Consider the following 57671-nt stretch of genomic DNA (forward strand, 5'->3'; position numbering starts at 1 on the left):
ATCCAAGATTGGGATTTATTTCGTTTTGAGAAGAGAAATCTTAAATGAGAAATGAGTAATCCATTTTCAGTAAAAAGGGCAGGAAGTTTTATCGCTGTAGTTGCATGAGAGGCGGTAAATGCAACATTAAGCTTTAGAACCGAAGGCATTTTTATACCAACAAATTAATAGTATAAAGTATATAGTTGGGGATTCTTATTTTGTCAAAGTGATAGAGATTAGTAAGAAAAATGATCTCATTGAGAAGATAACAATGTATTTAGTATGATGTTGTTAGGGGAACTAATTGGTAATCTGCGTTCTCACTGCGATCGCCTAAACTGGCAGCCCAAGCCACTTTCTTGGTGATTTCAGGACGCTCTTCACGCCACAAAAAATTGAGTTCTTGTTGTAGTTTTTCAAACCCTTCACGGGTAACAATAGCCGTTCTCATAATATGCTTACAATGACAATTAGAAGATAAAAAATCAATAAACTAATATATCACGAATCTTGTCTTTAACAGGCACATTGTCGCGCCTCTGCTTAGTGTTATTACTGTATTGAATCACCGCTCGGTCATAGACTATTTTTTCAACTATACTTAGCCCTTCACGCGTACACATAAAAGGAATTATATGTACTGGTCTACGCTTCACTTTATTGATTATTATGCCCGCCACAATAACCTCGGTTTACTGCTAGTGATTATCTTATTGGGCGTTGGAATCACTTGGCCATCTCATGCTAATGGTATCGAGGATGAACGAGTTGTAAATTCGCTCTTAATACAAGGTGATTGGTTGTATGAATCTGATGCTCAATTGGGTTTTCTCCACATCAATCAGGATAAAAGTTACAGCCATGTGGTCATCGATCTTAACAACCCTCAAAACAGTTATCATCATTGGGGGCGTGTTACGGTAAATGACGATAAACTGTTATTTCGCCCCAGTGAAATTGCTTTTAGTCATCAAAACAGCGCAATGATTGAGCCAGACTCAGACTTAAAACCAGCACAAGACTTAAAATCAGCAGCAGATTTAGGCAAGACTGAAAACGCTTTTATCGCTGCATTATTAGCTCAAACAATTCATTACACTTTGTCCAGCAATGCACAGCAGTTAATATTATCAATTGGCCCTAACCAGAATCATCCAAGCTATCAGCTTTATCAAGCTTTTGAGCCACACCATACTTTCGGTTATTGGCCTGATGATCAGTCTGCGGATATGAGTTACCTGATCATTTTTCCCAATAATTATTATGCTCATATTTACAGTAACCTAGAACAAGTTACTGCGACAAAATTTGAGTTTGGGCAATTATTTTAACCAAAATCACTTTAGTGCAACCCAAAGAAACTTCAATTAGCTACAATAATCCCGATATTGTGGCTTTTGTTACAATTTCAGTTGTCACATTTTACAGTCATAAAACTCAACAAAATCAGAATGTTTTAACATAAAAAAAACCGTTTAGCGCACAAAATAGCGAAACTTACTTTTTAGAGACTATTAGCCAGACGCTAAACTGGTTATATTGAGTGAAAATGCTAAAGATAAAAGGATATTTTCATGGGCCAAGAAACGTCTAAAATTCTCGTTGTTGATGACGACATGCGACTGCGTTCACTATTGGAACGTTATTTAATGGAGCAAGGTTATCAAGTACGTAGCGCGGCCAATGCCGAACAAATGGATAGACTGCTTGAACGTGAAAATTTTCATTTATTGGTATTAGATTTAATGCTTCCGGGTGAAGATGGCTTATCAATTTGTCGTCGTTTACGTCAACAAGAAAATCCTATCCCCATTGTCATGTTAACGGCTAAAGGTGATGAGGTTGACCGCATTATCGGTCTAGAGCTGGGCGCAGACGATTATTTACCTAAACCCTTTAACCCACGTGAATTATTAGCCCGTATTAAAGCTGTTATGCGCAGGCAAACCACTGATGTACCTGGCGCTCCAGCCCAGCAAGAAGCCGTGATTGCTTTTGGTGATTTTTCACTTAACTTAGCGACCCGTGAAATGTTTCATGGTGAAGAGAGTATTGCGTTAACCAGTGGCGAATTTGCGGTGTTAAAAGTGTTGGTTTCTCACCCTCGAGAGCCATTATCTCGCGATAAATTAATGAATTTAGCTAGGGGCCGTGATTATTCTGCACTAGAACGTTCTATCGATGTGCAAGTTTCTCGTCTGCGCCGCTTAATTGAAAAAGATGCCGCTAACCCACGTTATATTCAAACGGTATGGGGTTTAGGTTATGTGTTTGTTCCTGATGGCTCAACCCGAAAATAACCCGTGCCAGTACCGGTCAAATTAACACTAAAATGGTGGCAACACCTTTTACCACGTAACGCCTTTAGTCAAACTGTGGTATTGATTGGTAGCTTGCTGCTGATCAATCAACTGGTTTCTTATTGGTCGGTTGCGGTTTATTTTATTAAACCCAGCTATGAGCAAATAAATCAGCTAATTGCACGTCAAATCAATATATTATTTGTTGATGGTGTAGAGGTTGGCCGCGAACACTTGTCGATTGTTGACGCCCTCAATGCCAAGGTACGGCACGACGGCATGACTGTTTATAACCTCAAACAAGCCCAAGAAGCAGGTTTAGACAACGCCACTTATTATGGTTTTCTGTCTGACCAAATGTCTGTGTATTTGGGTGGTGAAGCTGAAGTGCGGTTTTCTCAGGGTGAAAATCTAGATGTATGGATTAGACCGCCGCAAGCGCCATCATTATGGATAAAAGTACCGCTGACTGGCATTAATGAATCAGATTTATCGCCACTCACCTTATATTTATTAGTCATTGGTGCACTCAGTGTCGCCGGTGGCTGGCTATTTGCGCGCAAACAAAATAAACCGTTAAAACGCTTACAAAAAGCCGCCGTAACCGTCTCTAAAGGAAAATTCCCCGACCCCTTACCTTTAAGCGGATCAACTGAAATTGTAGAAGTAACTCATGCGTTTAATCAAATGGCGCAGAGCATGAAACAACTTGAACAAGACCGCGTGCTATTAATGGCTGGCATTTCCCACGATTTACGCACCCCTTTAACTCGCATCAGGCTAGCATCTGAAATGATGGTTGAAGATGATCAATATCTTAAAGACGGTATTGTCAGTGATATTGAAGATATGGACGCCATCATTAAACAATTTATTGCTTATGTTCGCCATGATCAAGAGGCCATTAGAGAGCCCTTTCCTATCAATCAACTCATTCAAGAAATTCAGCAACAGGAAAGTAACCGGCAAGGTGAAATCGAAGTCGAGCTAACCAGTTGTCCCGACATTCCCATTCAGCATGTTGCCATCAAACGCGTACTAAGTAACTTGGTAGAAAATGCTTTCCGCTATGGTCATGGATGGGTAAAAATAAGTTCTTTTGAGCAGGGACACTATGTTGGTTTTTGCGTTGAAGATAACGGCCCAGGAATTGACATGAATAAAGTGGATGATTTATTTCAACCATTTACCCAAGGTGACACCGCGAGAGGAAGCGTAGGCTCTGGCTTAGGATTGGCCATTATTAAACGGATTATTGATAGACATAATGGCAAAGTGAGCTTAGCCAATCGCGCGGAAGGAGGATTGATTGCACGCGTGTTATTACCCAAAAAATAGGCTAACTAAACAAGCAAATTAAACACTGCTCAAACACAGTGATAGCGGGTATCCCCCATCTAATTAAGCCTATTCATTATGCTGAATAAAAATCTAAATATATAAATGGACGCTAAATGTGTCCATTTATATTCAAAATAGTTATATAGCCACGATTACAGTGCTGAATGAGGTCCAAACACTTCATAATGCAACTGGCTTTCAGGTACATTCAACGCCAATAATTGCTGTTTAACCACTTTCATAAACCCAAGTGGCCCACAGAAATAATAATGTGCATTCGGTAATATCCACTGTGCAATTTTTGCCAGCTCAATCGTACCTTCAAAATCATAATCTTCAGCAGGTAAATCTGTCGCTAATGGCTTGCGATACCAAACAAATCGGGTTAAATCAGTATTCTCTACTACTTGGTTGGCTACACACGCTTTAAAAGCATGTTGCTGGCCATCTTCACAGGCATGCACCCAGGTGATTTGGCTGTTATGTGAATCTGACAGCAACTGATTCAGCATACTCTTCATTGGCGTTAATCCTACTCCCGCAGATATCAACACCACAGGCGTATCATTGGCAGCTGTTAGTGCAAAATCACCCGCTGGCGCGACAACATCAATCACATCGCCCTCTTGATAATAGTCATGCAACAAAGTAGATACTTTACCGTTGGACTCGCGCTTAACACTGATGCGATATGAGCAACCATTCGGTGCATCCGAAAGCGAATATTGACGAATTTCTTGGTTTCCCAACTGGCTGTTATTAATTGAAACACTGAGATATTGTCCAGGGATAAACTCAACAACGGGCATACCATCTTCAGGCACAAGTAAGAATGAGGTGATAACTGAAGACTCAGCTTGTTTTGCTTTAATAACGAAACGACGAGTGCCTTGCCAGCCGCCCTTTTTGGCAGCTGTTTGCTGATATAACTGCGCCTCACGATTAATAAAAATATCAGCAAGAAAACCGTAAGCCTTACCCCACGCCGTTAACACTTCTTCAGTCACCGCATCGCCACCTAACTCTTTTAAGCTTGCTAACAAGTGACCACCGACGATTGCATATTGCTCTGGCTTAATTAAAAAACCGGTGTGCTTATGGGCAATACGTTCGACCGCTGAACTTAAGGCTTCCAGATTATCAATATTTTTAGCGTAGGCAGCTACAGCATTGAATAAGGCAACAGGCTGCCCTCCTGTGTGCTGATGCGCTAAGTTAAACACATCTTTTAATTCAGGATTATGGGTAAACATACGTTGGTAAAAGTGTTGCGTTAAGGCTGGGCCAGCAGACTCTAATAATGGAATAGTGCTTTTAACAATCTCTTTTGTATGTTGATCTAACATAAACAACCTCTAATATGTATTATAAATGCATGTTTACGCGCATACTAAACATCTATTTGATTTAGATCAATTATTTTTGGATTAACATTGTTTCAGGTTCACCCAATATACATTGCTATACCGGCCGTTAAAATAAAAAAGCACGCCATCAATGTCATGATGGCGTGCTTTGTTATTTTTAGCTTATCACCACTTCAAAGTGATGAAAGAAAACCTTATAGGGCAGCTAATACCGCTTCAGCAGTACTGACTTCAAATGCTTTTGGCGCTTCAACATTTAATACTGTCACCACGCCATTATCGACAACCATCGCATAGCGCTGTGAACGAACACCACCAAAACCTGCGGTATCCATCTCTAAGCCTAGCGCTTTAGTAAAACTAGCATCGCCGTCTGCAAGCATCATTAATTCTGATGCATTTTGCGCTTCGCCCCAGGCTTTCATCACGAATGCATCGTTAACCGACACGCAAGCAATAAAATCAACGCCCTTGGCTTTAAGCTGATCAGCTAATACCACAAAACCTGGCAAATGCGCTTCTGAGCATGTTGGTGTAAATGCACCTGGTACAGCAAACAGTACCGCTTTTTTATCCGCAAATAACTCAGCAACATTGTGATTTACCATACCGTCTTTGGTTAACTGGCCTAAAGTGCCTGCAGGTAAAGCTTGTCCTTGTGCGATCATATTTAAATCCTTAACAGTGTTATGAAGCCTGAATATTGCAACCTTCAGCTGCAAATAATATCTAGGCAGAAAATATCGATATTGTACGCGGGCTAGCATAAATTAGCCCAAACTAATTCACCACAATTTAGCTTAACAGATAAGATAAATCAGCATCATTTTAAAACCGCTGCACTTAACAGCCTATCAAGGGTTTGCTGGACAATTGCAAGTCAATTCAACGCAGTTAGTGGTGCAAAGAACTGTTTGATATGCATTTATTACCCCGAGCTGAGGTTATACCGTGTAAGTGCCAAGAGGCGGTACTTAACCACTGCACTTAAGCTGGCGCATTGTTTAGCGGGTCACTGCGTTACTCACTGCTTATCGCCTTAGGCGTAATAGGTAAACTGACTGTCACGCTCAATCCGTTTGGCAGGTTTGGCTTAAGATGAATTTCACCACCGTGCAGGCCAACAATATGCTGACAAATGGATAAACCTAATCCAGCACCTTGGCTTTCATTTTCATCTACACGATAAAAACGCTCCTTGGCGCGGGCAATTTGGATATCTGTCATGCCTTTACCATTATCAACAAAGCGCAGCACGATTTGACCATTAACCTCAGCGGCATCAATACAGATAATCGATTCTTTTGGGCTGTATTTACAGGCATTTTCAATTAAGTTTTTACACACTAATACCATATAAAAAGGGTCGACATTCACCTTCACATCATCTGCGATATCTATCTGCCACTCATAGTCGGTAATTATCGTAATCAATTGATTTATTGAATTTTCAATCAGCTCACTCACCCGAGTAGGGGCTAAGTTCAAGGCATTTAATGCGTCAACTCTAGACAACAATAGCAACTGTTCAACCATATGACTCATGCGCTCAACCCCCTGTTCAATCGCATTTAAATGAATATGAGCATCATGTAATTGTGGCGCTAATGATTCTGACACTTCATTAAGTACTTCTTGCAGGCCATCATGGTGAAGTTTCACGATAGCTAAAGGGGTTTTTAGCTCGTGCGCCGCATCGGCACTAAAGCGCCTTTCACGCTGCATTGCTTGTGAAATCCGCGATAAATAATCATTTATCGCATGCTGAACGGGCACTAACTCACTGGGGAGTTCAAGGTGTAAAGAGGATAAGTCTTGCGGCGATCGACTCAGCAAACGGGTTTCTAAGGCTTTAACCGGTTTAAACAAATAGTAGGTGATCAACAGCAAAATTAATAACACTATGGGGGTCACTATTAAGGGTACCGCCCAGGCATTAGACATCATTTGTTCAAGTAACTCTTTGCGTACATCTTCAGTTTGAGCAGTAACAATCCACACTTCATGTGCCTGTGAATAATAACTAAACACATGCCACGACACATCATCAATATTGCGCAGCTCATACCCCTGAGTAAACGAGGTTAAGGGTTTCTCACCTGAACTGTCTGAATAAACTAATAAATCTCCCATCGCATTTAATAACTGAAACGACAATTTATGTTCATACATTAAATTCATCGCGGTAGATTTTTCGGCAAATGTTTCAATATCAGTAGTTTGAACATGTAGTTTAATCGGTTGTAGGGCGAGTTGTTCAACCTTACTTTGCGTAAATTGATTGACGTAAAATAACTCAAGCACTTTGGCTGTTTGAAGCATCTGTGCATCAAACAACTCTTCAATTTGCTCTCTGGCATCTTCACGACTTAAGGCGTTGGTGATCACCACTGTGATAATCATCGCTATTGTGATTAAGACACTCATCAACATGCGTAATGAATAAATTGGTCGCAGTTTTTGTCGCAACACGGTAAGCATTAGACAACCTCAACCAAAGTGTAACCAATGCCACGCACGGTTTTGATTAACTCATTGGCCATTTTTTTACGTAAATGATGAATATGCACCTCAATAGAGTTACTGCCAACTTCATCCCAGCCATAGGTTAATTGTTCAAGTTGACTTCGGGTTAATACTCGTCCAGCAGATTGGGCAAACTCAAGCAGCAATTGGTATTCTCGCCTTGAAAGCTGCACCAGTTCACCCCTAAAAAGCACTTCGCATTTTGAAAAGTCGATGTTTAACGCACCATAAGAAAATTGATTGTGATCTAATCCATATTGTCTTCTGACTATTGCACGCAGTCTTGCCGCCAGCTCGCGCACATCAAAAGGCTTGCTCAGGTAGTCATCTGCGCCCATATCTAAACATGCAAGGCGAGTATCGAAATCGGTGTTAGCCGTCAGCACGATTGTCGGCACTGAAATGCCTTTTTTCCGCCACTGTTTAAGCAAATCGGCACCGTTACCGTCAGGTAAGCCTAGGTCGAGAATAATTGCACTAAAATCTTCATAATCTAGTGCATTCAATGCCTGTTGATAGCTAGAAAGATGATCAACTTGCATGCCTAATTTGGTTAAACTGAGGTACACGCCCTGCGCCAATAATGCATTATCTTCAACCAGTAATACCCGCATGTTAATTTCGCCTTACGTTTTAAACTATCTGAATAATTTAAAGTTTACTGATTGTTGTTGCAGAAAAAGCTCAGCATCTTTACCCTGCAGCATCGCCATTGTTGCTAACATTCCCGCAGTGACGCAATTAGGTCCCAACACAGTGACAGACCTAGGTGCATCAAGCACGGGATAACCTGTGCTTGGATTAATAATATGCCCATAACGACGCCCATTCACCTCGATGAATCGTCGCGTATCGCCACTGGTTGCTAAAGCCCCCTGATGGACACTTAATAATGCTGCGGCATTATCTAATGCCTCGGGATTCTCAATCCCTATTTGCCATGGCTCACCGACTTTAGGGACTAAACAGCTAATATCACCGCCAAAGTTAACTAATACTGAAATACTAGGCCATTTTTCAGCGAGTAAATAAGCCACTCTATCGACAGCATATTCTTTACCTATGCCGCCAAAATCAAGATTCATTTGCGCTGGCATAGTGATCTGCTGTTCATCAAACTTCACCGCTGCAAAGTTTACCTGTTCTTTTGCCAGCATAATATCAGCATCGGCGGGCACTTTAGCGCCGGCATCAAAGCGCCATAAACGCATTAATGGACCCGCACTTATGTCAAAGTCGCCATCACTTAACAAATAACACTGCTGTGAAAATCTTAGTAGTTGCAGGGTTTCTGCATCAATTTGAGTAACTGCGCCTTGGGCATTATTGATCTGCCACAGCGGATTACCATCAATAAAGCGACTGTATTTTTGTTCGATGCGTTTAGCTTCTTTATAGGCAATCTCTAACATTGCTTTTGCAATGGCTTGGTCATTGGTCGCTATCAGTAGTTCACACGGACTTGCCATCGCACGAAAGCAAGCTAAAAAGCCCCAACTCCGAGCTTGTAAAGTCGGCGTTGAGGCATTATTTAGCACATTTGATGAACGCATTCGTGGATATTCTCTGCTCACTTAAAGTGTTCATCTTAAAACGAATAACTCACTTGCGCTACGATCGCTTTCACCGCAGGGAATTGTTCAAATTGACTCAACTGGCCAACTAACTCAGTACCATTATTCTCTGGGTTTTGCTGGTAGTACTCTAAACGGTAGCTTAATTCATGTCCGCCAGATAACCGTTGACCAAACTTTAATCCCACCGTATACGCGGTCATATCACCAATACGATAATCTGCGCTGGCAAATTCAGGTAATGGCTCATCGGCCAACAAAAATGGCTGATAAAAGTTTGCTGCTTGCTGTTGGTAGTAACGAAGGTGGATCTGAGCATAAATACTCGGGCTCAAATAATAACGATAATGGGTTTCCAAGGTATGTGATGAAATATCCCAATCATCGGTACTGTAGCGATAAGAAAAATCAACTACACCTGAATCTAACGCGCCTTTGGCCATTACAAACACACTGTGTTTTAGGCGATCTTCTGGGCGATTTTCATATAGGTAAGTCTGCGTGGTACCACTGTTATCCACTTGAGATAACACTTTATATGGATCCGTCATGTAACCCGATACATTCGAAATACCGTAGTTAGCTTGCATTAACCAATAACGATTAATGTTTTGGGTTACCCCAAGCATAAGGTCAATGGTTTGCTTATCATCGGTCCCCGCTTGACGCGTGTCATCAAATGCCGCTTGAAACGCCGCTTCGGTATCATATTGAGATCTCAGTGCCATTTCAGATAACGCCACAGGTCTGCCACCTACAGCATCAATGGTATCTTGGGTAAACGCCCCTGATAACGCCACTATTGTATTGTTTTTATTAAAGCTACGCTCAAGGCCCGCATTTAAACCTAACGATAAATAGTCAAATTCGGTTGAGCCATTTAAGCCCACGTTTAAGGTCCAATCTGGATTAAGTACTTCCATCCAGTTCGCACTTAATTGCACACGAGTATCGTGGAAAGTGTCATCAAGCGGCGTTTCACCGGCATTAACGGTATATTCACCATTGCCAGAAGGGCGAGTAAAGGTTTGGCTACTATCCTGCGCCACCGCACCAGACGCCGATGCACCCGTTAAACTGTCCACCACCAGCTTCATGTCTAATAGTGAACTATCGCCAAACGATTTCTGCACATTGCCGATAACTTCAGCGGCTTGCACTCTATCTTGCTCGCCGTAATACATAATGGCGGCATCGACTTTCCAATCGTCTGATTTTACGATGTCATTAAGGTCTGTCGCTTGAGCACTAGGGTTAATTAAGCTGCAACTCGCCATGGCTATGGCGCCTGCTATATTGCGTTTTTGAGTTAATTGCATCCGCAACCTCCGCCCGCTAATGAGCGACCACCACTGGTGCCTTCTTTACTAAAATAAATATGATCATCTAAGGCCATATCAAGCTTTTCACTGTCTAGAGCCATATCAGCTCTTGCAAGTTGATCTTTTTCCCAGGGCTCAACACCTAAGGTTGAGCAAGCCGATAAACCGGTTAAAATAACAATAGCGAGTCCAGCTTTAATATTGAATCGAATCAAATTGTTTTTCATAAACTACTCCACCAACAACTGTTGAATTTCTTGCTCATACAGGGCTTTTTTATCATCATAAAAACCCACATGCTGTTGCACTAACTCGCCCTGGCGATTGAACAAAAAGCTGCTCGGCATGCCTTGTAAATCAAATGATCTCGCCACATCGCCTTCGGGGTTATAACGCACAGGAAAACTCGCGGGTAACTTTGTTAAAAACTGCGCAGCAAGCTCAGGTTCAACGTCCAAATTAATCGCCACCACAGCTAAACCTTTGACGGCATATTTGGCGTGCATCTCGTTCATCCAAGGGAAAGATTTACGGCAAGGGCCACACCAGGACGACCAAAAGTCGACATACACCACTTTGCCCGCAAACTCTGACAAATTAACGGTTTCACCCTTAACATTTTGCACAGCATAATTTAATGCGGGCGCAGCAATGCTTGAATGTGCAAACGTCATCACCCACAAAGCGCAACAGCATAAGCACAATGCATTGATGGTTTTTCGAAAAAACAGTAACGAAATGTGATTATGGATGGCTGGCATGATTAATCCTTATAAACCCTATACTGGCAATCTATCGGGCCAATCTTAAGGCTTTCTTAAGGAAAAATGATAAGTGTTTATTTTATAAAATCAGTCAGTAGCATAAAGTGATATGCCAGTATCATTATGCTTAATTCGGGCGAATTAAGCAGATAAATATCATTCAGTTTGCAAGGTTAGCAACAGGCATAAGCAATGGTATAATGCCGTCATTAGCGACATTTTATCAAAGGTTCACATCATGGCACGCACTGCTAGCGCATTACACATTTTGGTCAAACACAAAGAGTTGGCCGATGACATTATGGCTAAACTGAAAAAAGGCGCTAAATTTGATGTGCTGGCAAAGCAACATTCTAGTTGTCCATCGGGCAAAAAAGGCGGCAGTTTAGGTGAATTTAAACAAGGCCAAATGGTACCGCAGTTTGATAAAGTTTGTTTTAGTGGTGAGCTCATCACCCCACATTTAGTTAAAACAAAATTTGGCTGGCATGTGGTAAAGATCCTTTACAGGACTTGATGTGTAAAGTCTGCGTAAACATAGTAAGTTGGATTTTGAAAGTCTTAAACACTATTTTTGTATGCAACACTAAGATAGTGCATTGCAATGAACATATAACTAAAGTGCTTTACCGCACGTAACCGTCAAATTAAGTGTTAAAATTTACGCTTATGTTAAGCACAAATATTTTAATGGCCATGGTTAACTTGCTTCTAGAAAATAGTTTGTTGGATTCATAGACCGTTAATACTGGTAACATCGCCAAACGATCCAAGAAAAGCCCCCCTGAAGGCAGAACATTTTTTCTATTGAAAGCCTTCGATAATCATTACACGCAAACACCTCAAATCAAAAGGTTGCTAATTGACTATATATAAACGTTTTTCTACCTACTACCGACATACAATTAGCATCTTCATTGCTGTCGTCTTAACGGGATGCGCGGTGTTTGCGGGCTTAAATTTCGATAGTTTGTACGGTGAAGCGCAGCCACAACAGCGCATGGTAGCAACAACATCTTCTCAAGCTCAGCACTATATCAATGATGTTAAGCCTATAATCGACAACCGATGTGTTGTGTGTCATGCCTGCTACGACGCGCCTTGTCAGCTAAAAATGTCATCCGCTGAAGGAATAGACCGGGGCGCGAATAAAGACATAGTGTACCAGGGCACACGGTTACTCGCCGTCGATACCACTCGCATGTTTATCGATGCCCAATCAACGGCAGAATGGCGCGATAAAGATTTTTTCCCCGTATTGAATGAACGCACACAATCAGAAGAAGCCAACACCCAAGCGGGTGTTATTGCGCGAATGCTGCAGTTAAAACAAAAGCACCCCTTGCCCACTGAAGGCATTCTTGATGACTCGTGGGATTTCTCTCTCGATCGTAATCAACAGTGCCCTTCCGTTGAAGAAATGAGCCGTTATGAACAGCAATTCCCTCAATGGGGAATGCCTTATGGTTTGCCGCAAATCTCAAACCATGAAAATACTATTTTGATGCAATGGCTTGCCAATGGTGCACCAATGGCTACCATTCCGGCCCCTTCTATTGCTGAACTTAACGCGATAGAAAAATGGGAAACCTTCCTCAATACCAATTCATTAAAACAGCAACTAACCAGTCGCTATATTTTCGAACATTTGTTTGTTTCCCACTTATATTTTGATGATATAGAAAGTGGCCAACCCACTTTCTTCCAATTGGTCAGATCGACAACCGCACCAGGTAAACCTGTTGATATTATTGCAACACGTCGACCTTACGATGATCCTGAAACAGATGTGTTTTATTACCGATTAGAACAAGTGCGCGAAACTATCGTAGATAAAACACATATGCCGTATGCACTCAATGAGGCAAAGCTTGACCGTATTAAGTCATTATTTATTGAGCCCAATTATAGCGTTACTAGCTTACCAAGTTATGAAGCAAGCGTTGCAGCAAACCCGCTTATCGCCTTCACCGACTTACCCGTCGAGGCGCGATATAAATTTATGCTTGATAATGCGCAAAATACTATTATGGCGTATATAAAGGGGCCTGTTTGTAGAGGCCAGCTAGCACTCGATGTTATTAATGATAGATTTTGGGTGTTTTTTGTCGATCCAGACCTTCCTAATATGTCACAACAAAATGCATTTTATCGTTCACAAGACGAAAATCTTACCCTTCCAGCTGAAAAAGAAAGTAATACCTTACGGCCTATTGCTAATTGGGTTAAGTATGCCGGTCAACAAGGTCGCTTTCTTCGCGCTAAAAATGCATATTTGGATGAGAAATTTGAAAATAATGAACATTTAACTACTCGGCTAATTTGGGACGGTAATGGCACAAATTCGAATGCGAGTTTAACGGTATTTCGCCATTTCGATAATGCATCTGTCGTGCAAGGATTAATAGGTGAGCAGCCTAAAACCGCCTGGGTGATCAGTTATTCTCTATTAGAGCGAATTCATTACCTGCTTGTCGCTGGTTATGATGTGTATGGTAATTTTGGCCATCAATTGATAACACGCATGTACATGGATCTTCTTCGCATGGAAGGTGAGTCAAATTTCTTAACATTGTTACCGGCAGAAAACCGTCACCAAGAACTGGCTGACTGGTATCAAGATGCACATTTGTATCTAACCAAACATCTTGCTGGTGATATCAATGAAGTCAGTAGCCCCCCAGCAATCACTTACACCACAGACAACCCCAAACATGAACTATTAGACATGCTCAAGACCCGCCTAGAAAAGGTATTACCAACACGTTATGCACTTGAATCAACGCAGCTTACAAATGAAAGTAAAGGTTATCTTAAAAAGATTAACCAAGTAAAAGGCGAAAGTGCATCGATATTCCCAGAGCTGACTTTTATTATGATTGAACCTGAAGATGCTGCGCTCGATCCTCAGCTTTTTACGTTAATCAGAAATAGCGCCCATAAGAATATTTCTAGCTTGTTTGATGAAGAATCAAATCGGCAATATTCACGCGATAACGTAACCCTTGTAAACGGTCTACTCGGCAGTTACCCCAATGTTTTTTGGCGCCTAAAAGAAGCTGAGTTACCCGCATTAGTGGACCAAGTTTTAAAGGTCAAAACTGAGGGTGATTATAAAAGGTTATTAGATAACGTTGGCGTGCGTAGAACCGATCCGTCTTTTTGGTATTTTAGTGACATATTAATGATGCAATACAAAAAAAATCATCCAATAGAGGCTGGGATACTCGATTACAATCGAGTTGAAAATAGATAATGAGATTGATTGTTTAGCGGACTAAAGGGCTGGGTAAATTAAGCTGCTCAGCCCACTATATTTAAGTACGCTTTACCTTTATCCATTACCAAACGTCGTTTGGATGAACATCACAGGCCCCCATCCTGCAACGACCAAAGGGTATTCACAACAATACCCTCTTGGCTCCTCCTGCCAATGTTCTGATTACTGTGCGACCTAAACGGACTAGGTTAGCCGTGGCGCTTCGATTGCACCAAAATCAAGGGTAGAAAGCACAGACTATTCACAAATAAGCCCTCCACCAAAAACACTGATTAACTAACCGTCGCTTTAATTCTAAACGGCTGATAAAAATACAAATATCGAACTGCCACATAGGCGACAACTATAGTTGCGATGAGCAGTTCCATTTGTGCTAATCGGCGTACTTGATCAATATAATGCACTGCTATATTGGTCGTTTCCATCCAGGTGACCATTTTGAATAATGCTGTAGAGCCTATCACCATAGGGAAAGTAAACGCTGCGTAGCCGGGGCTAAATGGCAGGGTAAGTAATTTAATAAATGCCAGGTAGATAACGCTGGTCATCAACACTGCTATGCCAAATAGTAAGGCGATAATGATAGGTGATGGCGTCGTCGCTACGGTTAAATATCCCGCTAATGATAAGCTGGCGGGGGCAGCTAACACGGCCAAAGTTGGCTTGGCTGCATCGGGCACTTCATGGCTAAACATTAAACGATAAATCATTAACGGTAACATCACAGCATAGGTCGCCATACCAAAGATTAAAGCCATATGGGCGATTAAAGCCAGTTGTGGGGTGCCCGAAAATGATACGTCAGCAACAATGATACCTACGGGCGGGATAAACCAGCTAGGCACCATGTGGTGAAGTTCGAATACTTTCGCTCTGTGATATAAAAAGCTTATTAAAAATACCAAATGTAAGCCTACGGCAAACAACCATAACGCATCGCCTGCCAGTAAATAAAACTGCCCTACCGAGTTAGACACTACCATAGTGGCCATGGCAAATGTAGGGACCACACTGCCAATCACGGGATGAGCCAAATCCTCTTTCAATGTATGTGATAACAGTAAAAATTTTATGGCTAACACCATGAGTAACACGCTCGCAATGGCGGCGCCGATGAGTTGACCATAACCATTTAAATTGGCGAAGTTTTCCCAACACCAGCCTAAACTTGCAATACCCAAAGCTAAACCGGCCATGGGCGTTGGTGCGGTGATTAATTTACCTTTAGCCATGTTGATCATGCTGAACTCTCACTATTTCGATGAACGCGTTGATTTGTTTCTTAATGTGATGTTACGCTTGCTGTATGTTTAGGTATATCCAATTATTAAGAACATGCGTTAATAATAACTGAACGATATTTTGGGCGATAACAAACTAATTAACGCTAGGTTCATCAATGGCGGCGTTGATAAGACTCACTAAAAGCGGAATGATATCACTATGGTCATGCACATATCTTTGAAGCAGCTCAATGTATTTCATGCTATTACTCAATACAAAACCTTAACCGCCGCGGCAGAGCAGCTTTGCCTATCAAAAGCGGCAGTCAGCATGGCGTTAGCTGAGCTTGAAAAACAACTGTCTCATCCATTATTTGATCGGGTAAACAATCGGCTTATTCTTAATCAGGAAGGGCAACAACTTTTACCGTTAGCCGATGAATTACTCAACCGCGCTCAGCAAATCAACCATCTTTTTAGTGATAATCCAGCCTTGTACAGCAAACTTAGGCTGGGCAGTAGCGATACCATAGGCAATCATATTAGCCCGTATTTACTCAGCCAATTTAGGCAACAACATCAGCACTTATTGCAAAGTTTATTTATTTCAAACTCTGCCACTATTTGCCAAAAGTTAATTGATTTTGAACTAGATATTGCCCTTATTGAAAGTCAATCTCATCATCCAGATTTGATTTCAATTCCTTTTAGCAACGATGAAATGTGTATTATTAGTGCAAAAGATCATCCGCTAACCAAGCAAACAAAGCTGAGTCTTTCGGACTTGGACAATAATGATTGGGTGTTAAGAGAATCCGGCTCGGGCTCACGGGAATCTTTTATCAATATTCTGGCCCCAAAACTGACCCATTGGAGACTTGCCTTTGAGATCAATACCACAGAGGCATTGATTAGCAGTGTTTCTGCAGGGCTGGGATTAGGCTGTTTATCCACTTTGGCGGCACAATATGCGATAAAAAGTGGTCGAGTGAGTCAGTTGGCTGCGCCAATTAATATGCCACGCAAGTTTTGGTTTTTAATCCATAAAGACAAATATCAAAACCCACTTCTTAAAAGCTTTATGGCTTTTTGCCAGCAATGGCAACCTACAAAGCTGACCTAAATACGCAGTGATTTTAGCATCATTTTCTACCCGCTAATCCACATAAAAAACCGCTCAATGAGCGGTTTTTATTGCAGAGTAAGTTAATCAGTATTTACTTACTATCATGACCATGGTGACGGTCATTGTGTGCTGGCTTGGCGACATCTTGCATATAGATAGCACGATTAGCTTCAATCACTTTATCTGACGGTAGTGGCACAATCTCGAATGCCGAATCAAATTCTGTCATCACTTTAGCTAAGGTTTCTAAGAAAGACGCATCACCTTTAATGTTAGCCGCTTTACTTGCAAGCAAGTCTTTAACCGTTGTTTGCTTAAGGTTCAGCTTAACGATGTCAGCTTGATTGATAGTCAAGGTTGCTGTTGCTGTGTCTTTTACTTTAGCAATTTTAGCGTTGCTTAAGTTACCGTTCGAAAGCTCCACCACGAAGATTTCTTTAGTATCTGGTAGCACCAAGTTAACTTCGAATGCATAATCTTGCGCTTTAATTGAATCCACTTTAATCGCTAAATAATCCAGTAACGACCCGACTGGCATTTCAGCAATAACATCAGCAGAAGCCGTTTTAAGCGCACCCGCTTGACGACCAATACGCAGCTCCTGAGCCCCTGCAAGGTACACGTTTCTCCAACCTGCGCCTTCCGATTGATAACCTAACTGCTCATAAGTATCTGCCAGTAGCGAACGCGCATCATTGTTGCTTGGGTTACTCACAACCACTTTGTTTAATGCTGTGGCAACGAAGTTGTATTCGCCTTTTGCGAAATCGGCCTTAGCATGCTTAAGCACAGCTTTTTCACCACCCATATACTCAACAAACTTAGCCGCTTCGGCTTTTGTTGGTAATGGATTGAGGTTAGCCGGGTTCATGTCAAAGTAACCTAGGTACATGTTATATACGGCGCGTGCATTGTGCGAGTAAGTGCCATGGTAACCATTGGTATGCCATGCATCTTTGATTGATTGCGGTAATACTTTTTCAATTTCCCAACCAATATCTTGCATCACTACACCATTGTTAGCTAGGCGCAGTGATTGGTTATGAACAAAGCCATAGTTGTCACGCTGAAGTTTTAAGAAATCATTAATATCATTGTTGCTCCACACTGGTGAGCTGTGCGCTGAGAATAAGAACTCTGCTTCACCGCCCCATTCTTGGATCATGTTATTGATTTCTTTCGACCACTTAAGCGCATCACGTACTTTAGCGCCGCGTAAAGTATACACATTGTGCATGCCTTTGTAGGTCACTTCCGCTGCCCAAATCGTCTTCATGCTGGGGATATAAGCGACGGCTTCTGATACAGCTTCGGTGCCTGATGCATCCATAAACACAATTTCTAAACCATCAATCACAACCGTTTCGAATTTGCTTTCAAGGTTGGTTTCATGGTGTGGTTGCACATAGGTGATCTCACCTTTAGCAATACCGTTTGATAAAGCGGCGTCTACGATTGTGGTTTCTGACGGCACCATAGTTGCGCCATATTGATAAGACGTGCGACGAGACATAGCATTACCCGCTAGTACATTTTCATCAACCATCTCTTTGGTGATATTGGCTGAACCGTATACTTTTACGTTAGGAAACATATCTTGTATTCCACGAGACCCGCCAAAGTGATCACCATGCGAGTGCGAATAAACCATAGCAACGACAGGATCATTATTACCAAAAGGCAAGTTTTTAAGGGCGAAGGCTAACGAAGCTTTAGCTGATTCGCGTGTGGTTAGCGGGTCAAATACAATCCAACCATTATCGGTACGCACTAAGCTCATATTGGCTAAGTCAGTACCACGAACTTGGAAAATGTTATCGTTCACCTGATATAAGCCATAGGCTTCATTGTTCATCTGCGCTTGACGATAAAGCGATGGATTGATGGTGTCTGGCGTTTTATCACCAATAAACTCATAGGCATCGGCTAATAGTGAAGCTGTTGCAGCATCAAGCGGGGCAATCAAGTTGGCGCGGCCTTCTTGAAACGATTTGGTATCGTCAAACTTTAATCCCTTAGCAAACTCATTATTGTACGCTTTGGTCGCCTCTGTTGCTGGCTTGCCTTGATACATAAATGAGGTTGTTAATGCATGTTCATCCTGGCCTGCAGCGTGGTCATGTGCCACAGCAGAATAGCTAAAAGACAAGCTTGAAATAACGATTGAAGCAATAACGGACTTGTTCATAAATAATCACCCATATTGAGGTTGCTACTTGATACCTAGTGAATAATGAAAATGCTCACTGGCTTAATTAGGTTTATCATAACCTGTTAACAATTTAGATAAACAAAGGTAACTATGGTTGACGATTAAGTTATACTTATGAATTGATGCAGACAGTATGATGAGAACTTATGCCAAACAAAATTGATTTAAATCTCTATAGAGTGTTTTCACAGGTATACCATCACCAGTCGATCACCTTAGCTGCTGAACAGCTTGGCGTAACTCAAGCGGCGGTCAGTGGCTCGATTAAACGGTTATCACAGTTATGCGGCCAAGACTTATTTATTCGTAATGGACGCGGTATTATCGCCACCCTATATGGCCATCAACTGATGGAGCAACTGATGCCTTCACTGGAGGTGTTAGAAGGATTGGTCGAAGACACCAAGGTATTTGACAGCAAAAGCTCTAACCAGCAATTCACGGTTCTAGCATTTGAGTCCATCACAGATCAATTGCTACCTCATACTTTGCATTTGCAAAAGCTAGGTAATCCGCTAATCACCTTTAAAGATCAGAACACCAATGAAACACAAATCAATGAGGCACTATTTTCCCAGCAAGCCGATCTCGCCATTGATATTACCGATAGCCGCGATAACACCTTAATTTACCAACCCCTAGCCACTGATGAAATTGTATTAATTTGCCGCCATAATCATCCGCGCATTAACGGCAGTTTGACTGCTGAGCAATTTTTTTCTGAGCAACACATTAAGCTAAACCTCACCCGTGCAAATACCTCTATTGTTGATTTTTATGCGGAGAATAACCTGTCTACCCGCAAAGTGGTGGCAGAGTGTAACTCGTTACTCTCGTTAATTTCTTTGGTGGCTCAAAGTGATTGTATTGGCGCCTGTAGCAAATCATTAGCCCATAAATACCAGCAGGCTTTTAATATTCAAATTATCGACATGCCGGTTAACATTAAACCGGTACAATTATCGTTAATTTGGCATAGACGGCAGCGTAATAATCCTGCGCATAAATGGCTACGCGACACCATCACTGAAATATACCGGCATCATATTGGTCTAACGCAATGATGTTTTATCAATGAGCGATAAACAGCTCACTGTTGAATAGCAACAAAAAAGCCTCGCATTGCGAGGCTGATTTATTACACGTTAATGAAACGCAGTTAGCAAGATAAACGTCTGTTTGGTAAGCGTTTATTATCCCGGGCTGAGGTTATTTAATCAGACTATTTTTTGGTATCTGGATAAAGGGTATTCCACCACTCTGGCTCGCCTTTCAGCTGTAAATCAAACCATGCCATTGTGGTGTCCCACCAGTCAAAACGTATATTACGCGCACTGATTTGGTGGTCTTGACCGGCAAACTCGACCAATTCAACATCTTTATTTAATAACTTAAGCGCGGTATACATGTAATGACTTTCGCCAACGGGTACGTTGGTATCAGCATCACCGTGGATCAATAATAGCGGTGTAGTAATTTTATCAGCATTGTATAGCGGGCTTTGATCTACGTATAACTCACGGTTATTCCATGGAAAACTGCCACGACTGGCCACACCTGAATAACCATAGCCCCACCAGCCATGCCCCCAGTAAGAAGACAAGTTACTGATACCAGCATGAGACATAGAGGCGGCAAAAATATCCGTTTGGGTAGCTAAATACATGGTCATAAAGCCACCATACGACGCGCCCATATTGCCCACTTTCTTAGGATCAACGGCGGTGTAAGCCTGCAAGAACGCTTGAGTTCCCTCAATAATGTCGTCAGCAGAGTGTTTACCCCAGGCATTAACATGACGACCACTGAATGCTTGACCATAACCAGTGGCACCACTGGGTTGCAGCACATAAACCACATAGCCTTGTGCCGCCCATAAATTAAATGGCCAACGTCCGCTAAAGTTTCGGCCTACTGGTGAGGTACCGCCATAGTAATACACTAACGCGGGATACTTTTTAGTGGCGTCATAATCCACCGGTAAATACACTCGACCATCAATCAATTGACCTTGCTTATTAGTAAAGTCAAAATCTTCCATTTGGCCTAAACGTGTGGTGGCATAACTGGTGACTTTACTATCAAATAGCATCAGCTTGCGATTGGATTTGATATTCATCACGTATGCTTGTTGCGGCACAGTGGCCGATGTTCCGGCATAAACTATGGTAGGTAAAGCTTGATCGGTTGCAATACCAAAACTATCGACCATTTCAACGCCCGTGTCGATTTTACTGAACTTGTTTTGGCTTTTATCGAAGAAATACAATGGGGCAAAATCCCCTTCTATTACAGATAAAATTAAGTCTCTACCCGCAACCGCTGTCATACTGGTAATTGCGGGGTCAAACTCTTTACTAAGGGCTGTCACTTGCTGGTTCTTAGTTTCACGCCAATATAATTGACCATCATAGTCATTAACTTCCAGCGCAGGATCTTGCTTGCCTAAGCCATCCATAAAGGTAGGGCCAGCCAAAATAAACATGCCATTTTCGCCATAGAGCGCGCCGCCAAAGGTGCGATACTCACCAATTAAGGTTTCAGATAAAGTGGCAAGATCAAGTTCCACTAATTGTGAAAGACTATGGGCCGGCTCAGCATAATCAACCACCGCGCGGGTCAATAACAGCTTACCTAAGCGAATATCGCTATCGAGTAAGTCGCTGCTTTGCTTAGACTCCGTTAATTGTCTCATTGCGCCAGATGCCAGATCTAACTGATAGATTTGGCTGTTATTACGCCAATAGCTCCAGCGGTCTTCCAGTGCTTGATAGCGCTTTGAGGTGGCTTTTTCGTCAGCTTTAAAGGTTTTTTGCCAGCTAAATAACAAGGTATCGCCATACCAGTGTAAACCAGAGACATTTTCAACTTTGTCAGCAGCCACTTTTAGTGATAAATCGGCGATATTTAACAACACAATTTGCTGGCCAACCACATAAGCCAACTGCTTGCTATCTGTTGAGAATGCGCTGCTTTGCGGCAAGCTGTCTTGCCAACGGTAAAGCACTTGGTTGCTAGCAACATCACGTAACTCGGTAACAGAAATGGCCTTATCACCTTCACTCGGGGAGTATTCAACCGTTGATTGCAGTAAGTATTTACCATTTGGCGATAACTGCATACTGCTAATCGTTTTTGCATCAAATAACTGCTGTGCTGACACTCTGTGCGTGTCTTGCTTAACAAAACTCAGCACATCAACATCACTGTTACCTTGCCAATCTAAACTGAATGGCACCTCAGCTTGCTGGCCATCAGCCAATACAATGAGTTGATAATCACCATTAGCTAACTCCAGTGGCACTTCATCAGCTGATTTAACAAGTTGGCCATTTAAATACACTTGTGGGTTTTCAAGCCCTTTTATTTTGAGTGTACCTTGAGTAAATCGCTGAGTGGATAGCGGAAGTTGGTAAGCTAACCAGCCCTCGCCTTCGGCCTTTTCAACCGCTGATTGCCAGGTTAATGGCTGATTAAAAACTAATACTGGTTGAGTGGTATCAGGCTGGGTTAACTTTGCAACAAAATTGGCTCGTAACGCATCTGCATGAGCACTTTTAGATAACGGCGCAGCGCTTTTTTGGTTAACAGGACCTAGACGCTGAATATGGTTAAGATCGATTTCGGCGCCATGCGCCATGCCAGCAACTGCTATGGCTAAACTGGTCAAAACCAGTGTAAAAGCTTTCATGGAAAGTCCTTTTATAGGTTATTTTTATGAACTGAAATGTTGAAAAAATAAGGTGTGCTAAGTCATGTAATTGTAACATTTTGACAAAAACGGCCTAAAAATGCATCTGTTTTCGGGTTTAAAGTAAACATAGTTCTACAAGCTAATGTAAATTCCCTGATACCGACTAAGATCGGCTTTAACATCACGACCGTATTTTCTGTAAAGTGACCTTTGGTTTACTGGTAGCAGGCGTGTTGTACTCATTGTGGAAAACCCGAGATCAATCGCCAGCCTAGGTGCTCTGTTTTATCCTTGCGATGGTGGAAGTAAAAAGCCCTTAATCATTTTAAGGGCTTTTTTATTTATCTCTTAGCTCGAGTTGAGGTTACTTGGCCATCTTACGACCGTATATCAGTAAATATATCGCCGGTATAACAAACAAGGATAACAGCGGCGCAGTCACCATACCGCCGACCATAGGCGCGGCGATTTTTTGCATCACTTCATTACCCGTACCACTGCCCCACATAATGGGTAATAAGCCAAAGAAAATCGTTGCCACTGTCATGGCTTTTGGACGTATCCGCATTACCGCACCATGAATTAACGCTTCGGTTAAATCTGAACGGTGATTGTATTGTCCTGCCGCCTGACGGTCTTTAATACTGTTGTTGAGGTAAACTTGCATCACCACCCCAAACTCAGCGGCAACACCCGCTAAGGCGATCATGCCGACCGACACAGCAACCGAGAAGTTAAAGTCGAGTAAATACAACAGCCAAGCGCTACCCACTAATGAAAATGGCAAACTGAGCATGATCACCGACGCCTGCACGAATGAGCTAAATGTCATCATCAACAACATAAAGATCACCATTAGCATCAATGGCACCACCAGCTTCATTTTCGCTTCAACGCGCTGCATATATTCATATTGCCCAGCAAAGGTGTAGCTGTAACGCGGCGGTAAATTAATTTGCTCATCTAACGCGGTACGCGCCATTTTGATGTATTCACCAATCGAGATATCTTGTAAATCAATAAATACCCAACTGATTAAACGGCCATTTTCACTGGCCAACATAGGTGCACCATCACTGATGGTAATACTGGCTAAATTACCCAAAGGCAAATATTTACCTGTCTTGGTTAGTACGGGTAAATCTTTCAGCTTTTCAATATTGTCACGGAGCTCGCGCGGATAACGAATATTAATCGGGTAGCGCTCTTGCCCTTGAATGGATTGACCCACTTGCATACCGCCAATGGCCATTTGCACCACATCCTGTATGTCTTTTAAGGTCATGCCATAACGAGCCGCATTTTTAAGGTCGGGTTCAATATCAATATAACGGCCGCCACTGGTGCGTTGCGCAAAGGCAGAAGAGGTGCCAGGTAACTTACTGACTACCGCTTCAATTTCAGTGCCGATACGCTGAAGTTCATTAATATCTGCCCCTGATATTTTGATGCCTACGGGGGTTCTTACCCCTGTTGATAACATATCTATACGGGTTTTAATCGGCTGTACCCACGCATTGGTGATACCAGGCACTTTGACGGTTTTTTGCAGCTCACTAATAATGCCCTCCAAAGTCATGCCTTCACGCCAGGTATCCCGTGGATTTAGCATGATGGTGGTTTCCAGCATAGTGAGTGGTGCGGGGTCAGTAGCGGTAATCGCACGGCCAACCTTACCAAACACTCGTTTCACTTCAGGAACCGTTTTAATCAACCTGTCGGTTTGTTGTAATATTTCCGCCGCTTTACCCGAGCTGACGCCAGGTAAGGTAGTGGGCATGTACAGTAAGTCACCCTCTTCGAGTGACGGCATAAACTCGCTGCCCATTTTTGTCATCGGGTATACCGCACTGCCGAGCGCCATAATGGCCACTAATATGGTCATTTTAGGAAAGCGCAGCACCACGCGTAACAGCGGTTCATACATGGCAATTAATAGGCGACTGAGTGGGTTTTTCTTTTCCGCAGGAATTTTACCGCGCACAAGATAACCCATCAGCACTGGAATTAAGGTGATTGCCAATATTGCCGATGCCGCCATAGCAAAGGTTTTAGTAAAGGCTAACGGATGGAATAAACGTCCTTCCTGCGCTTCAAGCGCAAACACAGGCACAAAGCTTAGGGTAATAATCAACAAGCTGAAAAACAGTGCGGGCCCCACTTCAACGGATGCTTGTCTTACTAGCTCCCAATGAGCTTCTCCCGTAGGCGTTTCACCATCATGTTGGTCACGGTAATGCTCAAGATGTTTATGGACGTTTTCTACCATCACAATGGCGGCATCAACCACCGCACCTATCGCAATCGCAATCCCGCCTAGACTCATAATATTGGCATTGACACCAATCATGTTCATCACGATAAAGCTGACCAAAATTGAAATGGGTAATGAAATGATCGCCACTAAGGTTGAGCGGGCATGCAATAAGAAAATCAGGCAAATAAAGCCGACCACCAGCATTTCTTCTAACACTTTGTGTTTGAGGTTATCCACCGAGTTTAAGATGAGCTCAGAGCGATCATAGGTGATCACTAACTCAACACCTTCGGGTAAACCGTTTTCAATTTCGGCTAGTTTGGCTTTAACGTTGTTAATGGTAGCGAGGGCATTTTCGCCATAACGCATCACCACAATACCGCCCACAACTTCGCCCTGACCATCAAGCTCGGCAATGCCTCTTCGCGCCGCAGGACCCGTTCGCAGTTGCGCCACATCTTTCATTAATACTGGCGTGCCAGATTCCGCCACTATACCCAAGGGAATTTCGGCAAAGTCTTCTAAAGTTTGTCGATAACCGGACGAGCTGATCATGTATTCAGCTTCGGCCATTTCAATCACCGAGCCACCAGTAGAGCTATTAGAGTTATCGAGTGCGTTCCTCACCGTCATTAAATCAATTTGATACAGTGCTAACTTATGAGGGTCGACAATAATTTGGTAAGACTGCTCCATACCGCCAATGGTGGCGATCTCTGAAACACCCTCAACACTTTGCAATTCTAATTTTAAAAACCAGTCCTGCAGCGAGCGTAATTGGGCTAAATCATGCTTACCTTTACGATCAACAAGGGCATATTGAAATACCCAACCCACACCAGAGGCATCAGGCCCTAATGAAGGCGTCACATTGGGCGGCAATTGCCCTTGGGTTTGCGATAAATACTCTAAAACCCGTGACCTAGCCCAATAAATATCTGTGCCATCTTCAAAAATGATATACACATAAGAATCGCCAAACATCGAAAAACCACGCACGGTTTTGGCACCCGGTACGGCTAGCATCGCTGTCGACAATGGGTAGGTAATTTGGTCTTCAACTAACTGAGGGGTTTGCCCTGGATAGGAGGTTTTTACAATCACCTGCACATCAGATAAATCAGGTAAGGCATCTAAAGGTGTCATCCGCATGGCTTGATAGCCAATTAACGCAATGACCACGGTCATTAACAACACCATGGCTCGCTGCTTAATCGACGCACTAATTATTTTTTCTAACATAGTGAGCTCCGATTAATGATTTGCGTGCGGATCAGTTGCGGCACTATTGCTACCACTTAGGCGCTGCAAGCTACCTTGAATACTGGCCTCTGAATCTAACAAGAATTGCCCCGACACAATCACTTTGTCACCGGCTTTTAAACCTTCAGTGATTTCTGCTTTACCCTGAGCAATCATGCCAACTTTGACAGGTACCGACGCAAATTGATTATCACTGCGTTGCACCACGACACGGTTTTCTCGCCCAGTCAGGATTAATGCTTCGGTTGGAATGGCTAATACTCCACGGTTTGGCCCGCCAAACAGTTTTACATCTACTAAGGTGCCCGGTTTTAATTGCTGATTAGGGTTATCTAAGCGAATTCTCACCCGCATTGCCCGTGTCACTGGGTCTAGCTCTGGGTAGATGTAATCTATGCTTGATTCAATATCAAACAGACCTTGCGCGGCAGAGGTCACCTCTACTGCACGGCCTTGTTGCAACCAGCTTTGTTCATTTTCAAATACGTCGGCAATCACCCACACACTGCTTAAATCAACGATTTCAAATAAGGTATCACCCGGTTGAACATACATGCCATGACGCACTGTGAGCTGACTAATTAAGCCATCTTGCTCGGCATAAAAAGGCACTCGATACAGGGTTTCACCCGTGCGCTCTAGTTGCTGAATCGATGCCGAGCTCACCCCCAGTAATTCAAGACGCTGACGGGCTTTTTTCAACAATACTGCCCCACGGTTTTTATCCTGCTTAAGGTAATCTCTGGCTTGCATGTAATCATCTTGCGCATTAATCAGTTCAGGCGAATACAGCTCATACAATAATTGACCCTTTTTAACTTGCTGCCCCACGGTATGCACCTTGAGGGTCTCTATCCATCCGGTTACTCGGGTGTGCACATGGCCGATGGCATTTTCATTGTATTCAACTGTACCTATGGTTTTGACTAGCTTCCACAGTGTGCCCTCAGTAACGGTTTCACTGCGCATGCCTAAAGCTTGTTGCATGCCACCAGAAACCCCAACAACAACCTCCTCGCCCACTTCACCTAAGGTCACTTTTTCTAAGTTCATGCCACAAATTGGACAGGTTCCAGGAGCATCAGACACCACATGCGGATGCATCGGGCAGACATATTTAATATTAGTGGGAGTCTGCGCACTTTTACCTGGCAGTAGGGTATTTTGAGGCTGATTAAACACCTTGTCAGCCTGACTGGCTGCGGGTGCTTTTGTTGCTGTTGCGTCCATCGCCGAATGATCATGCCCGGCATGATCAACATCCTCACTTGAACCGGCTTCTTCCTCTTCTTCTTTGGCCACCAAAAACATGTTGCACTTAGGGCAACGGCCAGCTTTATCGCTGGTCACCTCAGGGTGCATGGGACAAATATAGCTTGCTGACACCGATGAAGCCTCACCAGCATGTTCACTGTGTTCATGCTCCGTGGCTAATGTCACAGGCGACACCATTAAGCTGGTAGATAACACAAAGTAAAGAGTGAATACAACGCGTTGAACAGCAGCGTTTTTTAATACAGAATTTTTCATATAAACCTCGAACGGTCTAACACAAAGTTGTGCCAATACTCGTTAAAAACACACAATAAAATATTGCTGTTAAGTCACAGCAGAAACATTTTCTTATGCGATTGGAGGTCTAAATGCTGGGGGGGAATCGACAGAGAAGCCACTTACCGTAGCGGCAAGTGGTGCAGGATTGGCAGGCGCATTAGCAATATCAAATTGGATATCACTTAAATCTGCGGTAAAGGAAATCGTTAAGCAATGATTACAATCAATACTGCAACCACCTAACCCATTACAACAGCTATTGCTATTATCGACTTGCTGCGATTGTGACTCAGATACCATATTGCCATGGCAATCTGTCATAGCGGAGGCATGCTGCATTGAGGTCAGAGGCACATTATTATCTGAACCATCACTCAAAGCTTGAGTCATCATATGGGATTGCTGATGATCCATCGGCACCATAGAACTACCATTAGCTAACAAACCTTGTCCGACAAGTGCGAACAAAGTGAAAGTAATTAGCCAGTAGTTTTTCAGTGTTTTTTGCATCGCACTCAAAATCCAATATGCCGGACTGAATAAATCTTGCAGCATCTTACGATGGCGATTATTCAATATAGGCTCATAAAATATCAACTAATAGAGTTGACCGTGTAAACCATAAAACGCTTTCAATCTAACACAAATTAAATCGTTCGCTCAGCGAGAAACAAGTCAATTATGGCAATAGCATAACGTTAAACCTATGCTGATGATAACTTTTTTATTGTGACAACGGTGTGATAAATACCTAATTTAGCGATATCTATGGCAATTTTATTGCGGTGGTCTTTATCCTCGGACGCCGTTTGTGGCGGTATTTGCCTTTGCGGAGGAGATCAATACACCAATAACAACCAGTAATCGTTAACCACAAACTGAAAAAAGCCATCAACATCATAGGCACATTATTGAAACTGCCTTGGTTGTTGTAATCCATAAAATGCAGCATAAAAAAGATATCGGCTAATTTTTTATGTTCATCACTGTGGCCGACTATTCGCCCAGATTGTGCTTCAACATAAACTTCGGTATTAATGTCATCAGCAAAGCTCACTTGCCAAGTAGGGTTTTGTTGTTTCGGAAAATCGCTAATAGGTGGGGTGAGCAATTTGAGTTCAGCGACCTTACCCTCACCTGAATATGATGCTTGCGCTAATCTTGTCACTAGCGCTTCATCCAGTGTGACCACCTCACCGCTATAGGCATCGACCAAGGTGTATTCATGGTAAGAGTGCGCATACAAGCCTTGCTGATGGCTAAGTAAATAATAGGGCTTAGCCAATAAAAATACCGTATCTAATGCCATGCTATCACTATGCTGTTCAAGTACGGCTTTAGGCTCAATCAACTGAGTCGCATCGAGCTGATGCTGCACCATATCCTGATTAAAATAGCTTAGCCCTGCGGCTTTAGTGTGGTCCATCAAATTGAAATACAGGCCACTGGCTAACCACAGCACAAACTGAATCCCGACAATGACCGACGCCCATTTGTGCAATTTTCTAACCCAACGCATTAGGCAACTCCCACGCGTTGAACGCGGCTTTTTTTACGGCGTGTAAACTGGCCTTTAAACACCCTAAAATACACTAACACCATGCCAGTCAACGCCCCACCACTGGCTAGCAACGCCACCCAAAACAGCAATGCATTATCAATATCTTCACCGCTACTGTAGTCCATAATATGAAACCTAAACATCCAATCAAACCAACGCCAAAACTCATGGCGCTTACCCACCAAGATGCCTGTGTGTGCCGACACATAAAGCGAGGGGGATCCAAAATCATCAAAGTTAACTCGCCATGCGGGTAAATGGCGTGGGCTTAACTCAAAAGGAGGGTTGTCGGTAATCAGCGTCACCTCGGCTACATCGCCCTTGCCCGTGTAAAAGTATTGCGCAACTGATACGGCCGTTGACTCTGATAATGGTGTTAACACCTGACCACTATTAGCACTAATCACTAATTTTTTAGGGGACTCGCCATCCGCTAAGGTCAGCCTATAAACAGTTTCACCTAACAAGGTATCGACACTGATCTTGTCAATATGGGGATAGGCTTGAATGAGCTGTTGCAGTGAATAATTCATCTGGGCGGGCTGCACTTTAGATTGCGGGGTGATAACCAAATCATCGCCATGGATAAAATCGATATCCATATAGACCATATAAGCGCCCGTGACCGACCATATCGCAAATTGCAGCCCTAAAAATAACATCAACCATTGATGAAGGGTTCTTGCGGTTTTATGCATGACTTTCTCTGTATTTGAGCTAAAACACTTTTATATTATTACCTTAACAGTTTTAGCGAGGTAATCGTTAATCATCTTGTTGCTGCAATAATAGCTTAATACCTTGATAGCTTTGCTGATTGTTTAGCACTGATTGGCACCCAGTTGTTGAGCTTGGGAGGAGGATAAGTTCAACATCATCGATAAGTTTGCGCGATAGCCGTCCCTCACGGCAAGCTTGCACAATCCACTGTTGGTAAGCTGGATAATTGGCAGCCATATTAACTGAAACCACCCGATTGGCGAATTCAATATTAGCCAGACGCTGTTTGTTATCAATATCGGCTTGGCTGCCTGAAGTTAAATAATGAGACACCCCTTTAAATATCGATTTGCCATTATCATCTTTACGGGCTTGAGTTTGCTCGATAACCCACACACCATGCTCACCAATAACCGACAGATGTTTATCAGCAATATTGACTAACAGTGCGGTATTTTCATCCACACCAAATCCCATTTCACTATCAGTGGAGGCGGTTAGCATTAACAATCTTATTTGGCGATCCCGCTCAGAAAAATGCGTATCCATTATCCCAAAAGGAAATAACCCTAACCCGCCCTCTGCACGATAGGTCACTGCCGTTGGGGGTATATCCCCATCACACTGATTCATTTCGCATCGCTCACTCGGTGGTTTGGCACTCAATACACCATGCTGAATTGCGCCGTCACTAGTGCCGCCAGTGATCATATTTGCCGCTGTCATCACAGCTGTTCCCGCACTCGTCCCGCCAATCACGATTTGTTTATTGACCAAGCGATTTTTAATCACAGCTAACGCTTTAGACGGCTTTTTATCCGGCGTTAACCATGCCGTTAAGGTTAAACTTTGATCGCCACCGTTTAAAAATAAGCCATCAATACTTTCCAGTAACTCATACAATTTTTCAGGTGACTCACATAGACGTTGTTGTAATTGTGTGTGATCAGGATAAAGCCGAGCTTTATCAAAATTGCCTTGTAGTTGCTGACGCAACATTGGCAATTTGTCGCATTGATTATGATGTATACCAGCTTGCAAAGCCGCATCTAAGGGCAACCAAATAACATCAGCGCCAGCTTGTTCAAAAGCACTGGTGTAGAAAGAAATGGACTCAAACGGGTCTCGGGCTGAAGCGGTTACAATACCAATTAATGGGCGTGTCGCATCGGGATTTTTTTGCTGTTTTTTTAGTAAAGCCTGCAAGGTAAATAGTCGATAAATAGCCGGACCATAAGGCTTGGTTGTGGCATCAAGCCTGACCTGTTCTTGCAAGGGGCTGCCATCAATAGAGTGTTGTTCTTGTTCTAATAAATCGAGTAAAGCATAGTATTGCTGATCAGTTAACTCATCCAATAAATGCTTATCAACCTGATACACAGCATGTTTTAACTGGTTTAAATTAACGCTGCTTTTTGCTGCTTTTCGACTGGCTTTGCGCAGATTGTTAGTTTGATTTGAAGATAATGTTTGCAAGCTAGCATCACTCAGTGCTCGCTCAAGCCAATCAAGACTGAAGTGATATTGGATTGATAATTTGGCATTAGCTGAGAAAGTGATGCTGTCGACGCAGGAATGAGGTGAAAGTGAGCTACAGGTTTTTAAGCCGCCCCCAACTAACATCAAATCAAACCCAGGTGATAATGGTTTTTCTAGCTTTGATGAAACGTCTTGATTTGCCCATACATTATCAACAGACAATAATTGCAATAACAAGCAAAAAGCTAAAGTGCTAAAAAATATAAATAATTTAATTCTAGAAATAATTTTCATGGTTGCACTCAAAAAAAAAGTGTTTGCCACGTATTGACTCAAGCATCATATTACGGATAGCCTCTTAACATATCAACAACAAAAGATTGTTTTTTATAACATGATATTTTCAGCAACTCTTTTCCAAAGATACCACTTCCGTAGTTGGTATCTGTCTGAATGGTGGGACGAATAACCTACTGAACACGTTAGTGTTTGGTGGAGTTTTGTCTAGCCGTCTTACTCCCCTCTCAATCATTTGATTGACGTTGTACTGCCTGCAAACATTTATTAATGCCAAGCGTATTGACTCACGCGCAGTGTAGCCACGTCTAAAAATTACAATTAGAGATTTATCGGGAGCTTACCATGAGAAGTTCAGTACTTTTATGTGCCGTTTTTGGCATGGCGTTATCACCTGTTGCCTTAGCTGTTGCCAACGAATTAGAAAAATCACAACCAGAACAAACAGTAGAACGTGTTGAAGTGACGGGGTCACGCCTTAAAGGTGTCGATATGGAAGGGGCTAACCCTTTACAAAGTTTTAGCCAAGATGAAATAGCCAAAAAAGGCTATGGATCTGTCAGTGAGTTTTTACGTGATTTACCCCAGGCATCAAGCGCTGGAACTTTCTCTGAGTCTGGCGGCGTAGCAGGAGCTGATGGCGCTCCTGCTGGCGCTTCAGGGGTCAGTTTACGCGGGCTAGGTTCAAGCTCTACCCTAGTATTAGTCAATGGTCGACGTGTTGCAGTGGATTCATTTTCAAACGGTTCAGACTCATTTGTGAACGTTAACTCCATCCCGCTTACTGCAATCGAACGGATTGATGTGTTAACCGATGGCGCCTCATCGATTTATGGTTCTGACGCTATAGCTGGGGTAATTAACTTTATCCTACGTAAAGATTTTGTCGGCCATGAATTGAGTGCACAATATGGTAATGACACTTCAGACCACGATGCCAGTAAAACCAATCTGACCTATGCGGGCGGGTTTGAAACCACTAATAGTAATACAACACTTGTGGTTGACTATGCTACCCGTAATCCAATTTTTAACAGTGATAGACCGGTTAACGTGACATATGAGTCTAATACGCGTATGTCAATTGACGGTAATGACTACGCCGAAAATTGGTGTGGTGACGATACCCAAAAAAGCGGTAGTCGTTGTAACTATGACTACGTGATTCAACGCGCCATTCAACCTGATTATGAAAACATAGGCGCCACCTTGAATCATATCTATCGACTTGATAGTGGTTTAGAATTTTTTGCTGAAGGCATGTTTCAACAAAATAACGGCTCATCCTATGAAGCTCCAGCAGGTTATACCGTTGATGTGGCGGGCGACTCTATAAATGTTCCTCAATATATTCAAGATATCGATATGCTCGATGGCAGTGTAAGTGACTTTATCACAGTACGAACGCGTTTTCCTGAACGTCGAATTCAAGAATATGACACCCAAAGCTACCGTATGTTAGCCGGTATTCGAGGTGATATTGCCGATTGGAGTGTTGAGTCGGCACTAAGTTACGGAAAATCGACCAATGAAATTAAAAACGTATCAGGATACATGAATGCCAATCGTCTAGATGCCGCGGTGGCAAACGATAGCTTTAATCCATTTAATTTAGGCCAAGATAGCAGTTCAGCCCAAATAGCGGCATTACGAGATCCTGGCGTGCGTCAGGGTGAGTCTGAAGTTTTATCACTCGATTTTAACTTCGCTGGAGACTTATTTGAGCTGCCTGCAGGTATGGTAAGTTCAGTATTTGGTGGCGAGTTCAGAAAAGAAGATATTTTTGATAAACCTTCAGTGAATGCCGTTAATAATGAAATCATTGGCTTGGGCGCCAGCGACGCCGCCGCAGATCGCACCCAATACGCTGCTTATGGTGAGTTTAACTTCCCATTAGCTGAATCACTCGACTTAATAGCAGCCTTACGTTACGACCATTACAGTGATTTTGGTGGTGATGTAAACCCTAAAGTTTCATTACGTTATAACCCAATCGATGAGCTGGTATTACGAGCATCTTGGAGTACAGGGTTTAGAGCGCCATCGTTATCGCAACTTGGGGCAGGTACTTCATTAGGCAGCCAATATATTAATTGCGGTGCAGATGAAGCTTATAACGCATTATGTGGCACAGCTGGTGCCGATTTAGGCGAATTAGAGTTTGACCAAGAAACCATAGGCAATAAAGGCTTAGAAGCAGAAAAGTCGCAAGCGATTAACGTGGGCATGTCATGGAATGCGACCGATGAATTGCAATTGACTGTCGATTATTGGCGCTATGAGCATGATGATATTGTTGATATTGACGCGAATACCACTTTGGATGCCTGTATTAAAGATCCTACTAACGTGGTCGGTAGTATTGCTGAATTAGGCGATAATTTTGGCTGTGTCGTTGATGGGCGAGGTGATATTAGCTTCTTACGCACAGGTTATTTTAACGTTGGCAATCAAAGTACTGACGGCTTAGATTATAACGTTAACTATCGCTTAGACACCAAAACAATAGGTGAGTTTAAGTTCTATGTCGCTGGTACTGAAACTTTCTCATTTGAGCGTCAGGTAACGCCAAGTAGTCCTGTTGAGGATTTATTAGGTAAACTCAGTGGTGCATCTGAAACAGCGCGACCTGAACGTGTTATTGATTTAGGCGCAGACTGGGAAGTTGATAACTGGAATGCCAGTCTTTCCGGGCATTACATTAGCTCGATGGGAGACGGTGATTTTAAGTTTGATAATGAAACCGTTGAAGATTGGCTAACCTTTAGCGCCAGTGTTGGCTATGAACTTAATGAACATCACAATGTATTGTTATCGGTCCGCAACCTAACCGATGAAGAGCCGCCCTATGCTTCTTCACCGACTAATGGCTATGCCAGCTCAGTACATGATTGGCTCGGACGCCGCTGGAATGTACGTTATACTTTTAAGTTTTAAAAAACATATGCCCTGTAGGCTGTGCTTAGCATGGCCTACATTTTCTATCACCAAAATAAAAAGTATAACAATATGAAGTTACAAACCGCTCGAGAAATGCCAGATGCCTTCATCATCTTGTTTTTTGTTGTGTTATTTGCCGCAATTACCACCCACTTTGTCCCTGCAGGTTTTTTTGAAGTGGCTATCAATCCTGATACCAATAAATCAGCATTAATTGCCGGGAGCTTTCAGTTTGCCAATGACTATCAGGGCGTGCCTTTATTTGCCGAGCATGGTGAAATCGGCTTCCTCAATTTTGCCTTTGAAGGCATGGTTTCAGGTGACAAATGGGGATCAGCTATTGGGGTAATGATGTTTATCATTATTACTGGCGGCGCCTTTGGCATCATCATGCAAACTAAAGCAGTTGATAATGGAATTTTGGCGTTAATCGCTAAAACCCAAAAGTTTGAACTGGCTTTTATTCCTATTCTATTTGTACTATTTTCCGCTGGCGGAGCGATATTTGGCATGGGCGAAGAAGCCATTGCCTTTTGTATTGTGCTACTCCCATTAATGCGCGCCATAGGCTACGACGGTATTGTGACCATGTTAGTCACTTATGTGGCGACTCAAATTGGTTTTGCCGCATCTTGGATGAACCCTTTTAGTGTGGCAATAGCTCAAGGAATTGCTGATCTTCCGTTAATGTCAGGCTTAGAGTTTAGGGTGATTATGTGGTTTATTTTCACCTCTGTTGGTGTCGCATTTACTATGCACTATGCTCAAAAAATAAAACGAAATCCTCAATTATCCCCTTGCTTTAGTGAAGACATTAGCTCAACTGAGCCACAGATAAAAGTTAAGTTCACTTTAACCGATGGTCTTATTCTGACCACTTTTATGCTAGGTATTGTTTGGGTTATTTGGGGGGTTATTGCCAGAGGCTATTATATTCCCGAATTGGCTAGCCAGTTTTTTACCTTAGGTTGTGCGATAGGTTTGATCGCCATTCTCAGTAAACGCCTTAAAGTGAATGATGTCGCTAACGCCTTTAAAAAAGGCGCGCAAGAATTATTGCCCGCCGCGATGATTGTCGGTATGGCCAAAGGTATTGTGATTATATTAGGCGGCGATCAAGCAGATACTCCGTCAGTATTAAACACCCTACTGCACTATACCGGTCTTTTTTTAGGGCAATTACCTGAAACTGTTTCAGCGATTTTCATGTACTTATTTCAATCCGTGTTTAACTTTTTCATCGCATCGGGTTCAGGCCAAGCTGCGCTAACTATGCCCATCATGGCGCCTTTGTCTGATATTTTAGGCTTACCCCGTCAAATTGCTGTGTTAGCGTTTCAATTGGGTGATGGATTAACCAACATAATCATCCCAACCTCTGCCGCGCTAATTGGTTGCCTTGGGGTCACTAAAATAGATTGGTTTGTTTGGGCTAAATTTATATGGCGTTTTATGTTGTTACTGGTCAGCATTTCGATCACATTTATTATCATTGCCGTTAGCATCAACTTTAGCTAAGGATTTTCATGCAATTAATTAAAAATGCACAAGTTTATGCCCCAATGTACTTGGGTAAAAAAGATGTTCTATTGGGCGGCGGTAAAATTCTTGCCATTGAAGATACTATTGAACTCAGTGCAAATTCATTCATAACTGTCATTGATGCATCAGGACTAATATTAACCCCTGGATTTGTTGACTCACTGGTACACATTACTGGCGGCGGTGGCGAAGGTGGATACACGACTCGCACCCCTGAAATGCATATAAACGATGCCATTAAAGGCGGCGTAACCACTGTGATAGGCGTATTGGGGACAGATGCTCAAACCCGAAGTTTAGAGAATCTTCTCGCCAAAGCCTACGCGTTGGAAGAGCAAGGCTTATCGGTATTTTGCTATACCGGCTCTTATCATTTGCCTATGGTCACCATTACCCAGTCGGTAAAACATGACATTATGCTGATTGATAAGTTTATTGGTGTCGGAGAAGTGGCCATTGCCGATCACCGTAGCTCACAAATCACCTCACACGAAATGGCCCGCCTAACATCTGAGGCTAGAGTGGCTGGCATGTTGGCTGGAAAAGTGGGCATTGTCAGTATTCATGTGGGTGATGAGCCGAGTAAACTTGAATTGCTCGAACAGGTAATTAGCCAGTTTGATATCCCCATTACCCAGTACTACCCAACCCATATTAACCGCAGTAAAACACTGTTAGAGGCTGGGATTGATTTCGCCTTAAAGGGCGGTTTTATTGATTTTACCACCAGCACAACAGCGCAAATTATTGCGCAAGGGGAAGTACCTGCGGCCGAAGCATTGGCATTGGCGCTAGCAAAAAATGCCCCCATTAGCCAACTGACCATGAGCTCAGATGGTAACGCCAGCCTGCCAGTATTTGATGCTAAAGGTAACTTGGTTGATTTACAAATGGGCCAAGTTAGCAGCTTACATCAAGCTATGGTTGATGCGGTCAAGCTATTCAACGTGCCTATTGAGCTTGCTTTAGCCTCAATTTCTGAGTCACCAGCAAACATATTAAGGCTAAGACACAAAGGCAGGGTCGCTGTTGATATGGACGGCGATATTAATTTATTGAATGCGCAGACATTGGCTATTGAAGCGGTATACAGTAAAGGTAAGCTAGTTTTTTCTGAGGGGCTATCGCGTCTTAACATACCGTTTTAATCATGATTAAAACGGTAATATCGCACTAACTTAACATGAGTGTTCGCTCTCTAATCGTGCTTATACTCTTGCTGATGTATTTGCCCCACTTCTAATACGGGTGATGCATCAAGATCTTCTGCATCCATCATGCTTGAAATTCGTTGCATGGTGGCCAACATTTGTGACTGATCCCAATCCTCCATTGACTCAAAACGAGCAATGAAATGCGCTTGTAAAGGTTTGGGAGAGTCTTTAAGAATGTCTTTGCCCTGTTCAGTTAAGCGAATACCCACTTTGCGTTTATCCGTAACAGAGCGAGTGCGGGTAACCAGTTGGCGCTTTTCAAGCCTATCTAAAATACTGGTAATGGTGGCCGAGCTTAAATTAATGGTTTCAGCTACTTCTTTGACCATAGCATCATCATGATCAGCAATAGCCTGCAACACCAATAACTGTGGGCTGGTTAATCCTGTTTCTTTACTTAATTTTTTCGAATACAAATCAATCGCGCGGATCACTTGGCGCAAAGACACTAATCGCTCTTCATATTTTTTCAGCACAACACTTTTTTAAAACATCATAAAATAAACGGCACCAGCCCTACGGCCTAGTTTTACTCATACCGCCCGAATAACATCCACACTTTTGCCCTTCGACATTTAATTATGTTGGAAACCGGTAAGCCATTGCCTCTTCAATTGGCATCGCCTTCGCAAATAACCATCCTTGAACACAATGCACTCCAGCCTCTTTAACAATCGCTAATTCAGCTTCTGTTTCAACCCCTTCTGCCACTAGGCGATAACCTAAAGCTGAACATAGTGCCGACATATGTTGAAATAACAGCAAACCCTCAGCAGTGCTGGTTGCCAATAGCATTGAACGATCAAGTTTAATATCGTCAGGTGATAACTTGATTAACCTTGAAATATTTGAAAACCCACGGCCAAAGTCATCAATTGCCACACTAAAACCACTTTGTTGCAACCGCTCCAAATTAGCCCAAGCTTGTTCGCTTTCGTCATCAAAACTCACCTCTAATACTTCTATTTGGATTTGCGCAGGATGCTTAGCATTCAACTCAGCTAAAGCCTGTAAAATACTCGGTTCTAGTAAAGACATAGGATGAATGTTGATTGAAAAAAATGGCAACTGTTGGCGTGAGGCCAATAAGCTCAGATCATGTTTCACTTTATTAATCACCCAAAAATCAATCATGGGTACTAGGTTATTGCGATCAAGAATATCCATAAACCAGGGGCCAGATACTTTGCCACTGGGCTCCTTTAATCGTAAAAGCGCCTCAAAGCCGATTACAGTTTTAAGCTTAACATCCACTTTAGGTTGGTAATGTAAAACCAATTGACCATTATCAATATGGTTTAACACCTCATTTAATTCTTCAGTTCGGTTAATCGTCACCTGTTGCTTTGAAGTATAACGAGCTTCAGCATCAAGTTGATGAATTTCTGTAAATTTTAACTTGTAGCTGAGTTTTTCAATTAAATTAGCATTATTGGCAAACCGACTCGAAAACAGCACAAACGGTAAATAAATAAACACGTTCAAGACAATTAACAACGCTTGATAAAGTACGACTTTAACATCGCCACTGATCAACCAACTGTTTAGCAAAACGGGGGTCATCCATGAAATTTCTTGCGATGAGAACTCAAATATTCCAGTACTTAACACCCAATACGAAATCACAAAATTAACAGAGGGCGCTAAGATAAATGGGATCAGATAAACCGGATTAAACACAATTGGTAAAGCGTAAACAATCAACTCGCAAAAATTAAAAATGTTAAAAGGTAGCGACACCTTCATTAAGGCCAACTCTTGTAATGAGCGCCCTTGCCACATAGTGGCAATAATCAGCGACAACAAACACCCTGAGCCACCAACAATAACAAATTGATTATAAAAACTATTCAGCGACAAACTCGCGATAAAAGGCTGTGTCATGATGTTATCGGAAAATAAACTTAAGTAGGTATTGTCACCATGAATACCAATAAACCATAAGCAATGGATAATGATCATCCGCAAAAAGCCCTGAACTTCAATAGATAAGCTGGTGACAAGCATCACTAAGCCTTGCGCAGCATCACCTATCAATAAATCCAGTATTGGCAATAATAAAAACAACGCTAAATACACCAGGATAAAGGGCACAATCAAGTTAATGTGCTTCATTAAAAATGAGCTGACCATGGTGGATTTAACCAATTTCAACCATTTAAATTGACGGAAAAATCGCACCATATAAGGCACTAATAACGGGATTAATATGGAATAAAAGTTAGGCCAAACAGAGCTAAGCATATAGCCCGCTTCCATTTTTATGAGGTAATTACTGTGGGTAATAAAGCATAAGCACGCCAAAATACTGCCCACAATGGTATTCACGCGTAAATTTTTTGAGAGGTGGTAGCTTAATGAAATCACAATTGCTAAAGGTGATATCGCCATAATCAAACGATGGCTTTGGTTTAGCACCGCAAAAACGGTCGATTTACCCTCAAAGTCAGGCCAAAAAGGCTGTAAGCCTATCAACATAAAGGCCAAAGAAGAGATAACAAAAAAGGGAATTAACGCAATAAACCCCTCACGCATCGATAAGATAAGAGGCGTTTGATTCAAACTAGCCAAATGGTGAAACCAGCGGCGAGGGGCAAAGTAAGCTTGCGGCAAATAAAGCACCTTTAATACATTAAGGCGGTTATTTGATAATACTCCAGAAACTCAATTAATCAACAACAAGCTTGTAACATTTGTCAGCGAAAAATCATTGCTAGGCAAGTTTTAGCGACTCATTTTTAAACGAAAAAAAATTATTCCTAACATTATGAATAACAAGTTGCCTTGGGTAAATAAAGTCAGTCCGTGACTTCAATTTAACCTATTGCCTGCAGCAGGCTATCGTATAAGCACAACAGTGACACGCTGCAAGTTCGTCCCTGAAAGCTCGGCCATGACGCCCATGTCATGGACGGTCACTGCCGTGCTTATACCCTAAATTTTCGCCTCTTCGATTGAATATTTTATATGGCTAAAAGTAAAAACATTAAAAGCCGACAAAGTACAATTTGAAACTTGCAGACTCAATTTGAATTGAGGTCATAGAAAAAAGGCTGTGAGCTTGGCATTTGTAAATCCATTTACTTCAGAGCCCATCGGAAGCGTTAGGAGATTGAGTATTAGGTGACAATGGCCGACGCGGACGACAGACTCGGTTAAAAGCTGGATCGTTCCCCATCGAAAATTATGCGCTTTTCAGCATTTTTCGTCTGGGGCGCTGAGGGATTCCAAAGGGCTTCTTTTGTAAAAAAGCGTGCGTTTTGCCCCTTTGGTCTGATGCGAGCGAAGCGCCACGACGTTGATTTTAAAAAATGCTAAACCTGCATTCAAAGGACACCAAACTTTGGGGTAAAAGTGTATTTAACAATGAGCAAACTTTAATACCTAAAAATGACATAGCCCCTCTGATAATTTATCAAACTATCGCATCATTAACGTTCATAACAACTTTAATGTCTTATCACACTTCAATTAATCAGTACCAAAATCAACCAGAGCTAACAATGTTTTGATACGCAAAGGGGGACAAGGTAAATCTTAAGCTTGTTCAGTCACCTGTTTAGGTGTGCCATGATGACCATCACGCTTCCAGTCAACATCTAATAGTTCTGCACCAGATAAGCTAAATGCCTGACCAAAACCTTTAACGTATAAGCCATGATGCGGGATGAGTTTGAATAAGTTGAAGTCTTTTAACGCAGCTAAGTTATCAATCATTTCACCAAAACGAGCCGATAATGCAGCCACGCCTTTAGTGAATGTGTCGCTATCTCTTGCAACAACCTCAGCCGTAGCATCAAACGTTAATCGCTTACGTGCGAACACACTTTTAGATTCTGATTCATCTTCAACCAACATGACTGAAAGCTTGTCAGAGGCTTGTAGATTAGTGCCATGACGGGCTAACTCACTGACTAAAATATAAAAGCCATCATCAGCTAAGGCAAAAGGTGCATAACTGGCATTGGGTACGCCGTCTGCATCTTGTGTTGCTAGCTGCAAAGTGGAGCGTTGAGCTTTAAATTCTTCAATTTCAGGTAATAGCTTTTCGCGTAAGCGTTGTTCTTTTTCGTTCGACATCACACATTTCCTTTTATTTAATTTTTACCGGTTAAGCCGTTGCGGTGCAGCTGTCTTTGAGTGCTTGAAAACGCTCAACTTGATCACTAAGCAACACACGCTTTTTATCGCGGCCTAAATACACTTTAAAAACCACTTCACCCTGTGTGCCAAAGAAGTTGATAGAGTGGCTTTCTGTGCCTCTAAACGGTTTGCTGATCAATGCAATAGCGCTAATGTCATCTAGTTTTAAATGACCGTGTAAACCTTCCCCTTTAGTGATTAAGTTGTAGTAACCGTGGGCATATTTACCCTTTGGAAAGTGACCTTTAAATTCAAAAATACTGCCAGATACTGAGATAATAGTGGTCATATTGCCCCACTCTGGTAGTGATGCTAACAAGTTATCTTTTGCTGTTAATGGCAATAATGCCAGCTGTTCTGTCGGTAATGCCGTGACCACTTCAAGCTCTGTGATGGACAACGCTTGTGCCACTTGACCTGGCATCGATGCTGGATTATCGCTTAAGTATTGCTGAATTTGCGCGACTGATACTGTCATGGAATATCTCCAATAATTGATACCCCTAATATACGACTGACTAACACCGCAAAAACCGCTCAAACATTAATGCTTGAGAGACTTTTTTTGTCATGAGGTTACAGCTATTAAGCCTGCAACCTTTTACCTCAGTGTTATTCACCGTTAAACGGGTAAGGGGTTAAAATGAATAGCGCGCTGACAACTTGAAGTTCCGGCCTTGTTCATACAAGGTTTGCCACGCTTGGCGATATTCCTCATCACCGATATTTTCAACTGCAAAGTCGACACGTAGCCCTTCAAATGTGCCTTTTGCTGGTTCCCAAGCCACATAAACATCCCACAATTTGTAAGCGTCATATTGCTCAAGATTGACTACAGGCAAGTCATCTTGCTCTGCAACATAAGTGAAACGAGTACCCAATTTCATATCGCCTTCCATGATGGATTGCGATAAATCTATGCCCATTTTCTTAGCCGGAATATTTGATAAATACTCATCAGTATTCTTGTCTTTGCCTTCAGTTTGACCATAGTTAAATGTCACCCGAGTTTGCTTGTAACGGTAGCGGGTATTGAATTCAAAACCCGTAAGTTTAGCTTCATCCACATTGTTCCATGAGGTGGTTTGTTCCAAGCCTGGAATACCGTATAGCGGGTTAGAAACACTTTGCTCGATAAAGTCATCAACATCATTTCTGAACACACTTAAGGTAATCGCTAACTCATCATCACCTGCTAAATCAGCAAAACGCATGTCCGCTTTAAGCTCTTTGTTTTGTGCTTTTTCAGCTTGTAAATCTGGATTGATTTCGAAGGTGTTACATAGACCGTTAGGTAAAAAGCCAGGAATTGAAGGAATACAGTAATGTGAACCTGTTGAGTACATTTCTTCCATGCTTGGTGCGCGGAATGCTTCATCATATCGAGCACTTAAGGTTAACCAGTCTGTGGTGCTCCACACTAAGCCAACAGAAGGCGTCAAGGCATTATCATCAGATGATAGGCCTAAGTTTTTGCTTTCATTTTCAAAGGTGTCGTAACGTACTGCAACATCTAAGGCAACGGTGTCAGTTAGCTTGATATCTGCTTTAGTAAATGCGCCCCAAACAGTGGTTTCAGCATCAATATCATCTGGTCGTTGACCGGTTTGACCATTGTCATCACGCACGGTATTAATCGTATCTTGGTAACCATCAATACCGTAAGTCAGTACAGTGTTGCCAAATGCAGAGCTGTTATTGACACTAAAGCCAATGGTTTCGAATTTAGTGCTATCAAATTGATCTTTAGTGACACGATCTTCATCGTAATTGGTGCTATTCCAATACACAGTCGCATTTAAATCTAATAACGGATTGCCTGTTGGATTTAGGCTGTAATCTAAGGTCACGTTTTGATCTTCAGTATTACGCTTCACTAATGGTACTGAGCTGCCAACATGGGTCGATGGATTACTTGGAACTAATTCATCTGTATCAGAAAAGCGAGCAGATAATTGCAGGCGTTGATCGTTCGTTGGCTCCCAGCCAATTTTAGCTAAACCACTGGTCGCTTCAGATGAGCTATTTTCAAGGCTTTGATCATTACCCATTTTGATATTGTTGCTGTCGTGGTAGCTACCACTTAACAACCAATCAATGCTGTCAGCTAAACCGTAAAGCGTACCGCTGGTTTTGATCTTATCGCCATTGGTTTCAAAACCTTGCTTGATGTAGCCACCAAACCTATCGCCTTCTTCTAAAAAATCTTGGGCAGACTTGGTGTTTTGCGCGACCACGCCACCAATTGCGCCACTCCCCCATAAGCTACTTGCTGGACCACGAACGACTTCGATAGAGCTAAGTAATTCAGGATCCATGAAATAAGTACCACGGTGACCAGAATTGGAATTTTGACGTGCACCATCAATAGTTTGTAATACACGTTGACCACTCAAACCACGAATTTCAACGCCTTGTGATGATGCGCGAGGGCCATTCGTCACGCTAATATTGGCCTCATTCTTTAATGCATCTGCGACTGAAGCTGGCTGCGACTCTTGCATCTTCTCTTCACTGATCACCGCCACGCTGCGGCTGGAATCTGATACTTTCTCGCTAATACGGGTAGCGGTAACAAGCACTTCATCAAATTCTGTAACGGTTTGGTTTTCTTGTGCAAATGCGGTGGTACTAAAAACCATTGCCATTGCTACAACGAGTGGCTTCTTGGTCATTGTTATATCCTTAATGGTAAATGCGACTTTTCTGCCGTTCATAGAGAGTTAGGTGTGCTAGTCACTGCGGTATTAGTACTCGTAAATCACCAAGCAGTAGGAAAAATATCAGCACAAAGTGTATCTTTGACGAACTATTTGTCGCACTTTACCTGAGAACAAAATTTAGATCAAATGAAAATCATTATCATTTGCGATCTCATTCAACTTACTGTACATTTAAACCAATAAAGATAAAGGAAGAACCTAACTAATTGTTATTAATAGCTTTGTAAATAATGTAAAGGTTCAAAGCTAACTAATTGCTTCATTTAGATATGTTCGACATTTGACCACGTTGATGTTGTAGAAGAATATTTCAGATGACACCTAAACGATATTTTGCTTTCGGATGTTTAACAGTTTTAATCCAAGGAGGGGTGCTCGCCTCTCAAAATAGTGAGCCATCGATTCAGTTATCTGAAGGTACAGCAATGGGTTCAAATAAAGCTGTCAGAGTCATGATTGCCATGCAAGCAAGCACACAAGCAACAGTTATCGAAAACACTCTAGAAGAATTGAAACAACCAAAGCACATTACTCAGCCTAAAGCTGAAATTAAACCTGAACCTGTGGTTAAAGCTGCTCCTAAAAATCCTGTAGCAGAGAAAGTCATTACCAAAATTGAAGAAGCTAAACCCTCATTGTCTAAATCCTCAATTTCTAATCCTGAAACTTCTAGGGCAGAAACAGCTGAACCTGAAATAGCTGTGCAACCACCTGCCGAAGTAACAGAAGTTGCCAGTACAGATGCCAGTGCGCCTCACAATCAACAGCAAGTCGACGCTAAACAGGGAGTCACCCAAAAAACAGTTGCATTGCAACAACCAACATTTGCAGCGCCACCAGCACAACCCAATTACCCTAAAAAGGCTCGTAAACGTGGCTTTGAAGGCACCGCGACAGTGGAAGTCATGTTTAATCAAATAGGTGAGCAACTCTCGCTTACCCTCGTCGATAGTTCAGGTTACAGCCTACTCGATGCTGCAGCTATTAAAGCTGTTGAGCAATGGCAATTTGCCGCGCCATCGCCACAAACAGCGATAGCTTATACCGTCAGAGTACCTGTGAAGTTCGCTTTACATTAAGCCTGAATATAGGGAATTAACATGTCTCAACCATTATATCTACAACTGTCAGAGCAGTTAGGTTACTTAACTTGGCCGCTATTTATCTGTGCATTTTTAGCCTTATTGATCATCCTTGAGCGACTCGCTTTATTAGGTAATGAACTATTAAAACGGGATGTTTGGCTAACCGAGTTAAGACAACAAACTCGCAGCGCCACTCCTGAACAAAGGCAGCAGCTAATTACCTTATTAAGCAAAGGTCGTAGCATGCTTGCCAAGGGCACAGCACTCTTGCTATCCCAATATGACCAACCTCGTTCAATGCGCGAAGAAATCTTAAATTTATGGTTACTTAAGCAAAAAGAAAAGCTGCAATCTGGGCTTAAGGTATTGCAGATTATTGGTGTTATCACTCCTCTGCTTGGTCTTTTAGGTACAGTGCTTGGCCTGATTGAAATGTTTAGTCAACTAGGGTTATCTGATGGCCCCGTGACCCCATCGCAACTGGCAAAAGGCTTGGGGCTCGCGATGAATACAACGGCGGCAGGTTTAATCATTGCCGTGCCAGCCATCACAATGGCGCACTTACTGTCACTTTGGGCCGAAAAACGTTGCAACAGAATTGCCCACGTCCTAAACCAAATGAACCTATGGTTAGACGGCTTTGATCAAGCATTAAACATTGGTTGTGATACCCCATGTGGCGCCAATGCACCTTGTCTTAAAGGCAATGCTTTAAATCAAAACGCAGTTAATACCACTACAGAAGCAACAGCCTCTATCGCAGCGCCTGCGACGTTGGCGGAGTCAAACAGATGATCAGCGCAGACGGACAAGCTGGGGCTTCAGCTCAGCTCAATGTAGGAATTGATCTCACCCCACTTATCGACATCATTTTTATTGTGTTGGTTTTTTTACTACTCACAGCCAATAGCCAATTGCTGACATTGCCTGTGGATGTACCAACAGAAACAGACTCAACCTTAACGGGCTTGTCTCAAAAACAGCATATTTCAATCAATATTTTAACTGATGCGCCCCATTGGGCATTAGATGCTAAGCAATTTGACAATTTCGACCAATTCGAAGCCGCATTCATCCAAGTCTTGGATGCGTCACCAGATATCAATGTGGTTGTCGCTGCGGATAAAAATGCCCCTGTTCAGCCATTAATGACGGTATTGGCATTACTTCAGCGACAACAAATCACTAATACCCAAATTTTAATGGAACCCTAAATCATCTTTTATCAATCCACTTAGGAATGTTCCAGCGATTTTATTAATTCGGAGTTAATTATGCTTAAGCAATCAATGTTCAATACTAAACACTCATTACTGACGCGCTTGATGACAGCAAGCATGCTGCTTTCAAGTGCCCTATTAAGCCAAAGTGCTATAGCAGAAAATCGCGTAGTCAGTGCTGGCGCAGGCATTACAGAGTTAGTGATAGCACTGGATGCAAGTAATGAATTAGTGGGTGTAGATTCTACAAGCCAAATCCCTGAAGAGTTGAATTCCGTTGCCAAACTTGGGTATCACCGCATGTTATCTGCGGAAGGTATTTTAGCCTTATCGCCGACGATCCTATTAGGTTCCGAAGCCATGGGACCTAAAACTACCCTTGAAGTATTAAGCAATGCCAAAGTTGAAGTGGTTTCTTTACCCTGCGCCAATACCAGAGCAGAGCTCGTCAGTAACATTGAGCAAATGGGCAAGTTACTTAATCGTGAATCTCAGGCGGCTGCGCTAAAACAAAAAATTGATTTGTCCTTTAATCAATTAGATTCAAAACAGCAAAAACTCAAAGAACTAGGCAATGCGCCAAAGGTGTTATTTTTGCTATTACAACCTGATAGACCTGCACGTGTAGGCGGCAACGATACCGCTGCAGACATCATTATTAACCTCGCTGGCGGACAAAACATTGCTGGTTTTGACGGTTATAAAAGTGTGTCTCAGGAAGGTATTTTAGCACTACAACCCGATGTGATTCTAATTTCAAACCGCAGCGATAGTGAATCAAGCGACCCTGTTGCTGAATTATTGAAAGCCATGCCATTGCTTGCGCACACCCCAGCTGGTGAACATCAACACATTAAAAAACTGCCATCTCAAGCGTTAATTGGTGGTTTAGGATTAAGTGCCATCACAGCTGCAGATGACCTCGCTAGCGATTTTATTAGCATTAAAAAGCGATAGCGGCATCATGACCATCAAAGTGGTGATGACATTCACTATAACAATCCGTTTTATTAGGATTTAACATGGAAAATCAACGTTGGCTTTGGCCCTGTTTACTAACTGGTTTGGTGATAACAAGCCTATTGTCCGTCAGCATCGGACCATTACAAATTAGCCCGTACACCAGCTTTAATGCCATGGTGAACTGGGCAACAGGTCAAGAGTTGGCATCAGTGGCTCCCCATGAGCAATTGGTGATTAATAATGTCCGTTTGCCGCGGACAATTTTAGCCTTAGCGGTCGGTGCCACACTGGCACAATGTGGTGCAGTGATGCAGGGGTTATTTCGAAACCCGCTAGCTGATCCTGGCATTATTGGTGTCTCTTCTGGCGCGGCATTGGGCGCGGCAATTTGTATCGTGTTATTTCCTAATGGCGGTGAATACTTAGTTGCTTTTAGTGCCTTTGTTGCTGGCCTTGCGACGACCTTAATTGTTTATCGTTTAGCCGCAAGTCCGAGTGGAACTTCCGTCGTGCTACTACTTTTATCTGGCGTTGCTGTGGCCGCGCTTGCGGGAGCAGGTATTGGCGTATTGACCTATATGGCCAATGACATGGCGTTAAGAGACTTAACTTTATGGCAGATGGGCTCAGTGGCTGGCGCGCAGTGGCATTACGTCATTTTAAGCTTAATTGCATTAGCGGTAATCAGCTGGCAATTCAATCAAAGCGCCAAAGCCTTAAATGCTTTATTACTTGGTGAGGCCGAAGCTCGTCATCTTGGTCTGGATGTCGATAAACTCAAACTTAAACTGATTGTACTGTGTGCTATCGGAGTGGGTATTGCCGTTGCTGCAACGGGAATAATTGGCTTTATTGGGTTAGTCGTACCTCATTTAGTCAGAATGATCATTGGCCCAGATCACCGTTTATTGCTGCCATTAAGCGCCATGTTAGGCGCAGCAATTTTAGTGGTCGCCGATATTGGTGCGCGCTCCATTGTTGCCCCTTCTGAATTACCTGTTGGTTTAGTGACGGCACTTTTAGGTGCACCATTCTTTATCATTTTATTACTCAAACAACGTAATAAGTTGGTGTAACATGCTAAGAAACCTTGAATGTAAATCTATGTTTAAAACATATCCGTCGGAACCTCAAGTAACAGGTTTAGCACTTGCTGGTTTAAAGCCTGTTGAATCAGCACCTGCAGATAGAAAAAGTGCGACTTTTATGCCTGAACAAAAGTCTGCTGAGACCGAGAGCTCGACCTCAAGTTCCGCAACTGAAAATGCTGTCGTCAGTATCAATAACCTCTCGGTGCATATTGGCAAAAAACCAGTATTAAATGATATCAATCTTGAGATTATGCCAGGCCAAGTCACTGCATTATTAGGCCCCAATGGCGCCGGGAAATCCACGTTATTGAAAAGCTTGTGCCAAGAAACTGAACTGTCAGCAGGTAGCATCTCCATGCTAGGCAAACCGCTACACAACTGGAATCGAGCCGAATTAGCCAAGTCATTAGCCGTGTTACCGCAACATGCGTCGCTGACCTTTCCGTTTAAAGTGCATGAAGTGGTACAAATGGGTTTATACCCATTATCCATCAGCCAACAGCAAGGGCTGGAGATAGTTGATAAACAGTTGCAACAGGTTGCGTTATCTGCACTTAAATACCGCAGTTATCCCACCCTTTCTGGCGGTGAAAAGCAACGAGTGCAATTAGCCCGCGTGCTAACACAATTGGCACAAGCTGAAAGTACACCCATTTTATTACTCGATGAGCCCACTTCTGCGTTAGATTTAGCCCAACAGCACAGAGTACTCGAATTAGCACATACATTAGCCCATAAGCACAACTATTGCGTGATAGTAGTCCTGCACGATTTAAATCAAGCCTGCCGCTATGCAGATAGATTAGTGATTTTAGAACAAGGTGAAGTGGTCAGTGATGGTAAACCTGCCGAGGCATTAACTGCTGACATCATCGAAAAAGTCTGGCACTACAAACCCACATTAGTGATCGACCCTAACAATAAACTGCCTCTGATTTTTTAGCTTTAGTTAAATAGTGTCATCATATCGACTTCAGCCGGGAGAACCGTCTGAATGGAGACCCTGCTTCACGAGATACCAAGAGCATTCGTTTTAGCTCAACAGCATTCTAAAACACAACAAGAATGGCAAACTCCACTACCGTCTATGCTTATTCAAAATTTTTTTGACAACCCTCAGAGACCACTTTAAATAGAATTACTTCATTGCGGATTTAACATACACATCAAAGCGATTTTTCTTACTGGCGATAACCATACTGGGTTTGGCGCCATCAAGATCTTCGGCATAGTCAGGACGCTTCACTGCCACGCGTTTTGTGGCTAATTGCATTGCTGGTGCTAACAGACCATCGGCATCCAAGTCTGCGCCAACTAAGGTTTGAAACACACGCATTTCTTTTTTAACTAGGGCCGATTTTTCACGGTGTGGGTACATAGGGTCAAGATACACTACGTCAATTTCTGTGCCACTGGCTTTGGCTGCATCTGCTAATGCGGTAATGCTGGAACCATGAAACAGGCTCATTCGTTCATTCATCCACTGGCCAATTTCGGCATCTTCATAAGCTCGGCGTAAGCCGTCTTCTAATAACGCAGCCACGACAGGATGCCGCTCAACCATTATCACCTTACAACCTAAACTCGCTAACACAAATGCATCACGCCCTAAACCGGCAGTGCCATCAACCACAGTTGGCGATACACCTTGTTTTAACCCTACTGCTTTAGCGATAGTTTGCCCTCGTCCCCCGCCAAATTTACGCCTATGGGCGACAGCACCTGTGACAAAATCAACTATGATACCGTCCAGTTTTGGCTCATCCCGTTTGTGTAGGGTTAATTGGTTTTGCTCAAAACGTAGCTCAAAAGGGGCATTTTGATCGTAATGGAGTGACCATCTTTGGCAAATATCGACAAGGCTTGGGTACTGTTGATTGAAATAAATCGCGGTCACTGTGTTATCTACTTAAAGGGCAATATCGCTATTATGCCAAAACGCTACCGCAGTGAATACCTATACCTTACCCGCAAGAAAACTTATAATGCAGCTATCTTGCAGTCAACGCTGCCACTTTTTGGAATATCTCATGCTAAGTTACCGCCACGGATATCATGCCGGCAATTATGCCGATGTACTTAAACATTCAATGTTGCTGCAAGTGCTAAAAGCCATGCAGAAAAAAGACAAGCCATACGTGTACATCGATACCCATGCTGGAGCGGGGGCTTACTCATTAAATGATGAGTTTGCACAAAAAACCGGAGAGTACCTAGATGGCGTAGCTAAATTATGGGATGCCAACAAATTACCGACGGCGTTAGCGGACTATGTTGAAGCGGTAAAAATTTTTAATGGCGAGTTCGATCAACTCACCGTTTATCCGGGCTCACCGAGTTTTGTTGATGCTGAATTACGCCCTAAAGACCGCATGGTACTCCATGAGTTACATAGTACTGATCATGAATTGCTTGAAGAATATTTTGATCAAGATAAACAAGTTAGAGTGATTAAAGGCGATGGATTACAAGGTTTAATCGCCGCGGTTCCACCTCCTGAGCGTCGTGGGGTGATATTAATCGACCCAAGCTATGAAATAAAAACCGACTACCAAGATGTGGCTCATGCGATTATTAAAGCGCACAAACGCTTTGCGACTGGGGTGTTTATGTTGTGGTATCCGGTAGTTGATAGAGCGCAAACTGAATCTATGTTGAAAATACTAGCCACCAGCGGCATTAAAAATCAGTTACGTGTTGAGCAAGCGATTAAGCCGGATAGTAATGAATTTGGCATGACCGCCGCAGGGTTATGGATTATTAATCCACCTTGGCAATTAGATGTTGCCGCTAAAGAAATGCTGAACTACCTAGAGCGCCGTTTAGGCCATAGCGGTGGTAAAACCGTGGTGAAACAAGAAGTGCCAGAATAGTGATTTAGCACTTTATAAAAAAGCCCATGCAATGCAAATTACATGGGCTTTTTTACTATTTCAGTGCCGTTACATCAACTTGCTAATCGCCATTTAACGTCCGAGAAAGTGCCCCGAATATCGCACTAAAAACTCCTGCTGTTACATCCTTACGGGTATTATTACTCGAAGAATGACTTCCAGGACGAGACTCTGCAACTTCCCTTTTTTCTTCGTTTTCATATGCACCAATAACTAAGTCGCTACCAGCATTTGTAGCAGTTCGCGCAGAACAAGCTGTTAGTATCGGTACCAGTAGGCATAGCAGTAAAATCCTTTTGCTCATCATCGTCCTTAAGTTAATCATTAAATCGGTTTAAAAAATGCGCCAGCCGCACCAGGAAATACCACAGGGCTAACATTGCCGTTGGCGGCCACACTGGCAACACCAAAAAGATAATTATCAATTACCCTATTATTGAGGGTAAATTCAGTCACATTGCCCACATAACGGCTATGTGTCCACTCTGGCTCGGTGGTTAAACGCCAATAAACACGATAACCCACCACGGTTTTATCAGCAGTGTTAGCCCAATTTAATGTGGTGTCGGGTGAAACCTGGCCTTTAATACTCACGCCTGTTGGCGGCGCGGGCGCCCAGGACATTGATGCTAAACTAATGGCGTTTAGGGCGGTTAATTTAGCAGTAAAATCAAAATCGACACCTTCAATTACATCGCCATATTCAATGCCGTTTTCAGTGCGAAGATCTTGATGTTGACGATCATAGTGCTCATTGGTTTCCATCACTCGCACCGCAGGAAAACCCGCTTTATTAAAGGGTAAATGATGCCCTCCACGGCCAAATCTGTCTAGGCGATACACCAACATGACATCTAAATTGGTCATGTACTGATCAACTAAATTTTTAATATTGCGAGCCAAATTGCGTGATGCAGAATCGTTCTCACCCCCACTAAAGTAACGCTCTTTAGCTTCATCTGTGGTTTCAACAAAACGCACTCCCTCAGAAAATACCCGCACGGTAGCATTGTTTACCACGCCGTTAATGCCCGCAATATTGCCGATCATGTCGTTATTTAATACCGCTTGAACTTGCCAGCCCTGACTTTTAGCATAATTAGCAAGAATATCTCCACCGTGTAAACCCTGCTCTTCACCTGACAAGGCGGCATACACGATAGTGCCATTAAATTGATATTGCGATAACACCCTAGCGGCTTCAATCGCACCCGCTACACCAGAGGCATTATCGTTTGCACCGGGCGAAATAGAGGTAGCGTCAAGTACATCTGATACCCGTGAATCAATATCACCGCTCATCATCACAACACGTTTCGGGTCGGTTTTACCTCGCTGAATGGCAATCACATTAACCACTTCGGTTGGCTTGGCAATACGCTTCCCTTGCACAGTATCACTGACGGTAATCACTTCTAAGCAGCCACCACAGTCTTTTGATATGCGGTTAAATTCGGCTTCTATCCAACGTCTTGCAGCGCCTATCCCCTGGGTGGTCGAACGGGTGTCTGATAAAGTGTGACGGGTACCAAAACTGACCAGTTTACGAACATCATCTTCTAAACGCTGTGCTTGTGGTGCGTTGGCGATATCGTATAAGCGCATGTCTTCTTGGGATGGTGCTGCGAAGCTGGAGGTTGAAGCAGGATTAGCCTGCAACGTTGAGGCGAGTAATACACTGGCGAGGGTTGCCACTAACGATGACACTGGACGAGAAAAAGTCATAAACATTCCTATTATTAGCGCAAGGCACCTTTTCGGTCAGTGCTTACTTAATCCTGTTGGGTGTTCAATATGAAGCTAATCGTCCTGAATCACTTCAAGCATTTATTATTAACTGGCCTTGCGGTAACGACTGTAGAGAATTCTTACCCTTTGCACGTAAGCCTGAGTTTCAGGAAAAGGCGGAATTCCCTGGTAATGCTCAACGTTGGTAGGCCCGGCATTATAGGCTGCACACGCTAAATCGATATCGCCATTAAATTGCCCTAACAGCTGGGCCAAATAGCGGCTGCCACCATTAATATTTTGCTCTGCATGAAAAGCATTGGACACCTGCATGTCTTTAGCAGTACCGGGCATTAATTGCATTAACCCCATCGCTCCCGCGTTGGATACCACATTAGTACGAAATGCAGATTCCGCATGGATCACAGCGCGGATCAATGCAGGCTCAAGTTGGTAACGTTTAGCGGCATTGCTAATAACAGCAGCGTATTCTTTGGTAAATAACGGAATATGGTACCAATCAATGGTCGAATCTGGACGGCAAGCAAAGCATTCATATAAATGAATACGAAAGTCACCTTGAGCAGGCTGGTTATCACTGAAAACGGTAATTCCGTTTTTTTCATATTGGTACACTTTGCGTTTTTCTACGCCCAAATCAGACAAAATTCCATGTTCAGAATAACTTGCCTTAACACGCTTTTTAGCCGCTTTATTCGGTTCAGGTTTAGGCAATGGGTAACCATTATCCAATATCACTGCAGATTTAAGCGCCGCAGTGGCGTGACTTGTGGGCGTTACCGCCAGCTGATTTAAATCGGGAAACAAACTCAGTTGTGGTTTGTCGTCAGCAATGGAAGGTATTTCAGCTTTATAAATAGCTTTGATGACAGGTTTTTTAGCGGGCTCATCTGCAGCCAGGCTGATAGGCGTGAATAACAAACACACACCATAGCTAAATATTGTCAGCATATGGCGATGTTTTATCTGCTTCACCATGGTAACCGCAAGGGGATTCACAATATTACCCAACTGCGACAGTAAGTATTGGCATTGCGGTCACTTTGGCTAATTTGGCGACCACAGAACCTGGGAACATTTTTACCCCTTGGTTTAAATCGGTCACGGCTTGGTTATAAAACTCACTGGCGTTTTGGTAATCCAGTTCTAATTGTAAATAGTCGTTAACCAGTTGTTCATCTAACACATCACCATGCAAGTTTGAAAACAGCGCTTTTTGCAAGATATCCATGCTTGACCACACAGCTAAAATCTCCGGTAAATGTTGGTCAATTTGTTGAGACCAAACACTGTTAGTATTTAGCTCATGCAATTGCTGCCATTGCGTGGTTTGTTCTGCATCAAGCGGTTGATGCTGCTGGCTAACGTTAGAAAGTTGAGTTAACAGCGCAAGTCGATCATCGATTTTTTGATTCAAAACGGTAAGAGAATCAATAGCTGACTGACGCTTTTTAATAAGGCTGGCATACCAAAGGTAGCAGAGAATAACAGCTAAGCTCATACTCAGCAGCAATGCTTGCATGATTTTTTCCTTAATGATGATTTTTGTTTTTATGTCTAATAATAAGCATAAATTAACCAATATTTCACTTAAATCTCAGTGAAGTAACGACTATATTTACTGACACCAATCAACGTACCATAACATTTGACTGACAAAATAAACAATTTTATCGCATTTGATTTAAATTGATTGCTTAGCAAGCATTGGCGCAATATGTGTAGATAAAAAAACTCACATCATTAAAAAAACTCATAATAAACAGCAAAGTAAATGCATGACTACGATGAGCACTTTTTAACCCACCTTTCAATTTACATCATACATTTAACCAACCTATCTAAGACTTAACCGCTAGTTATCCAACCTTAAGCTAACTTTAACAACCAACCTCACATATTGGCCCAATATAAATTAAGTTTCAGTTAACCCTTGCTCTGTAAGCTTGTAAATTGGCCAAATACTAACAATCGCTCTGATACCCCATAGAATAAAAATCATTAATATATTGATAGGTATCAGGAAAGCCGAATGAAGGAAAACAATGACGCAATCACACCAAACAAATAACAAGGCAAACCCTTCTGATCTCGCCTCTAGTGGCGGATTTGTTCGCTTTTTAAACATTGTCGAACGTTTAGGCAATTTTCTCCCTCACCCTATTACCTTATTTGCTCTATTTTGTGTGGCGGTGATCGTCGCCAGTGGCATAGCAGGCTACTTTGACTTATCAGTGATTGACCCGCGCCCGGAAGGTACTTCAGGTAGAAGCCCTGATGGTTTAATTCACGTAGTCAGTTTACTGAGTGCCGAAGGATTACAGCGTATTGTGTCGGGGTTGGTGACTAACTTTACTGGCTTTACCCCCTTAGGAACGGTACTGGTTGCCTTATTAGGTGTAGGTATTGCAGAGCGCTCAGGCCTATTATCAGCCGCGATGCGCTTATTGGTCATGGGATCATCAAAAAGACTAGTCACTTACACCATCGTTTTTGCAGGCATTATCTCTAACACGGCTGCAGAACTTGGCTATGTGGTGCTAATTCCAATGGCGGCCATGATTTTCCACTCGCTAGGACGTCATCCTTTAGCCGGATTGGCTGCCGCCTTTGCAGGGGTGTCGGGCGGTTACAGTGCTAACTTGTTACTTGGCACGGTAGACCCATTATTATCGGGTATTACCGAAGCTGCAGCACAAATGATTGACCCTGAATATACCGTTGGCCCTGAGGTTAATTGGTACTTTATGTTTGCATCGACATTTTTAATTACTTTATTAGGTGGTCTAGTCACTGAAAAAATTGTTGAGCCTAAACTGGGTAAATATGATGCCAGTGAGGCCAGCGATTTAGACGATCAAACTATGGACAAGGTTAATGATATTGAAAAGCGCGGCCTAAAAATGGCAGCGTTAGCAGCCATCGCTTTTTCAGCTTTATTAGCCTTAACGATCATCCCTGAAAATGGGCCGTTGCGTCACCCTGAAACGGGTCTTGTGGCAGGGTCGCCATTCTTAAAAGGGATTGTCGCCTTTATCTTTATAGGCTTTGCCATTCCTGGTTTGGTTTACGGTAAAGTGGTTGGCACCATGAAAAAGGATGTCGATGTCATTAATGCAATGTCGCACAGCATGAGCACTATGGGCATGTATATTGTATTGGTGTTTTTTGCCGCTCAGTTTGTGGCCTTTTTCAATTGGACTAACTTAGGTGCGGTACTAGCGGTTGGTGGAGCTCAAGCATTAAACGCAATTGGCCTAACGGGCCCGCTAGTGTTTGTGTTATTTATTATGCTGTGTGGCTTTATCAACCTGATGCTTGGCAGTGCTTCGGCGCAATGGGCCGTTACCGCACCGATTTTTGTACCTATGTTGATGTTGGTAGGATATGCGCCTGAAACCATTCAAGCGGCGTATCGAATTGGTGATTCAGTGACAAACTTAATCACCCCTATGATGAGTTATTTCGGTTTGATTCTGGCGGTGGCGTGTCGCTATAAAAAGGACTTAGGTATAGGCACCTTGATTGCAACTATGTTGCCATACACCATAGTGTTCTTTATTGGCTGGACGCTATTTTTCTTCCTATGGGTATTTGTTTTAGGCTTACCTGTAGGCCCGAATGCGGCTACCTACTACACCCCATAAAACAAACGACGTCACATAAAAAACGCATCTTAGGATGCGTTTTTTTATCTGGCAAATAAGGATATTTGGGGACGCTAAAAATCGATAAGAATGGATAAAATGGTGGCCAGTTTATTTTCTAACTCTTGCCACTCGGCATCAGGGTCTGATCCTGCAACCACGCCAGCACCTGCGTATAAACTAATTCTTCTCGGCTCAATTAACGCACTACGAATGGCCACTGAAAATTCTGACTCATAATGATTAAAGTAACCACATGCGCCTGCATACCATCCTCGAGCATAGCCTTCTCGTTGGCGAATAAAGCTTAGGGCACTGTGACGGGGTAATCCACCCACGGCTGGGGTAGGATGTAATGCGCGTAATAAATCAAAATCATTTACGCCGGCATTTAACTCGGCACGTATGGCCCGATGTAAATGCTGAATATGGGTTAATTTGAATATTTTGGCTTTCTCATCTGCGCCCACATACTGACTTAACGGCTTCAGCGCATCGACAATATGCTGCCTGACCAACTGGTTTTCATGGCTGTTTTTGACATCATCAAGTAATTGTTGCGCCAATAAATCATCTTCTTCCTGATTGAGTCCACGAATGGTTGTTCCTGCTAACGCT

The 57671-nt window shown here is 42.7% G+C and carries 45 protein-coding genes and 1 pseudogene (1 of these 46 running past the window's edge); 18 read left to right on the forward strand and 28 right to left on the reverse strand.

What is annotated here, in order from left to right; all coding sequences use genetic code 11:
• Positions 1-286: 286 nt before the first annotated feature.
• A pseudogene (greB, locus tag NE535_RS08755) lies at positions 287-433 on the reverse strand (transcription elongation factor GreB); the annotation flags it as partial.
• A 184-nt stretch (positions 434-617) separates the two neighbouring features.
• Between greB and NE535_RS08760 the strand changes: the two are divergent.
• The 3 genes from NE535_RS08760 to envZ all read left to right on the forward strand — a co-directional run bounded on the left by NE535_RS08760 (position 618) and on the right by envZ (position 3620).
• Positions 618-1313: a hypothetical protein gene (locus NE535_RS08760; RefSeq protein WP_261298261.1), complete on the forward strand. Its 696-nt coding sequence runs from the start codon at positions 618-620 to the stop codon at positions 1311-1313.
• A 243-nt stretch (positions 1314-1556) separates the two neighbouring features.
• Positions 1557-2282: an osmolarity response regulator transcription factor OmpR gene (ompR, locus tag NE535_RS08765; protein WP_261298262.1), complete on the forward strand. Its 726-nt coding sequence runs from the start codon at positions 1557-1559 to the stop codon at positions 2280-2282.
• A 3-nt stretch (positions 2283-2285) separates the two neighbouring features.
• The gene (envZ, locus tag NE535_RS08770; RefSeq protein WP_261298263.1) at positions 2286-3620 is read left to right on the forward strand and encodes a two-component system sensor histidine kinase EnvZ; all 1335 of its coding nucleotides are present in this window, start codon (positions 2286-2288) and stop codon (positions 3618-3620) included.
• A 155-nt stretch (positions 3621-3775) separates the two neighbouring features.
• On the opposite strand, the gene hmpA is transcribed toward envZ, so the two are convergent.
• From hmpA to NE535_RS08810, 8 genes are all read right to left on the reverse strand, one after another.
• Positions 3776-4969 (reverse strand): NO-inducible flavohemoprotein, encoded by a 1194-nt coding sequence (gene hmpA / locus NE535_RS08775; RefSeq protein ID WP_261298264.1) that lies wholly within the window; start codon positions 4967-4969, stop codon positions 3776-3778.
• Positions 4970-5184: 215 nt separating this feature from the next.
• The gene (locus NE535_RS08780; RefSeq protein WP_261298265.1) at positions 5185-5658 is read right to left on the reverse strand and encodes a peroxiredoxin; all 474 of its coding nucleotides are present in this window, start codon (positions 5656-5658) and stop codon (positions 5185-5187) included.
• Between the two features lie 352 nt (positions 5659-6010).
• Positions 6011-7471, reverse strand: coding sequence for a sensor histidine kinase (locus NE535_RS08785; RefSeq protein ID WP_280925406.1), 1461 nt, complete (start codon positions 7469-7471; stop codon positions 6011-6013).
• Complete coding sequence (locus tag NE535_RS08790) at positions 7471-8130, reverse strand: response regulator transcription factor (protein ID WP_261298266.1); 660 nt, start codon at positions 8128-8130, stop codon at positions 7471-7473. The genes NE535_RS08785 and NE535_RS08790 overlap by 1 nt, the downstream gene beginning before the upstream one ends.
• A 24-nt stretch (positions 8131-8154) precedes the next feature.
• The gene (locus NE535_RS08795) at positions 8155-9069 is read right to left on the reverse strand and encodes an FAD:protein FMN transferase (protein ID WP_261298267.1); all 915 of its coding nucleotides are present in this window, start codon (positions 9067-9069) and stop codon (positions 8155-8157) included.
• A 35-nt stretch (positions 9070-9104) separates the two neighbouring features.
• Entirely contained in the window at positions 9105-10409 is a 1305-nt protein-coding gene (locus NE535_RS08800) for a DUF3570 domain-containing protein (RefSeq protein ID WP_261298268.1), read from the reverse strand.
• Entirely contained in the window at positions 10400-10639 is a 240-nt protein-coding gene (locus tag NE535_RS08805; RefSeq protein ID WP_226412590.1) for a DUF4266 domain-containing protein, read from the reverse strand. Before NE535_RS08805 ends, NE535_RS08800 begins: the two co-directional genes overlap by 10 nt.
• Before the next feature lie 3 nt (positions 10640-10642).
• Positions 10643-11086 carry a TlpA family protein disulfide reductase gene (locus NE535_RS08810; RefSeq protein ID WP_261298372.1) on the reverse strand — a complete coding sequence of 148 codons (444 nt, stop codon included), beginning with the start codon at positions 11084-11086 and terminating at the stop codon, positions 10643-10645.
• 328 nt (positions 11087-11414) lie between these two features.
• Here NE535_RS08810 and ppiC point away from each other — a divergent pair, with 328 nt between their 5' ends.
• Both ppiC and NE535_RS08820 read left to right on the forward strand, forming a co-directional pair.
• Entirely contained in the window at positions 11415-11693 is a 279-nt protein-coding gene (gene ppiC / locus NE535_RS08815; RefSeq protein WP_261298269.1) for a peptidylprolyl isomerase PpiC, read from the forward strand.
• A gap of 345 nt (positions 11694-12038) precedes the next feature.
• Positions 12039-14432, forward strand: a complete 2394-nt coding sequence (locus tag NE535_RS08820) for a fatty acid cis/trans isomerase (protein ID WP_261298270.1) — start codon at positions 12039-12041, stop codon at positions 14430-14432.
• 296 nt (positions 14433-14728) lie between these two features.
• Here the strand turns inward: NE535_RS08820 and NE535_RS08825 are convergent, their stop codons facing one another.
• Positions 14729-15697, reverse strand: coding sequence for a TDT family transporter (locus NE535_RS08825; RefSeq protein WP_261298271.1), 969 nt, complete (start codon positions 15695-15697; stop codon positions 14729-14731).
• A 208-nt stretch (positions 15698-15905) separates the two neighbouring features.
• On the opposite strand from NE535_RS08825, the gene NE535_RS08830 reads away from it, so the two are divergent.
• On the forward strand, positions 15906-16802 hold the full coding sequence (locus NE535_RS08830; RefSeq protein ID WP_261298373.1) for a LysR substrate-binding domain-containing protein: 897 nt from the start codon (positions 15906-15908) through the stop codon (positions 16800-16802).
• Between the two features lie 94 nt (positions 16803-16896).
• Here NE535_RS08830 and NE535_RS08835 read toward each other — a convergent pair whose 3' ends face one another.
• Positions 16897-18993: an alkyl/aryl-sulfatase gene (locus NE535_RS08835; protein ID WP_261298272.1), complete on the reverse strand. Its 2097-nt coding sequence runs from the start codon at positions 18991-18993 to the stop codon at positions 16897-16899.
• A 170-nt stretch (positions 18994-19163) separates the two neighbouring features.
• On the opposite strand from NE535_RS08835, the gene NE535_RS08840 reads away from it, so the two are divergent.
• On the forward strand, positions 19164-20081 hold the full coding sequence (locus NE535_RS08840) for a LysR family transcriptional regulator (RefSeq protein ID WP_261298273.1): 918 nt from the start codon (positions 19164-19166) through the stop codon (positions 20079-20081).
• A gap of 158 nt (positions 20082-20239) precedes the next feature.
• Here the strand turns inward: NE535_RS08840 and NE535_RS08845 are convergent, their stop codons facing one another.
• The 7 genes from NE535_RS08845 to NE535_RS08875 form a co-directional block, all read right to left on the reverse strand.
• Positions 20240-22708: an alpha/beta hydrolase family protein gene (locus tag NE535_RS08845; RefSeq protein WP_261298274.1), complete on the reverse strand. Its 2469-nt coding sequence runs from the start codon at positions 22706-22708 to the stop codon at positions 20240-20242.
• Between the two features lie 367 nt (positions 22709-23075).
• On the reverse strand, positions 23076-26210 hold the full coding sequence (locus NE535_RS08850) for an efflux RND transporter permease subunit (protein ID WP_261298275.1): 3135 nt from the start codon (positions 26208-26210) through the stop codon (positions 23076-23078).
• A 12-nt stretch (positions 26211-26222) separates the two neighbouring features.
• On the reverse strand, positions 26223-27761 hold the full coding sequence (locus NE535_RS08855; protein ID WP_261298276.1) for an efflux RND transporter periplasmic adaptor subunit: 1539 nt from the start codon (positions 27759-27761) through the stop codon (positions 26223-26225).
• 93 nt (positions 27762-27854) lie between these two features.
• Positions 27855-28361, reverse strand: coding sequence for a hypothetical protein (locus tag NE535_RS08860; protein ID WP_261298277.1), 507 nt, complete (start codon positions 28359-28361; stop codon positions 27855-27857).
• 190 nt (positions 28362-28551) lie between these two features.
• Positions 28552-29304 carry a PepSY domain-containing protein gene (locus NE535_RS08865; RefSeq protein WP_261298278.1) on the reverse strand — a complete coding sequence of 251 codons (753 nt, stop codon included), beginning with the start codon at positions 29302-29304 and terminating at the stop codon, positions 28552-28554.
• Positions 29304-30044, reverse strand: coding sequence for a PepSY domain-containing protein (locus NE535_RS08870; RefSeq protein ID WP_261298279.1), 741 nt, complete (start codon positions 30042-30044; stop codon positions 29304-29306). The genes NE535_RS08865 and NE535_RS08870 overlap by 1 nt, the downstream gene beginning before the upstream one ends.
• 67 nt (positions 30045-30111) lie before the next feature.
• Entirely contained in the window at positions 30112-31839 is a 1728-nt protein-coding gene (locus NE535_RS08875) for a cyanophycinase (RefSeq protein ID WP_261298280.1), read from the reverse strand.
• Positions 31840-32187: 348 nt separating this feature from the next.
• Between NE535_RS08875 and NE535_RS08880 the strand changes: the two genes are divergently transcribed.
• From NE535_RS08880 to iadA, 3 genes are all read left to right on the forward strand, one after another.
• Positions 32188-34779, forward strand: a complete 2592-nt coding sequence (locus NE535_RS08880) for a TonB-dependent receptor (protein ID WP_261298281.1) — start codon at positions 32188-32190, stop codon at positions 34777-34779.
• Positions 34780-34851: 72 nt separating this feature from the next.
• Positions 34852-36300, forward strand: a complete 1449-nt coding sequence (gene yfcC / locus NE535_RS08885; protein ID WP_261298282.1) for a putative basic amino acid antiporter YfcC — start codon at positions 34852-34854, stop codon at positions 36298-36300.
• A gap of 8 nt (positions 36301-36308) precedes the next feature.
• Positions 36309-37472 carry a beta-aspartyl-peptidase gene (gene iadA, locus NE535_RS08890; protein ID WP_261298283.1) on the forward strand — a complete coding sequence of 388 codons (1164 nt, stop codon included), beginning with the start codon at positions 36309-36311 and terminating at the stop codon, positions 37470-37472.
• Between the two features lie 50 nt (positions 37473-37522).
• On the opposite strand, the gene NE535_RS08895 is transcribed toward iadA, so the two are convergent.
• From NE535_RS08895 to NE535_RS08915, 5 genes are all read right to left on the reverse strand, one after another.
• The gene (locus tag NE535_RS08895) at positions 37523-38011 is read right to left on the reverse strand and encodes a MarR family winged helix-turn-helix transcriptional regulator (protein WP_261298374.1); all 489 of its coding nucleotides are present in this window, start codon (positions 38009-38011) and stop codon (positions 37523-37525) included.
• Positions 38012-38117: 106 nt separating this feature from the next.
• Complete coding sequence (locus NE535_RS08900) at positions 38118-40151, reverse strand: EAL domain-containing protein (protein WP_261298284.1); 2034 nt, start codon at positions 40149-40151, stop codon at positions 38118-38120.
• Positions 40152-41075: 924 nt separating this feature from the next.
• Positions 41076-41618: a heme utilization protein HutZ gene (gene hutZ, locus NE535_RS08905; protein ID WP_261298285.1), complete on the reverse strand. Its 543-nt coding sequence runs from the start codon at positions 41616-41618 to the stop codon at positions 41076-41078.
• Between the two features lie 31 nt (positions 41619-41649).
• Positions 41650-42159 (reverse strand): heme utilization cystosolic carrier protein HutX, encoded by a 510-nt coding sequence (hutX, locus tag NE535_RS08910; protein ID WP_261298286.1) that lies wholly within the window; start codon positions 42157-42159, stop codon positions 41650-41652.
• A 160-nt stretch (positions 42160-42319) separates the two neighbouring features.
• Positions 42320-44356: a TonB-dependent hemoglobin/transferrin/lactoferrin family receptor gene (locus NE535_RS08915; protein WP_261298287.1), complete on the reverse strand. Its 2037-nt coding sequence runs from the start codon at positions 44354-44356 to the stop codon at positions 42320-42322.
• Between the two features lie 362 nt (positions 44357-44718).
• On the opposite strand from NE535_RS08915, the gene NE535_RS08920 reads away from it, so the two are divergent.
• The 6 genes from NE535_RS08920 (at position 44719) to NE535_RS08945 (ending at position 49706) form a co-directional block, all read left to right on the forward strand.
• Positions 44719-45483, forward strand: coding sequence for an energy transducer TonB (locus NE535_RS08920; RefSeq protein WP_261298288.1), 765 nt, complete (start codon positions 44719-44721; stop codon positions 45481-45483).
• Between the two features lie 21 nt (positions 45484-45504).
• Entirely contained in the window at positions 45505-46284 is a 780-nt protein-coding gene (locus NE535_RS08925) for a MotA/TolQ/ExbB proton channel family protein (RefSeq protein WP_261298289.1), read from the forward strand.
• The gene (locus tag NE535_RS08930; RefSeq protein ID WP_261298290.1) at positions 46281-46703 is read left to right on the forward strand and encodes an ExbD/TolR family protein; all 423 of its coding nucleotides are present in this window, start codon (positions 46281-46283) and stop codon (positions 46701-46703) included. Before NE535_RS08925 ends, NE535_RS08930 begins: the two co-directional genes overlap by 4 nt.
• Positions 46704-46763: 60 nt before the next feature.
• A complete protein-coding gene (locus NE535_RS08935; RefSeq protein WP_261298291.1) occupies positions 46764-47666 on the forward strand; it encodes a heme/hemin ABC transporter substrate-binding protein in 903 nt (300 codons plus the stop codon).
• Between the two features lie 65 nt (positions 47667-47731).
• Entirely contained in the window at positions 47732-48748 is a 1017-nt protein-coding gene (locus NE535_RS08940) for a FecCD family ABC transporter permease (RefSeq protein ID WP_261298292.1), read from the forward strand.
• Positions 48749-48878: 130 nt separating this feature from the next.
• Positions 48879-49706 (forward strand): heme ABC transporter ATP-binding protein, encoded by an 828-nt coding sequence (locus tag NE535_RS08945; RefSeq protein ID WP_261298375.1) that lies wholly within the window; start codon positions 48879-48881, stop codon positions 49704-49706.
• A gap of 195 nt (positions 49707-49901) precedes the next feature.
• Here NE535_RS08945 and NE535_RS08950 read toward each other — a convergent pair whose 3' ends face one another.
• Complete coding sequence (locus NE535_RS08950; RefSeq protein ID WP_261298293.1) at positions 49902-50660, reverse strand: class I SAM-dependent methyltransferase; 759 nt, start codon at positions 50658-50660, stop codon at positions 49902-49904.
• Positions 50661-50793: 133 nt separating this feature from the next.
• Here NE535_RS08950 and NE535_RS08955 point away from each other — a divergent pair, with 133 nt between their 5' ends.
• Entirely contained in the window at positions 50794-51636 is an 843-nt protein-coding gene (locus tag NE535_RS08955; protein WP_261298294.1) for a 23S rRNA (adenine(2030)-N(6))-methyltransferase RlmJ, read from the forward strand.
• 345 nt (positions 51637-51981) lie between these two features.
• Here NE535_RS08955 and NE535_RS08960 read toward each other — a convergent pair whose 3' ends face one another.
• From NE535_RS08960 to NE535_RS08970, 3 genes are all read right to left on the reverse strand, one after another.
• A complete protein-coding gene (locus tag NE535_RS08960; RefSeq protein ID WP_261298295.1) occupies positions 51982-53382 on the reverse strand; it encodes a M28 family peptidase in 1401 nt (466 codons plus the stop codon).
• A 108-nt stretch (positions 53383-53490) separates the two neighbouring features.
• Positions 53491-54405 (reverse strand): lytic transglycosylase domain-containing protein, encoded by a 915-nt coding sequence (locus NE535_RS08965; RefSeq protein WP_261298296.1) that lies wholly within the window; start codon positions 54403-54405, stop codon positions 53491-53493.
• Positions 54406-54409: 4 nt separating this feature from the next.
• A complete protein-coding gene (locus NE535_RS08970) occupies positions 54410-54928 on the reverse strand; it encodes a LemA family protein (protein ID WP_261298297.1) in 519 nt (172 codons plus the stop codon).
• Positions 54929-55451: 523 nt separating this feature from the next.
• On the opposite strand from NE535_RS08970, the gene NE535_RS08975 reads away from it, so the two are divergent.
• A complete protein-coding gene (locus tag NE535_RS08975; RefSeq protein WP_261298298.1) occupies positions 55452-57053 on the forward strand; it encodes an AbgT family transporter in 1602 nt (533 codons plus the stop codon).
• A gap of 74 nt (positions 57054-57127) precedes the next feature.
• Here NE535_RS08975 and NE535_RS08980 read toward each other — a convergent pair whose 3' ends face one another.
• Positions 57128-57671: the 3' portion of an isochorismate synthase gene (locus NE535_RS08980; RefSeq protein WP_261298376.1), read on the reverse strand. The gene runs 755 nt beyond the window's last position; the window shows 544 of its 1299 coding nt (coding positions 756-1299); the start codon falls outside the window, past its right edge; the stop codon is at positions 57128-57130.

The organism is Shewanella holmiensis (genome assembly GCF_025370255.1).
In the GTDB taxonomy this organism is placed as follows: domain Bacteria; phylum Pseudomonadota; class Gammaproteobacteria; order Enterobacterales; family Shewanellaceae; genus Shewanella; species Shewanella holmiensis.

Coding starts and splice junctions, on each gene's coding strand:
- NE535_RS08760 (WP_261298261.1), top strand. CDS start 618: ATGTACTGGTCTACGCTTCACTTTATTGATTATTATGCCCGCCACAAT.
- NE535_RS08930 (WP_261298290.1), top strand. CDS start 46,281: ATGATCAGCGCAGACGGACAAGCTGGGGCTTCAGCTCAGCTCAATGTA.
- NE535_RS08840 (WP_261298273.1), top strand. CDS start 19,164: ATGCCAAACAAAATTGATTTAAATCTCTATAGAGTGTTTTCACAGGTA.
- NE535_RS08800 (WP_261298268.1), bottom strand. CDS start 10,409: ATGCAATTAACTCAAAAACGCAATATAGCAGGCGCCATAGCCATGGCG.
- NE535_RS08935 (WP_261298291.1), top strand. CDS start 46,764: ATGCTTAAGCAATCAATGTTCAATACTAAACACTCATTACTGACGCGC.
- NE535_RS08845 (WP_261298274.1), bottom strand. CDS start 22,708: ATGAAAGCTTTTACACTGGTTTTGACCAGTTTAGCCATAGCAGTTGCT.
- NE535_RS08915 (WP_261298287.1), bottom strand. CDS start 44,356: ATGACCAAGAAGCCACTCGTTGTAGCAATGGCAATGGTTTTTAGTACC.
- NE535_RS08790 (WP_261298266.1), bottom strand. CDS start 8,130: ATGCGGGTATTACTGGTTGAAGATAATGCATTATTGGCGCAGGGCGTG.
- NE535_RS08940 (WP_261298292.1), top strand. CDS start 47,732: ATGGAAAATCAACGTTGGCTTTGGCCCTGTTTACTAACTGGTTTGGTG.
- ompR (WP_261298262.1), top strand. CDS start 1,557: ATGGGCCAAGAAACGTCTAAAATTCTCGTTGTTGATGACGACATGCGA.
- NE535_RS08810 (WP_261298372.1), bottom strand. CDS start 11,086: ATGACGTTTGCACATTCAAGCATTGCTGCGCCCGCATTAAATTATGCT.
- NE535_RS08870 (WP_261298279.1), bottom strand. CDS start 30,044: ATGCATAAAACCGCAAGAACCCTTCATCAATGGTTGATGTTATTTTTA.
- NE535_RS08805 (WP_226412590.1), bottom strand. CDS start 10,639: ATGAAAAACAATTTGATTCGATTCAATATTAAAGCTGGACTCGCTATT.
- NE535_RS08925 (WP_261298289.1), top strand. CDS start 45,505: ATGTCTCAACCATTATATCTACAACTGTCAGAGCAGTTAGGTTACTTA.
- NE535_RS08830 (WP_261298373.1), top strand. CDS start 15,906: ATGCACATATCTTTGAAGCAGCTCAATGTATTTCATGCTATTACTCAA.
- iadA (WP_261298283.1), top strand. CDS start 36,309: ATGCAATTAATTAAAAATGCACAAGTTTATGCCCCAATGTACTTGGGT.
- NE535_RS08955 (WP_261298294.1), top strand. CDS start 50,794: ATGCTAAGTTACCGCCACGGATATCATGCCGGCAATTATGCCGATGTA.
- NE535_RS08975 (WP_261298298.1), top strand. CDS start 55,452: ATGACGCAATCACACCAAACAAATAACAAGGCAAACCCTTCTGATCTC.
- NE535_RS08875 (WP_261298280.1), bottom strand. CDS start 31,839: ATGAAAATTATTTCTAGAATTAAATTATTTATATTTTTTAGCACTTTA.
- NE535_RS08855 (WP_261298276.1), bottom strand. CDS start 27,761: ATGAAAAATTCTGTATTAAAAAACGCTGCTGTTCAACGCGTTGTATTC.
- hmpA (WP_261298264.1), bottom strand. CDS start 4,969: ATGTTAGATCAACATACAAAAGAGATTGTTAAAAGCACTATTCCATTA.
- hutX (WP_261298286.1), bottom strand. CDS start 42,159: ATGACAGTATCAGTCGCGCAAATTCAGCAATACTTAAGCGATAATCCA.
- NE535_RS08960 (WP_261298295.1), bottom strand. CDS start 53,382: ATGACTTTTTCTCGTCCAGTGTCATCGTTAGTGGCAACCCTCGCCAGT.
- NE535_RS08850 (WP_261298275.1), bottom strand. CDS start 26,210: ATGTTAGAAAAAATAATTAGTGCGTCGATTAAGCAGCGAGCCATGGTG.
- NE535_RS08795 (WP_261298267.1), bottom strand. CDS start 9,069: ATGCGTTCATCAAATGTGCTAAATAATGCCTCAACGCCGACTTTACAA.
- NE535_RS08880 (WP_261298281.1), top strand. CDS start 32,188: ATGAGAAGTTCAGTACTTTTATGTGCCGTTTTTGGCATGGCGTTATCA.
- NE535_RS08865 (WP_261298278.1), bottom strand. CDS start 29,304: ATGCGTTGGGTTAGAAAATTGCACAAATGGGCGTCGGTCATTGTCGGG.
- NE535_RS08785 (WP_280925406.1), bottom strand. CDS start 7,471: ATGCTTACCGTGTTGCGACAAAAACTGCGACCAATTTATTCATTACGC.
- NE535_RS08825 (WP_261298271.1), bottom strand. CDS start 15,697: ATGATCAACATGGCTAAAGGTAAATTAATCACCGCACCAACGCCCATG.
- NE535_RS08780 (WP_261298265.1), bottom strand. CDS start 5,658: ATGATCGCACAAGGACAAGCTTTACCTGCAGGCACTTTAGGCCAGTTA.
- NE535_RS08835 (WP_261298272.1), bottom strand. CDS start 18,993: ATGAACAAGTCCGTTATTGCTTCAATCGTTATTTCAAGCTTGTCTTTT.
- ppiC (WP_261298269.1), top strand. CDS start 11,415: ATGGCACGCACTGCTAGCGCATTACACATTTTGGTCAAACACAAAGAG.
- yfcC (WP_261298282.1), top strand. CDS start 34,852: ATGAAGTTACAAACCGCTCGAGAAATGCCAGATGCCTTCATCATCTTG.
- NE535_RS08945 (WP_261298375.1), top strand. CDS start 48,879: ATGCCTGAACAAAAGTCTGCTGAGACCGAGAGCTCGACCTCAAGTTCC.
- NE535_RS08920 (WP_261298288.1), top strand. CDS start 44,719: ATGACACCTAAACGATATTTTGCTTTCGGATGTTTAACAGTTTTAATC.
- hutZ (WP_261298285.1), bottom strand. CDS start 41,618: ATGTCGAACGAAAAAGAACAACGCTTACGCGAAAAGCTATTACCTGAA.
- NE535_RS08970 (WP_261298297.1), bottom strand. CDS start 54,928: ATGCAAGCATTGCTGCTGAGTATGAGCTTAGCTGTTATTCTCTGCTAC.